Source organism: Sphingobium lactosutens (genome assembly GCF_013393185.1).
GTDB lineage: Bacteria > Pseudomonadota > Alphaproteobacteria > Sphingomonadales > Sphingomonadaceae > Sphingobium > Sphingobium lactosutens_A.
This window is the reverse complement of the sequence record NZ_QJQX01000082.1, coordinates 1-56,847: the sequence shown is the minus strand read 5'-3', so window position 1 is coordinate 56,847 and position 56,847 is coordinate 1. Positions and strand designations below refer to the sequence as shown.

Here is a 56,847-nt window from a genome sequence, read left to right as displayed (position 1 = left end):
ATGGCGATATCCACCGCGGCAATCCCATCCTGTTCACGGAAGCGAACAGCGACTTGCGATACCAGATGTCGGGGATCGATCAGGCGCGGTTCGACATCGTCTTCGCCACGCGACACGCGCGCGGCCAGATCCAGATCATCAAACGCCGTCAGGAGATGACGCGCATCCACGGCGATCTTGCCGGCCATGTCGCGATAACCCTCACCGGCGGGGCCGAACAATTCCTGCTCGATGATTTCCGCAAAACCCAATATCGCATTCAGCGGTGTACGCAGTTCATGCACCAGCTGACGCAGCGAATCGGCCGACAATCCTGTCATCGCCATCGGCGCAGGCTGTATCGCCACTTCGTGCAGATAAGGACGCCTGGCCTGGCCCCTATAACCCTGGAATCGCCCCGATCGCGCATCAAAAAACGGCGTTGCCGACATCCGCCATTCGCCTGCCATCGCTCCGCCGACGATCGTGAAACGGCCATTGCGGAATCCGCTACGCCGGGCGAAAGCGCCGGCGACATGGCCGTCCGGCCCGCTTCCCCCGTCCATGGCGGCTTCGCCGAGCGAAAGACCGATCAAGGCCGCGCGCGGTCCCTGATCAATCCAGAGGATAATACCTGTTGCATCCGTTTCAAATGCAAAAATATGCGCAGCGGGCAGAGTCGGCTCCGCCGGGGATGCCATATGGTCGACGGCTGGCCGGCGCGTACTTGTGAACTGGGCGATCCGGTCGACCAGATTGCGGATCTGATCTTCGTCGCGTACCGCGGGCCGAAGCTGCGTGATCGTCGCGCTTCGGGGTGCGGGTGCGGCTTCCTCGTCCGCAGCCATATCTCCCGTCAACAACATGGCCGTATCGCCGATCATATCAACGCGTACAGTGGTGAGGACGAGATCCGCTGATCCAAAGGCCTCCAGGCCTTGCCGCGTCTTCACTCCCATATCGCGCCGACCGCGCAGCACGCCGCGAGCAGTCGGCGTGAGTTGCGGCAACAGGTCCGCCCAGACAGCATCCGGCAGTTCAGCCCGCGCCATCGCCGCCGCAGCAATAGACGGCCGATCATTTGCGAAGAAGGATACCAAAGTCGCCGACCGCAGGCGCCGGCCCAGTTCGACGACCGTCGCGATTCGCTGCGTTTCGGTCAACTTGGGTCGCAATCCCGCAAGACGATCGAGCAATGCAGCCCGTTCCTGCCGATCCATCGGTTCCCGATCGGTTCGGTCATGCTGCGCCAGCAGGTCGACGCACTGGCGCCACAACGTCACCGCACTCGGTCCGCTACGGTCATCCGCCGCCAGCACCGTTTGCATGAGATCGTTGAACCGCACCTGAAATCCCCATATGTCGCGGGCGACGAACCCGCGATTTGCCTGCTCGCGCCCCTGCAATCCTATGGATAGGCATTCGTTACGAAAAGGGAAAGAGGCGCCGTGTCGCGACAGAAACGCAACGTCGCATAGTGGGACAATTGCATTGTTCTGAAACATTATTATGATGCGCCCTACAAACAGGACAGGAAATAATCGGAATAATGGCCGGGCCGAATATCGATGACATCGACCTGCAGATCCTCGGAGAATTGCAGCAAGACGGACGAATGACGAATGTGGAACTGGCGCGGAAGGTAGGCTTGACGGCCCCGCCCTGCCTGCGCCGGGTACGTGCGCTGGAGGAGGCTGGCGCCATCACATCCTATCATGCCGTGGTCGACCCGGCCATGCTGGGCTATACCATCACTGTCTTTGCCATGGTCAGCCTGAAGAGCCAGGCGGAGGCCGATCTGAAAGCTTTTCAGGACCATGTCGCCGGTCTGCCCGAAGTCCGAGAATGCCATATGCTGAATGGCGAGATCGACTTCATCCTGAAGGTCGTGGCGAAGGATCTTCAGAGCTTCCAGCAATTCCTGACATCGAAGCTGACGCCAGCGCCCAATGTGGTGAGCGTGAAGACATCGCTGACCATCCGCACATCGAAAAATCTTCCGGGCGTCCCGCTGCCGGCCTGACCCCGCAGCAGGCAGAGAGGGAATCGTGCGGAAAGGTCGGAACGGGTTTTCCGCTCAAAAGGATGCAATGAAGAAGTGGAGCGCGCGTTCTGGGCTGGATTGAACGCAGCGCACTCCAGCGGCCGATCCAATCAGATTAGATCGGATCGGCCTTTCAGCACGCTACGTTAAATCGGACGCAGCGCGCTAATTCTTGCGAAAAGCCGGCTCTCACGCCATCAAACAAAGCTCCGGCTCAAGCCGCCTTCTTGCCTTGCTGATCGATCCACACCGACCAGAATCCCGCGACGTTGCCCCAATCGCCGTTTCCGACCTGGCTGAGTGCCATCTGCGCACTGGCCAAGTCGCCCGAACGTGCCAGCGCCATGCCAAGCCGGGCATTGATACGACCGGCATCCACGCCGCCCTTGCTTAATGCCAGCCGATATTGCTCGACCGCCTGCGGATATTGGCCCAGCGATACATAGCTGTCGCCAAGCGCCAGCGCCTCCTTTCCGGTCGATGCAGCCGCCGCCTTCTTCGCCAGCGCCGGCAATCCGGCGATTTCCTTGGTTGCCTTGGGCGTCACGCTCTTGAGCAAATTGCTCGTCACAGCCTGGGTCGACGATAGCTTGCCTGCCTTGCGGCCGGATTCGATGATCGCCTTGGCTTCGGCATAATAGCCGGCCTTCTCCGCCAATTGAGCGTAATTTTGATAGTCCCGCTCGCTCGCCATCGCGCCATTGGCCGCCTGGAGTCGATAAAGGTCCAACTGTGCCTGCGATTCCAGCCCGCCGACCGTCAGATAATTGGTCAAGGCCGACCGCCAGTCTTCCTTGCTTGACGCGCGCGCCAACCGCTCGCGATAGAGCTGGCTGACCTCTGCCCAGTCGCTGTCCTGGTAGGCCATGGAAATACCGCGGTCGATCCAGGGCAAGGGAACGGGTTCACCCGAGGCGCGCTTCTGCACGATCGCCGCCTGCAGATAAGGACGGGCCTCTTTCGGCTTCTTTCGCCGCATGGCGATATCGGCCCGCAACATGGTCGCATCGACGCCATCATAGCCGAGCGTCTTGGCATAATCGAGTTGCGCCAGCGCATCGTCATAATTGCCAACGGTATAGGACAGGTAGCCGGCGATGTAACGCAGCCGCGGCGCATCGGTTTTCGGCACAGCCGTCGTCTTGAACAGATCGGTCAACGCGATCCGCTGCGCCTGCACATCGCGTCGCTGGACCGCGAGTTGGTAGCGAAGACCCGCCGCAACATAAGCCTCGAAATCGGTGCTGGGCATCAGACCGCTAATCTGGGTCGACGCCGTCACCACATCGCGCGCTTTCAGCGCGGCTTCGGCCGACTGGACATTGGCCCGGAAGGCATCCGACATGGTGATCGGCGGTCCGGCCACCACCAGCTTCTTCTTCGCCAAGGCAGGCGTTCCCGCGAGCATAGCCGTGGCTGCCACCATAGACAGGCCGCTCGAAATAACCGTCAACTTACGCATGGCCGCCCCGGCCTCCCCCAAATAATTCATGCCGGAATCACTCGGCATCACTCCATCAACCAGCGATCATGTGCGCTGCCGCCCGACAGCGACAGCGCACAACAGGATCAGGCGCCCTTGGTGCTGAGGTAAGCCAGCCAGAGGCTCGCGACCTGCTTGCGCGATCCGGCCTGAACGGCTTGGAACGCCGCCTTGGCGCCGGCGGTGTCGCCGCCCAGCGTCTTGGCGATGCCGAGGCGCGTATTCACTTCGTCCGCGTCTACGCCACCCTTCTGCTTGGCCAGCTCGAACAGCGTGGCGGCCTTGGCATAGTCGCCATAGCCCAGATAGGCGTCGGCGGTTGCCGCAGCGATCTTGCCATTCGCAGCCTTCTGCGCATCGGCCTCGGCCGAACCCAGCGAACCCTTGTCGCCTGCGATCTTCGGTACGGCAGTCTGATACACGTCATTACCGGCACTGGCGTTCAGCACGCCCTTGGCCCGACCCTTGTCGATCACCGACTTGACCTCGCCATAAATGCCGGTCTTCGACGCCATTTCGGCATATTCGGTGTAGTCGGCGGCGATCACGAGACCGTCCGACGCACCGAGCAGGCGCAGGACATCGAGGTTCTCACGGTTCGAAATGGTCGGGTTGGCACGCTGGAACAGGCGGACGAGTGTACGGAGATTCTGGCCGCTCGGTTCGGCCTGATAAGCCATGGTCGCCCATTCGGTCACTTCCGGCAGCTTAGCCGCTTCAGCACGACCGACGCCGATCTGATACCATTGCGCCGGCGGCTGCTGGCCCGAAGCCTTGCTGGCATCCGCCGCCGCCTTCAGTGCAGCCAGACCCTTCTGGGTCAGGCCCCGTGCCGGCTCGGCCGATGTGTTGGTGGTGCCGGCCTTGCCGAAATAGGCCTGGGCCAGGGTCGGCTGGACCTGTTCCGCCTTATAGCCGGCCGCCAGCGCCGCTTCCCCACGCTGAATGGCGAGGTCGTAATTCTTGGCCTGAAGCGCCTGATCGGCGGCGATCGCGTTGAACTGGCCAGCCTGTTCGGGCGGGGTCAGGCCGCTATCCAGCATCTGGGTCAGCGCTTCGCCCTGCATCGCCGCATCCTTCGAAGCGATCGACGTGTTCAGCTTGATCGCGCCGATCTGATATTTGTCGTCGTTCGACTGCGCCTTGCTGTCGGCCTCAACAAGGGCCGCCTTGGCGCCGGCGAAATCCTGCGCCTCGGCTGCCTTTTGCGCGGCCTGCAACGCCTTGATCACGTCGGGGGAGACGTTGAGCTTCGGACCAGCCTTCTTCTCTTCCTTCTTCGCGGCAAAGGCGGGTGCCGAAACAGCACCGCCCGTCAGCGCCAAAGCAAGCGCGAGCGACACCGGGGTAACAAAACGCATGATCCTCATCTCCTTCGCACGCCTGACAGGGGTCTCAGGCGACCTTTCGGGGTTAAGCGCCGATTAGGGGCCGGCGCGTGAACGGGCTTTGAACAAGCCTAAATCAACGAGATTTGCAACTGTTATGCGCCGCCTTCGTTCCGCCCGCAACTTCCGGCGCCCGGCACACCGCCTTGGTTGCACGCGCAGGCGCGCGCCTGCGTGCGAGGGGTGACAGATTTGTTTCGCTGGGCTAGTGATCCGGCAACACTGACACCCTTCCTGCAAAGAGAATCGCTTTGACCGACGAGACTGCCCTCGCCGACCCTTCGGATATCAGCCCCATCTCCATCGTTGAGGAGATGAAGACCAGCTATCTCGATTATGCCATGTCGGTCATCGTCGCCCGCGCCCTGCCGGACGTTCGCGACGGGTTGAAGCCGGTGCACCGCCGCATTCTCTTCTCCGCCCAGGAATCGGGCTTCGTCTACAATCGTCCCTATCGCAAGTCCGCCCGTCTGGTCGGTGAAGTGATGGGTAAATATCACCCGCACGGCGACAGCTCGATCTACGACGCATTGGCCCGCATGACGCAGGACTGGTCGATGCGCGTGCCGCTGATCGACGGTCAGGGCAATTTCGGATCGATGGACCCCGATCCGCCGGCGGCCATGCGCTACACCGAAGCGCGCCTCGCCAAGGTGGCGACCGCGCTGCTGGACGATCTCGACAAGGACACTGTCGATTTCACCCCCAATTATGACGCTTCGGAAAGCGAACCGCAGGTGCTGCCGGCGCGCTTTCCCAACCTGCTGGTCAATGGCGCGGGCGGAATCGCGGTCGGCATGGCGACCAACATACCACCGCATAATCTCGGTGAAGTGCTGCGCGCCTGCCTTGCCTATATCGACAATCCCGGCATCACCACGGACGAACTGATCCAGATCGTCCCCGGCCCCGATTTCCCGACCGCGCCGCTGATCCTGGGCCAGTCGGGCGCGCGCAGCGCCTATCACACCGGCCGTGGCTCCATCATGATGCGCTCGCGCCATGTGGTCGAGGAAGGCCGTGGCGATCGCCAGTCGATCGTGCTGACCGCCATCCCCTATCAGGTCGGCAAGAACGGCCTCGTCGAAAAGATCGCCGAAGCCGCCAAGGACAAGCGGATCGAGGGCATCAGCGACATCCGCGACGAATCGAGCCGCGAAGGCGTCCGCATCGTCATGGACCTGAAGCGCGACGCGACGCCCGAAGTCGTGCTAAACCAGTTGTGGCGCAACACTCCCGCGCAGTCGAGCTTCCCCGCCAACATGCTGGCCATCCGTGGCGGCCGCCCCGAATTGCTGGGCCTGCGCGAGATCATCGAGGCCTTCGTCAAGTTCCGTGAAGAGGTCATCACCCGCCGCACCAAGTTCGAACTGAACAAAGCGCGCGACCGGGCGCATGTCTTGCTGGGCCTCGTCGTCGCGGTCAGCAATCTCGACGAGATGGTCAAGATCATCCGGGGTTCGTCCAGCCCAGCCGAAGCCCGTGAAAAGCTGCTGGCCCGCGAATGGCCGATCGGGGAGATCGCGCCCTATCTGCGGCTGGTCGAGGCGATCGAGACGGAAGTCACCGGCGACGTCTACAAGCTGTCGGATATCCAGGTCCGCGCCATCCTCGACCTGCGCCTGCATCGCCTGACCGCGCTGGGCCGCGACGAAATCGGCAAGGAACTGGCAGAACTAGCCGAAGCCATCGCCGAATATCTCGCCATCCTGGGCGACCGGGTAAAGCTCTATGCCGTGATGCGTGAGGAACTGGAGGCGATCGAGCGCGAATTCGCCACGCCGCGCCTGTCGGAAATCACCGCAGCTGCCGATGGCATCGAGGACGAGGATCTGATCGAGCGCGAGGAGATGGTCGTCACCGTCACGGTGCAGGGCTATATCAAGCGCACCCCGCTCGAAAGCTTCCGCGCCCAGGCGCGCGGCGGCAAGGGCCGTTCGGGCATGGCGACCAAGGATGAGGACGCCGTCACCGAACTGTTCGTGACCTCGACCCATACGCCGGTGCTGTTCTTCTCCACCGCCGGCAAGGTCTACCGCATGAAGGTATGGCGCCTGCCCGAAGGCGGCCCGGCGACGCGTGGTCGCCCGATGATCAACCTGCTACCGCTGGGGCCAGGCGAGACGATCCAGACCGTGCTGCCGTTGCCGGAGGACGAAGAAAGCTGGAAGGATCTGCACGTGATGTTCGCCACCGCGAACGGCACCGTGCGCCGCAACAGCATGGACGCCTTCGCCAACATTCCGTCCAACGGCAAGCTTGCCATGCGCTTCGACGAAGGCAGCGACGATCGCCTGATCGGCGTCGCCCTGCTGACGGAAGAGGATGACGTGCTGCTCGCTACGCGTCAGGGCAAGGCGATCCGCTTCGCCGCCACCGACGTGCGCGAATTCCAGAGCCGCACCTCGACCGGCGTGCGCGGCATGACGCTGAAGGCCGATGACGAGGTGATCTCGCTGTCGATCCTCAAGGGTTTCGACGCCACCCCGGACGAACGCGATGCCTATTTGCGCGCCGCGCCATGGAAGGATAATGACGCCGAATCGACCCTGCCGGCCGAGCGTGCAGCTGAATTTGCGGCGGCGGAACAGTTCATCCTGACCGTCTGCACCAATGGCTATGGCAAGCTGTCGTCGGCCTATGACTATCGCCGCACCGGCCGTGGCGGTCAGGGCATCACCAATATCGACAATATTGCCCGCAACGGCCGTGTCGTCGCCAGCTTCTCCGCTACCCAGGCGAACCAGCTGATGCTCGTCACCGATCAGGCCAAGCTGATCCGCATGGGCCTCGACAGCCTGCGCGTCATCAGCCGCAACTCGGCCGGCGTCCGCCTGTTCAACGTCGCCGACAATGAGCATGTGGTGAGCGCCGCGAAGATCGAGGAAAGCGACGATGACGGTGACGCACCGGAAGCCACAGAAGCGTGAGCGACCTCTTCGCCTACAAGGTACTGACCGCCGATCAATATGATCAGTTCAAGGCCGACGGCCTGTTCAAGGGCGCGCCGATCGACCTGACGGACGGCTATATCCACATGTCCACGCGCGATCAGGCGGCAGAAACGGTCGCCAAGCATTTTGCGGGACAGGATCGGCTGGTCATGCTGATGATCGACCTCGCCCCCTTTGGCGCGGCGATCAAATGGGAAGTGTCACGCGGCGGCGCGCTCTTCCCCCACCTTTATGGCGACCTGCCGATGAGCGCGGTGGCGGGCAAGGTCGTGCTGCGCATCGGCGACGATGGCCAGCACCAGTTTCCGGCTGGGTTCGAATAGGAAGGTCAGGCGCCCACCCGCTCCATCCGCAAGACCCGCCCCCGTTTCACCCAATAGTCCCATCCGCCCCAACGGATGCGGTGCGACAGGGCAGCCTGCACCTGCACCATCAGATGCGCCCAGAGCGGCACAAAGGGGGCGGCCATGTCCCATAGCAAGGACCGCCGCGCGCAACACGCCTGCTGCGGTTCCAGCACCTTATCCAGAATGCGGCTCCGCAATGCCGCCCGGCCCCACGCCGCGCCATAGCCGATCGCAATCGCCGGCCAGCCACCCCAACCCAACGCCCAGACCCAAGCGGCCGACTGCAGCATCACGCCGACCGTCGCCGCCAGCCACATGCCGGGACTGTTAGTCAGAACATGGCGATATTGCCGCACGCCAAAAGCCCATAGCGACGGGACCGTGCCGTCGAGCGGGTTGGCTATCAGCAAATCGCGGACGGGCCTTAGCCGCAACTTCGCCCGCCATCCCGCCAGCCCTATCGCCATGTCGTCCGACAACCGCCCGGCAAGTACCGCATCGAGATCAAGCTGGTCGGCAACCGCGCGCGTCATCGCCATTGCCCCGCCCCATGGCATGGTCGAGCTTGCCGCCCGCGGCATTGTGGCTAATTGCAATTCGACCGCACCGACCAGTGTCGACATCCAACCGGGCGCGGGCAGCAGCAGCCGATAGCCGGTAACGATGTCCGCCTTGCCACGCGCCAGCGGAAACAGCAGGCGCCCGACAAGCCGCGCGGGCGGTTCGATATCGGCATCGATGAACAGCAGATAGCGATCGTCGGGGCGCAAGGCTCTCAATGCAGCGCGGATCTTGTGGACCTTCTGCCCTTCATCGGTGGCGATGCCGGCTCGCACGATTTCCACCCAATCCCTTTCCCTCGCCCCCAGCGATTCGGCCGCCGCACAGGCGCCCGACGTCGCGAGCAACAGGCGGAAGCCAGCGCTCTGCGCCTTCAGTCGCGCGATCAGTTCCGCCCCGCCATCCCAATCGTCCCGCACGGACAGGATCATCACCGCGCCCGCTGGCGCTTCTTCCTGCCGGTCGGCGGGCAGGTGGCGCAGATAATTGACCACGCCCAGCAGCGTCAGCGCCTGGAGCAGCAGCCACAGCGCCAGCATCATCGTCACGCAAAGCCCCCTTCGCGGCTCTTTACCGCCTCAACGGCTCCTGTATGACGGTCAAGACCATGCTCTCCAACCCCTTTCTCTTCGCCATGCTCCGCATCTTGCCCGCACGGCTCGCCTCCTGGACCGGAGGTTGGCTGTCGGCTCATGTCGCGCGCCCACGCATGAAGCTGCGCGACGCGCGTGCGCGCACTAACCTCGCCTTGCTGCGCCCTGACCTGAGCCAGGCCGAGCGAGAGACACTCCTGACACGACGCTGGGAAAATATGGGGCGGACGCTCGCGGAACTCGCCAATATCGATCGGCTCGTCAGCCCCGCTCATGTCAGCGTGCGCGACGAAGCCGGCTATCGAGCCGTGCTCGACATGCCGGGGCCAATGATCTTCCTGACCACCCATGTCGGCAATTGGGATCTGATGGCGGCGCACCTGAAAGCCGCGACCGATCGGCCACCGCTTGGCGTCTATGATCCGCCCGCCGATGAGAAGGTCGCCGCACAACTCAAGCGGGCGCGCAAAAGCTATATGGGTGAAGCGATCACCGGCAGCGGCGGCGCGGCGCGTGCGATCCTGCGCCACTTGGCCAAGGATCGGGCGATGCTCTATATCCTGATCGACGAGCGCCGCGACCAGCAGGTCTGGTTCCCCCGCCTCGGACGCGACCTGCCGCCATCTGGCAATCTTGATTTCACGCTACGGCTGGCGCGCAAGGCCGGCGCACGACTGACCCCCTTCTACCTCGCCCGCACCAGCGGCCCGCATTTCGATCTTCACTGGCATCCGCCGATCGATCCTGCCACGACCGACGACACCGACATCATGACGGCGCTCGACGCCTTCCTGGGTCGAGCCTGCATCGACCATGCCGACGACTGGCTGGCATTGCACGACATGGACCTGACCCAGCCGGGCCACCAGCCATCCAGCGGCCAGTCGTCCAGCGATATGTGACTTCGCGGCGCTTCGCCGCTAAGGCCGCCTGCATGTCCCGACTCGCCATAAAGATTTGCGGCCTGTCCACGCCCGAAACGCTGGGTGCAGCCGTGCGCGCGGAGGCGAGCCATGTCGGCTTCGTCCATTTTTCCAAAAGCCCGCGCCATGTCGAGCCGGATCAGATCAAGGCGCTCGCCGCCATCGTGCCGTCGCATGTCGAGCGCGTTGCGGTGGTGGTCGATCCCGACGACGAACAACTCGCCCGCCTCGTTGCAACCGGCGCCCTCACCGCCTTCCAACTTCATGGCAAGGAAAGCCCCGAACGTGCAGCCGCCATCCGCCAGCGCTTCGGCCTGCCCGTCTGGAAGGCAATCTCGGTCAAGACCCGTGCCGACATCGACAGCGCCAACGCCTATACCGACGCCGTCGATCGCCTTCTTTTCGACGCCAAGACACCCGATGGTGCAGCGCTGCCCGGCGGTATGGGGCTGCGCTTCGACTGGACGCTGCTTCGCGGCCTTTCCATGCCTGCCCCCTGGGGCCTGTCCGGCGGCCTTGGCATTGACAATGTCTGCGAAGCGATCCGCATCACCGCCGCCCCGCTCATCGATGTTTCTTCGGGCGTCGAAAGCGCGCCCGGCATCAAGAGTGTGGACAAGATCACGGCCTTCTGCAAAGCGGTATCCGCATGTTGACGCAGACGGCCATAGTCGTGCGCATCGGACAACGATGGCGCTGATCGCTTTTCCTTGAAGCGAACGCCCCTATTGTCCCGGAAAGACTGATATCATGACTGACACTATCACTTTGCCCAACAGCCTCCGCGCCCAGCCCGACGACAGCGGTCATTTCGGCACATTCGGCGGCCGATACGTCGCTGAAACGCTGATGCCGTTGATTCTGGAGCTGGAGCAGGTCTACCGGACCGCCAAGACCGACCCGGCGTTCGACGCAGAGTTCGCCGAACTGCTGCGCTCCTATGTCGGTCGCCCCAACCCGCTTTATTATGCCGAGCGGCTGACCGAGGCGCTGCGGGCCAAGGCAGAACCCGGCAAGGGCGCCAAGATCTACCTCAAGCGCGAGGAACTGAACCACACCGGCGCGCACAAGATCAACAATTGCATCGGTCAGGCGCTGCTCGCCCGCCGCATGGGCAAGAAGAAGGTCATCGCCGAAACCGGCGCGGGCCAGCATGGCGTCGCAACCGCGACCGTGGCCGCCCTGTTCGGCATGGAATGCAAGATTTTCATGGGTGCCAAGGATGTGGAACGCCAGAAGCCCAACGTCTTCCGCATGAAGCTGCTGGGCGCAGAAGTCATTCCCGTCACGTCCGGATCCGCGACGCTCAAGGACTCCATGAACGATGCCCTGCGATACTGGGTGTCGAACGTCCATGACACCTTCTACATCATCGGCACCGCCGCCGGCCCCCACCCCTATCCGGAGCTGGTCCGCGACTTCCAGTCGATCATCGGCAAGGAAATCCGCAGCCAGATCATGGAGGCCGAGGGCCGCCTGCCCGATATGCTGATCGCCCCGGTGGGTGGCGGCTCCAACGCCATCGGCATGTTCCATCCCTTCCTTGACGATCCCGAAGTAGCGATGATCGGCGTGGAAGCCGCCGGCGAGGGCCTCGACAAGAAGCATGCCGCATCGCTGGCCGGCGGCGCGTCGGGCATCCTGCACGGCAACCGCACCTACCTGCTCCAGGATGAGGACGGCCAGATCACCGAGGCGCACAGCATTTCCGCCGGTCTCGATTATCCCGGCATCGGCCCCGAACATAGCTGGCTGCACGAGATCGGCCGGGTGAAATATATGCCGATCAAGGATGACGAGGCGCTGGAAAGCTTCCAGATGCTTTCACGCCTCGAAGGCATCATCCCCGCGCTCGAATCCGCCCATGCCGTCGCCGCTGCCGAGCAGGTCGCGCCAACGCTGGACGCGGACAAGATCATCGTCGTCAATCTGTCGGGCCGGGGGGACAAGGATATCTTCACCGTCGCCGATGCGCTGGGAGTGGAGATGTGAGTATGGACCGTCTCGCCACCCGCTTCGCCGCCTGCAAGGCGCGGGGTCGCGCCGCCCTCATCACCTTCGTGACCGCCGGCGACCCCGATGTTGCGGCGACGCCCGCCATCCTCGATGCGCTCGTCGCGGGCGGCGCGGACATCATCGAACTGGGCATGCCCTTCACCGATCCGATGGCAGATGGCCCTGCGATCGAACTGGCGAACCTGCGCAGCCTGGGTTCGGGCACGAAGACGAAGGACATCTTCACCCTCGCCGCCGATTTCCGCGCGCGTCACCCCGATGTCCCACTCGTCCTGATGGGCTATGCCAATCCAATGCTGGTGCGCGGCTCCGACTGGTTCGCCGACCAGTGCAAGACGGCTGGCGTCGACGGCGTCATCTGCGTCGATATTCCGCCGGAAGAAGATGCCGAGATCGGTCCCGCCTTGCGTGCGGCCGGCGTGCATCTCGTGCGCCTCGCTACCCCGACCACGGATGCAGCGCGCCTGCCCGCCGTACTCGATGGCGCGAGCGGCTTCCTTTACCATGTCTCAGTCGCCGGCGTGACCGGCAAACAGCAGGCGGCACAGGCCAATATCGAGATCGCCGTCGAAAAGCTGAAGGCCGCCACAGACCTGCCGATCGCGGTCGGCTTCGGCGTCCGCTCACCCGATCAGGCGGCCGCCATAGGTCGCATTGCGGACGGCGTGGTCGTCGGTTCCGCTATTGTCGATATTATCGGCAGCCATGGCGATGCAGCCGGCCCCTTCGTTCAGGAATTCATCGCGTCATTGAGCGGTGCCCTCACCTCTTTCTCCCGGGAGACCGCAGCATGAGCTGGATCAACCGCGTTCGTAACGCCCTGCCCTTCACCAAGAAGGAAACCACCGCCGAAACGCTGTGGCACAAATGCCCGTCCTGCATGGAGATGGTCTTCATCAAGGAATGGGAAGAAAATCTGTCGGTCTGCCCGCGCTGCGACCATCATGGCCGTATCGGTCCCGATGCCCGTTTCGAACAAATCCTGGACGCCGGCTTCATCCTGCTGCCGACGCCGCACGTCCCCGAAGACCCGTTGAAGTTCCGCGACTCCAAGCGCTATCCCGATCGGATCAAGGCCGCCCGGGCCTCGACCGGGGATCAGGACGCGCTGATCAACGCACGCGGCGCGATCGACGATGTGCCGCTCGTCATGGGCGTGCAAAATTTCTCCTTCATGGGCGGCTCGATGGGGATGGGCGTGGGCGCGGCCTTCATCCAGGGCGTCAACGACGCGATCGCCCATAAATGCCCCTATGTCATCTTCACCGCCGCCGGCGGCGCGCGCATGCAGGAAGGCATCCTGTCCCTGATGCAGATGCCCCGCGCGACCGTCGCGATCCAGAAGCTGCACGTTGCTGGTCTGCCCTATATCGTCGTGCTGACCGATCCGACCACCGGCGGCGTCACCGCAAGCTATGCTATGCTGGGCGATATCCAGATCGCGGAGCCGAACGCGCTCATCGGCTTTGCCGGCCAGCGCGTGATCGAAAGCACGATCCGCGAAAAGCTGCCCGAAGGTTTCCAGCGCGCAGAATATCTGCTCGATCATGGCATGCTCGACATGGTGGTGCATCGCAGCGAACTGCGCGACACGCTGGCGCGCGTGATCGGCTATCTGACGCCGCGCGCCGCCGCCTGATATCAAGTCAACCGCGCGGCAGGGGGAGTAGCGCGCCATGGCCGACCACGCCGTTTCGGACGATCCGCAAGTGCAGGCACAGCTCGACCGGCTCTGGTCGCTTTCCCCCGGCGCGGATGTGCTGGGGCTGGAACGCATCACTCGGCTGTTGGAGCGGCTGGGCGATCCCCATCGGGCGCTGCCCCCCGTCTTCCACGTCGCCGGCACCAACGGCAAGGGGTCGACCTGCGCCTTTCTGCGTGCAGCGATGGAAGCGGACGGCAAGAGCGTCCATGTCTTCACTTCTCCCCATCTGGTCCGTTTCAATGAGCGCATCCGCGTTTCCGGCCAGCTCATCGCCGACGATCAGCTGGCGCGATATCTGGAACGGGTGCTCGATATTGCCGAAGGTGTGAACGCCAGCTTCTTCGAGGTGACGACCGCAGCCGCCTTCCTCGCCTTCGCGGAGCATGACGCAGACGCCTGCATCATCGAGGTCGGACTAGGCGGCCGGCTCGACGCCACCAATGTTCTGGTCGATCCGGTTGTATGCGGCATCGCTCAGCTCGGCATCGATCATCAGGCTTTTCTGGGCGACACGCTGGAAAAGATCGCCGCCGAAAAGGCCGGCATCGCAAAGGAAGGCGCGCCGCTGGTTACGCAGCGTTATCCCGACTCGCTGCACCCGATCATGCAGCAGGCGGCTGACCGCGTCGGCACCTTCTGGGTCGGCCAGGGCGAGAGCTGGGACGCCGCGGTCTATCGCGACCGGCTCCATTATCGCGACGATCTGGGCCGCCTGGACACGCCGTTGCCGCGCCTCGCCGGCGCGCATCAGGTGCAAAACGCCGCACTCGCTTTCGCCATGTTGCGCCATCAACAGGTCATGCCGCTGCCAGAAGCCGCGCTAAAGGCCGCGCCGCTATGGGCGCATTGGCCCGCGCGACTCCAGCGGCTGGATCATGGACCGCTGCTGGCGCCGCTGCCCGAAGGCAGCACAGTCTGGCTCGACGGCGGTCATAATGCCGGTGCCGGTGAAGCGATCGGCGCCTATTTCACCGCCGACCGACTCGAAGGGCAAAAGCTGCACCTCGTCATCGGCATGTTGGCGAACAAGGAAATGGACGATTTCCTCGCTCCCTTCGCTGGCAAGATCGCCCATATCCACGCACTGCCGATTCCAGGCCATGACCATCATTCGCCCGAACGCTTCGCGGCCATCGCTGCCAAATGGGGCATTGGCTCGTCCGCCCATGACGGCCCCGAAACCGCAATCCGGGCGGTCGCCGCAGATGCGGCAAATTCCGGTAACGCCACTCCCAAGCTTCTGATCGGCGGCTCGCTCTATCTGGCCGGCGAAATTTTGCGACTGAATGAGCAATTACCTGACTGAATAGGACTTGCGACTGACTCGCAATAGCGTATCTTGCGTTACCCGAACAACGCAGAAGGCGCGATTCTATGGCTTATGGAGAGACCTCCCCCCTCGACCTGCCCCGTCCCATTCCGGGCGGCTATGGCAATCGTCTCTTCCTGTTCGTGATGCGGCGCATGGCCACGGCCGGGGTCAATGACGCCCATGCCGCCAATGCGATGCTCGGCGCGTTCGGCCGCAGCTATCGCCGGCCGCTGGTCCTGATGCGCGCAATGATGCTGGAACTCGCCCGCGCATCGAGCCGCAAGATATTGGTCGCCCCCTGCTGCTGCGCCCGCATGACCGCGGACGAAGCGCTGATGATGCAGGCGACGGGCGAAGCGCTGCGCGATCCCAATGGGGCCTATGAGCGGGTCAGCGCGCTGCTCGGAAACGATCATGCGCTCGGCGCGCTGACCTGCCTTCAGGCGGTCGCGCAGGCGCACAGCGACCTGGGCCGCCCGCTGGATCTCTACGCAGCGGGCTGATCCCCCCTTTGGATCGCCGCGGTACCGACGCTGGCGTCAATCAACCCGGCACGCATCATCAGCCAGAAAAGCAATATGCCCGGCACCGCCAGCGCGGTCGTCAGAAGATAGAAGTCGACATAACCGATCTGCTCGATCAATCCGCCCGCCGTCGTCCCGGTCAGGAAGCGCCCGATGATGCTAGCGGCCGCCGAGATCAACGCATATTGCGCGGCGGTGAAGCGAAGGTCACAGAGCGCCGAGAAATAGGCCACCACGGTGACGCCGCCGATGCCGCTCGCGAAATTCTCGAACCCGATCGCGCCGGCCATCCCCCAGTTGCTTTTGCCCAGCGCCGCGAGCGCCGCGAAGCTGAAATTGGAAACGCACATCAGGATAAGGCTGAACAGAACCGATCGTTTCATGCCCAGTCGCGCATAGAGGATGCCACCGATGAAGATGCCGATCAGATAGGCCCAGAAACCCATGCCCACGTCGTAGATGGCGATTTCGTCATTGGTATAGCCCATGTCGTCGAACAGCAGACGGAAGGTCAGGTTTGCCAGCGTATCGCCGATCTTGTGGAGCAGGATGAACAGCAGGACCAGCAGCGCGCCGCGCCGCCTGAAGAACTCGACCAGCGGACCGGTGATCGAGGCCATCACTTCGCCGACACCGCGCCGTGCGACCGGATCGCGATGACGTTCCGGTTCGCCCATCAACAGGCCAGTCAACATCGCCGGCAGCGCGAATATGGCGCAGGCCAGATAAGCGCCGTGCCAGCCGATCCGCGCCGCCAGCACCAGCGCCAGCGATCCGGCGGCAACCGATCCGATGCGCCAGCCATATTGCGACATGCCGGAGCCGACGCCCAGTTGCTCGGGCTTCAGCAATTCGATTCGATAGGCGTCGATGACGATGTCGTAGGTCGCACCGGCCACGCCCACCAATATGGCGGCGTAGGCTGTCTGGATCAGGCTGGTCGTCGGATCGACCAGCGCCAGATTGGCCACCGCCGCCATCACCAGCATGCCTGCGACCAGCAGCCACGACACGCGTTGCCCCAGCCGTCCGATAACCGGCAGGCGAACGCCATCGACGACCCAGGCCCACAGCCATTTGAGATTATAGACAAGAAAAGCGAGCGTGAACGCCGTAACCGCTTTCTTGTCGATGCCGTCCTGCGCCAGGCGCGTCGTCAGCGTCGCGCCGATCATCGCGAAAGGAAAGCCCGACGATACGCCCAGGAAGAAGGACGCCAGTGGCGCCTTCTGCACATAAGGCTTTACGGCGTCGAGCCAGCTATGGCTGGCCTCAATGGCGTCGGTCATGAGTGCGCGCGTCCCCCGGTGGCGTCAGTTATCGGGCGCCACCATATGGCCTGATCCGGCGCTGGCAAGGGGCGTGTGCGACGATCAGCCCTCGGGTACGAACAGGCTGAGGCCGTGAGGTAATTTCGGCCGCCGCGCGCCGCGCAGCACTGCGTCGACTACACCGATCGCGGCGATGAGGTCTCGCGGGGCATAGGGTTTGGCGAGACATCCGACCGCCAGGGCGCGCGCATCGATCGGACAACGCCCGGTGACGAACAGCACCGGCAATCCCTGCCTGGCAGCATGGCGAGCGACGTCGATGCCGCTCTTTTTACCATGCAGGGCGACATCCGCGATCACCAGGTCGACCCCACCTTCATCCATCACGCGCACGGCATGGTCATGATCGTCGACGGTCGCAGCGATACGATAGCCAGCCTGCTCCAGCGCATGCTCATTGTCGAAGGCGACCAGCGGTTCATCCTCCACCACCAGCACGGTGCGGATGGCCTTGCGACGCGGCCTGCGGGATTCCCCTTCTTTCACCAATCCGAAAAACATTTGCCAAGTCCGCCCTGTTTCCGCCATGCACCCGATGAAACGCCGCGCTCCCGGACCGGGTTGCCCAGGGACCGCCCAAGTCCCCTCCTCCAAGCGCCGGAGCGGCACATTTCAGCCTGTTGCTGACTTTTTCCCCATATGGGAATGGCCAGTGCGCAAGAAAAGGAACTGCCCGTGCAACCGCCGAAAAAATCCGGACCGCCCCGTCGGGCAGGCCCCGGCGGCCCGAAACGCCCGACCGGCTCCGACAAGCCATCGGACAAGCGTCCGGGCGCACCTTCGTCCCGCAATGCGCCGATCAAGGATCGGGATGCCAAGCCACGCGCCAACCGGAGCGAAGGCGATCGCACGGAGCGCCCGCGCACGGACCGTCAACGCCCCGATCGCGCCCAGGCGGATGCGCCCCGCGCCCGTGCGGACCGCAGCAGCAACACAGATCGGTCGCGCGCAGAAACGCCGCGCGCCGGCGCGTCATCCCGTCGCAGCGATGCGGCGAAGGATAGCCGTGCCGATCGGAGCGAAGGCCGTCCCGAATACAACCGCGCCGAGCGATCGCGTCCCGACGTCAAATCCTATCCAGCGCGCAAGCCGAGGGCGAAGAAAAGCACCGCAGCCCTCCCCGCCAATCCCCATCCCGCTCACGCCGCCGCGACCGAGGAGGGCAAGGGCGAACCGCAGCGCATCGCCAAGTTGCTGGCGCGCGCCGGCATCGCTTCCCGTCGCGAGATCGAGCGAATGATCGAGGAAGGTCGTATCGCGAAGGACGGCGTGGCGCTCGACACGCCCGCTACGCTGCTGACATCGCTGCATGGCGTCACCGTCGACGGCGTCGCTGTCGCGGCACCTTCTCCTACCCGCCTGTTCGTCTTCCACAAGCCCACCGGCTATCTCACCACGGAGCGTGATCCGGCCGGACGCCCGACCATCTATGACCGGCTGCCCGCAGACCTGCCGCGCCTGATGCCGATCGGGCGGCTCGACATGAACACCGAAGGCTTGCTGCTGCTGACCACCGATGGCGGTTTCAAGCGCCAGATGGAATTACCCGCGACCGGCGTGCCCCGCACGTACCGCGCCCGCGCCTTCGGCGAGGTCAGCCAGCAGCAGCTCGAAGACCTGTTCGACGGGCTGGAGATCGACGGCATCCGCTACGGCCAGATCGAAGCCAATCTGGAACGCCGCACCGGTCGCAACCAGTGGATCGAAATGACCCTGACCGAAGGCAAGAACCGCGAAGTCCGCCGCGTGCTCGAGCATCTCGACCTCAAGGTCAATCGCCTGATCCGTACCAGCTATGGCCCCTTCATCCTGGGCGAATTGCCGGTCGGCGCAGTCGAGGAGGTGCGCCAGCACGACCTCATCCTCTTCCGCAAGAGCCTGAAGGATGCCGCTGCATGAGGATCATTTCAGGCCAATGGCGCGGTCGCCCATTGGTGGCGCCCAAGGGCGATGCCACCCGGCCCACGGCCGACCGCACGCGCGAAACGCTTTTTTCCATGCTGACGAGCCGCCTCGGCTCGTTCGAGGGACTCGCCGTGGGCGATTTCTTCGCCGGGTCCGGCGCATTGGGGTTCGAGGCTCTTTCGCGCGGTGCAGCCTCCTGCCTGTTCGTGGAGCAGGACAAGGCCGCGCTGGACGTCATTCGCGCCAACGGCGACAAGCTTGGCATCCGTCCCGACATCCGCTCGGGCAGCGTCATGTCTCTCGGCCCGGCGGGCAAACCGCTCGACCTCATCTTCATGGACCCGCCCTACGAAACGGGCGCGGGACAAGTGGCGCTCGACAAGCTGGCCCGTCTGGGATGGACGAGCAGCGCCACCTGGGTCAGCATAGAAACCGACCGGCGCGAGGATGTGACGGTGAAGGGCTTTGCCATCGATGCCGTGCGCGACGTTGGCAAGGCGCGGCTTACCCTGCTTCGGGCGGAGGACTGATCGCAAGGGCAGGTGCCACCAACTGGTTCGACCAGGACGGCTCCACCCATGCGCGCTATTGCCCAGATTATCGCGACGACACTTGCCGCGCTGGCCCGGACGGGCGCGAAAGTGACTGATTTGCCGCCGACCTGCTGAACCTGTGGGGCAACCCTGAACAGGAACGCCCCATCCTATGGCCTATCAGGGTGAGGCCAGATGCCGTTGACCCCCATTCGCAATTTCACACCGCTTCGGCGTAGACCTCTGCTTCCCTGGCGATCAGAATATCGGCGAGGAACTGATAGGCCTCCGCCCAGGCCGCCAGTACCGCGTCGGTCGCCACCGCCTCGCCAAGCACCTCCCGGATCGCGGGCAGCAGCGCAGCGGCGACCTTGGGATAATGCTCGGGCTTTACGCCGGTATCGACATGGCGCGCGACCATCCGCGCGACCGCGCCGCCCAGCGCCTCCAGCTTGTCGATATTCTCGGCATAGCCCAGGATCGCAGCCGCCAGCCGCCGAGGTTGCTCGCCGCTGTCCTGCGCAGCCTGGTCGAACATGGCTTTCACCTCCTCGTCCTGAAACAGGCGCGCATACATGGCCGTGGTGATCTCCACCCCATGTTTGCGGAGCGCGGGACCAGTGGATTTCACGATGGCGATAGTTTGCGCAGACAGCGAACTGGACATTCTCAGCACCTTTCTCGGAGTCGATAAGGTGCATCTAGCTTACATCTTTTAAAATGTAAATAGGATACCTGTTTCAAGTGGATCGCCGCGCCTATATCGGGAACAGCCATGCAGTTAACCCGCCACACCGACTATGCGCTGCGCGTGTTGCTCCACCTTGTCGTGGTGCCCACCAGCCGCGCGACGATCCCGGAGATCGCCGAAGCCTATGGCCTATCGCGCAATCATCTGATGAAGGTGGTGCACCATCTAGCGCAGGGCGGCTTCCTGGAAACCCAGCGCGGCCGGGGCGGTGGCTTCACTCTGGCACGTCCGCCAGAGGACATTTCCGTCGGCGCGGTCGTCCGGCATAGCGAACCGGACATGAAAATGGCGGATTGCGCCCATTGCGCCATCCGCCCTGCCTGCGGTCTGTCCGGGATACTGGCGGAAGCGACCAATGCCTTCCTTGCTATCCTCGATGGCTACAGCCTCGCCGATGCAGCCCGCGACCGGAGCGGGCTGGCACGATTGATCGCCGCCCTGCCCGCCTCGGTATCCGGCCTTAGCGAGACTTGCGCCCCTTCCTAGCCTCGCCCGGATTGATGCAACTGTCCTGCACCGTGCGCGAACAGACCGGATAGTCCTTCGCATCGGTCGGGGCGGGAGTCATGTTGCCGCCCATCGTTACCGGATTGGAGGAAGAACCCATCGGCGCCGCCGGATCCCTGGGCGCATCGGCCGGAGCCGGCGTCATGCCAGGATCGGGGGGAACCGCACCCGTGGGCTGACCCGCATTGGGATCTGTGCCCGGAGGCGGCGGGGCCGGCATGGCAGGATCGGCCGCCGGTGGCGGCATGGCAGGATCAGCCGCGGGTGGCGGTGTGGCAGGATCGGCCGCCGATGGCGGCATGGCAGGGTCAGCCGCCGGTGGCGGGGCGGGCATCGCTGGTTCGGCGGGCGGCTTCATGGCGTCACCGGGCGGCGGGCTATCCGGCGCGGGCATTTCCTGCGCGAAACCCGTGCCTGATATGGAGGTGAAGCTCAGCAGGGCCGCGCCCGCCAGCATGATCATCTTCATCGGGAACATCCTTTCCTATGTTCTTCGCCCCGTGTGCCCGCTCGGGCAGGGGAAGAACCGGCAGGGATAGCCCCCCGTTCCTCGGTCCGGCGATGAAAGGTGGCCAATCAGCGCCGGGTTGATTGGCCATTAACTATCATACTCTCCCGGATAGCGATCGAATTTCGGCAGCGCGTCCGTACCCGCCATCCAGGGCAGGGCATCGGCCATCTGCACATGGGCCTGCGGGGGCAAAGCCGCAGGATCATCCAGCGTCGCGGTCTGGATATCGATCGATCCGGGGAAGACCAGCGGATTGGTGTAGAACAGGCCTGTGCCGCAGACGCCGCAAAAATGGCGCGTGGCATTTTCCGACGACCGATACTGCACCGGCGCCCCGCTGATCGACACCTTGTCCTCCGGGAACAAGGCCCATCCGACCATCGGCGCACCCGCGCTCGCCCGGCAGTCGGCGCAATGGCAAAGCGCGCTGTAGGCCGGTTCGCCTTCGGCTTCATATCGGATCGCACCGCACTGGCATTTGCCTGTCACCATGGCTCGTCTCCCTTGCATGATTCGTGTTTTGTTCTCATAGAAAGAGCTTCGCCGCAAGCGCCCATACCGATGCCCGCCCTTGCCCCCTTCACCCGCCATCCCTAGTTGACCCAGATGACGCTGCCAGCCCCCTCCCCAAATGATCCGCCCTATCTGAAGGGTCTGAACGAACCCCAGCGGGAGGCCGTGCTGACGACCGATGGGCCGGTGCTGGTGCTGGCTGGCGCCGGTACGGGCAAGACGGCGGCGCTGACCGCGCGGCTCGCCCATCTGATCGCGACACGACGCGCCTGGCCGTCGGAAATCCTGGCCGTCACCTTCACCAACAAGGCCGCACGGGAAATGCGCGTCCGCGTCGGCGCCATGATCGGCGACGCGGTCGAGGGGATGCCCTGGCTCGGCACCTTCCACGCCATCGCGGCCAGAATGCTGCGCCGCCATGCCGAACTGGTCGGCCTGCAATCCAATTTCACCATTCTCGACACCGACGACCAGTTGCGCCTGATGAAGCAACTGATCCAGGCGGAGGGGATCGACGAGAAGCGCTGGCCCGCGCGCCAGCTCGGCGGCCTGATCGACCAGTGGAAGAACAAGGGCTGGACGCCCGAGGATGTCGGCGCGGGCGAGAGCGAGGGCTACGCGCATGGCAAGGGGCAGAAGCTCTACGCCGCCTATCAGGCGCGACTGCGCGACGTGAATGCCTGTGATTTCGGTGACTTGCTGCTGCATATTCTCACGATTTTGAAGAAGCATCGTGATGTTCTGGAACAATATCAGCAGAAATTCCGCTACATCATGGTGGACGAATATCAGGACACCAATTCGAGCCAGTATCTCTGGCTGCGGCTGCTCGCCCAGACGCGCAAGAATATCTGCTGCGTGGGTGACGACGACCAGTCCATCTATTCATGGCGCGGCGCAGAGGTCGCCAATATCCTGCGGTTCGAAAAGGATTTTCCTGGCGCCACCATCATCCGGCTGGAACAGAATTACCGCTCCACTCCCCATATTCTGGGCGCGGCATCGGGCGTCATCGCCGAAAATGGCAATCGGCTCGGCAAGACGCTCTGGACCGACATCGACGTGGGCGAAAAAGTGCAGGTGGTCGGCGTCTGGGACGGCCCGGAAGAAGCCCGCCGCATCGGTGACGAGATCGAGGCGGTTCAGCGCCGGGGGGGATCGCTGGACTCGGTGGCGATTCTCGTTCGCGCTCAGCACCAGACGCGCGAGTTCGAAGACCGCTTCATCCAGATCGGCCTTCCCTATCGCATCGTCGGCGGCTTCCGCTTCTATGAACGCGCCGAAATCCGTGACGCGCTTGCTTATCTGCGGCTCGTCAACCAACCGGCCGACGACCTTGCCTTCGAGCGAATCGTCAACGTCCCCAAGCGCGGCCTTGGCGACAAGGCGGTGGAGAAGCTGCACCGACTCGCACGGGCGCAGGGCATTCCCCTTGCCCTTGCTGCTGCGCGCATCCTCGACACCGACGAACTGACGCCGCGGGCCCGCCGCTCGCTCGGCGCCTTCATCGGCGATCTGGCCCGCTGGCGCGATCGCGCCGCTCAATTGCCTCATGCCGAACTGGCGCGGCAGATATTGGACGAGAGCGGCTATACCGCCATGCTCCAGGCCGAACGCACCACCGAAAGCGCGGGCCGACTCGAAAATCTGAGCGAACTTGCCCGTGCCATGGAAGAATATGAGACGCTGGGCGCGTTCCTGGAGCATGTCAGCCTCGTCATGGACAATGAGGCGCAACAGGACGAACGCAAGGTCACGATCATGACCATTCACGCCGCCAAGGGGCTGGAGTTCGACAATGTGTTCCTTGCCGGCTGGGAGGAGGGCGTTTTCCCGTCGCAACGCGCGCTGGACGAAGGCGGCCTCAACAGCCTGGAGGAGGAGCGGCGGCTTGCCTATGTCGCGATCACGCGCGCGCGCAAGCGCTGCACCATCCTGCATGCAGCGAACCGTCGCATCTACGGCCAGTGGACCAGCAGCATCCCTTCGCGATTCGTCGGCGAACTGCCGCCGGAGCATGTCGAGGAAGAAAGCAGCATGAGCGGCGGCGCATCGCTCTGGCGCGCCAACTGGTCGGAACGGGACGATCCCTTCGCCAATGTCGCGCGCGGCAGCAGCCGCGGGCCGGGCTGGCAGCGCGCCCAATCCTCCGGCCAGTTCAACCGCGAACCCGTCCGAATCGTCGAGGCGCGGACCTCGGCCGTATCACTGGGCAATAAGGGCCGCAGCGACATGAGCATCGGGCTGCGCGTCTTTCACCAGAAGTTCGGCTATGGCACCGTCGCGGAGATCGAGGGCAACAAGCTGGAGATCGACTTCGAGACGGCCGGGCGCAAGCGGGTGATGGACAGCTTCGTGTCGCTGGTGTGAGCACGACCGGCAGCCGCTGGCCTCACTTTCCGTCGCAAGGCTTCGGACTGATCACCGTATAGCGCTCTGCCTGCGCCATGCAGCTATTGCTGAAGGTCTTGCGCCGCCATCCCTTGGCCGCGCACACGGGCGCATATTCGCGCGTGCAGATGGGCTTTCCCGGTCGGGGAGGACGCGGGCGATCCGGCCCCGGCATGGTTTCCATGCATCCGCCAAGGATCAGAATGGCCGCAAGGTTGCCAACCGACAGGATTGAACGCTTCATGGCAACTCCCCTTTTCGGTCCGCGATACGGCCCTTGGGAGATGCTGATCCCCAATCGGATGGATTGCAAGCCCGGCAAAGTTGATCGCCTAAGACCAACGGGCTTCGAAACTATCGATGGCCAAGAATTTTCGGGAATTTTCCCTCGGGCATTATCTCTGCCCGAAAATGGTGGAGCCTAGCGGGATCGAACCGCTGACCTCCTGCATGCCATGCAGGCGCTCTCCCAGCTGAGCTAAGGCCCCATCGTTTGCAGCAATGCCGCATCCCAATGGATCAAACCATGTCCGGCAAAAACCGTCGGCCGAATTACCGGTGTCCGTCGCTTGCGGAAGAACTGTCAAACAAGGTCACTTCTGACCTTCTGACACCCCTTCGCTTGCAACCAGGAGTTTTTCGGGAAAATGCCGCCAGGACATTTTCTTTCTCCGAAAAACTGGTGGAGCCTAGCGGGATCGAACCGCTGACCTCCTGCATGCCATGCAGGCGCTCTCCCAGCTGAGCTAAGGCCCCGTCACCAATTTTCCGAAAGCGCCGTTTGGGTCCGGCGCCTCGGAGGTCGCTGCCTCTAGGAGGAGGCGACCCCGTTGGCAAGCACAAATTTCAATTAATTGTCGTCGTCGTTATCATCGCCGCCCGCGTCGACGCCCAGGTCGTCATCGCCGCCCAGATCAACGTCATTATCCGGCGAATCGCCGTCGTCATCCACGTCCAGATCGATGTCCAGATCGTCGTCAGCCGTCTCCAGCTCGCCGTCGGCGGTCTCGATGACCTTCTTGGGTGCAACCTCTTCATAAGGCAGCGGCTGCTTCGACTTCAGCACCGGCTCCGGTTCCCAGGCGGTGTTGCAGTTGATGCAAGTCACCGGGTCGTCCTTGCCCAGGTCGTAGAAGCGAGTCGCGCATTTCGGGCAGGTCCGCTTCGTGCCCCATTCAGCCTTCACCATGTCCGGCCTGTTCCTTCTTCGATGCTCAAACAGAAATCACGCGGCGCGACGGATGTCGCCCGCGAAACGTCGGGCGCCTTGCCATAGCGAAACCGCGCTGTCAAAAGCCGCTCGCATTTTTTCGGTTCCAAGACATCGGATACCCCCGTGACCCAGCATAGCGATATTCCCGCCCCCAAGACCTTCACCGCCGCACCGGCCCTGTCCGGCAGCGTCACCGTGCCGGGCGACAAGAGCATTTCCCACCGGTCGCTGATGCTGTCGGCGCTCGCCGTGGGCGAAAGCCGCGTCGAAGGGCTGCTGGAGGGCGAGGATGTGCTCGCCACAGCCGCCGCGATGCGGGCAATGGGTGCGACCATCGAGCGGGACGAGGACGGCATCTGGCATATTCATGGCGTCGGCGTCGGCGGCCTGCTCCAGCCTCAGACCGCGCTCGACATGGGCAACAGCGGCACCTCCACCCGGCTACTGATGGGCTTGCTCGCCAGCCATGACCTGACCGCCACTTTCATTGGCGACGCCAGCCTGAGCAAACGCCCCATGGCGCGCGTGACCGAACCGCTGTCGCGCATGGGCGCCGGTTTCACGACCAGCCCCGGCGAGCGCCTGCCGCTCACGATGAAGGGCGCCTGCCCCGCAGTGCCGCTCGATTATCGCCTGCCGGTCGCTTCGGCGCAGGTGAAGTCGGCGATCCTGCTTGCCGGCCTCAACACTCCCGGCATTACTCGCGTCGTCGAACCGATCCCGACCCGAGACCATAGCGAGCGGATGCTCAAGGGCTTTGGCGCGGACCTGAATGTCGAGGTCGAAGCGGACGGCACGCGCATCATCACGCTCGTCGGCGAGGCGGAATTGAAACCTCAGCAGATCGTCGTGCCGGGCGACCCCTCCTCCGCCGCCTTCCCCATGGTCGCGGCGCTGCTGGTGCCGGGATCGAAGGTCAAGATCGCCAATGTCGGCCTGAACGCGACGCGCGCCGGCCTGATCGACTTGCTACGTGAAATGGGCGGATCGATCGAAATCACCGACGCCCGCGAAGTCGGCGGCGAGCCGGTCGGCGACCTGATCGTCACCGCGTCGGCGCTAAAGGGCGTCGAGCCGGACCCGGCCCGCGCGCCCAGCATGATCGACGAATATCCGGTCGCCTTCATCGCTGCCGCCCTCGCCGAAGGACGCAGCATCTTCCGCGGCCTGGAGGAACTGCGCGTCAAGGAATCGGACCGCATCGCCACGATGGCCGAAGGGCTGCGCGCTATCGGCGTGCAGGTTGAGGAACTGGAAGACGGCATCATCATCGATGGCAGCGGCGGCGCGCCGCTTGCTGGCGGTGGGCCGATCGCGACCAAGCTCGACCACCGTATCGCCATGAGCTTCGCGATCGCCGGCCTGGTGTCGAAGGATGGCGTCACCATAGACGACATGCGTCCGGTCGCGACCAGCTTTCCGACCTTCCTGCCGCTGCTCCAGTCGCTGGGCGCAGTAGCATGATCATCGCCGTTGACGGACCCGCCGCATCGGGCAAGGGCACCATCGCCAAGGCGCTGGGTCGCCATTATAGTTTGCCGGTGCTCGACACCGGCCTGCTCTACCGCGCGGTCGGCCTGTCCGTGCTCAAGCAGGGTGGCGACCCGGACCATGAGTCGGACGCGCTCGCCGCCTGCGATTTCGACGACTCGATCCTGGCCGACCCCGCGCTGCGCAGCGAAGCGGTCGGCAGCCTCGCCTCCCGCGTGTCCGTGCATCAAAGCGTGCGCGACGCCCTCGTCCAGCGTCAGCGCGACTTCGCCACCCAGCCGGGCGGCGCGATTCTCGACGGGCGCGACATCGGCACAGTGATCGCGCCCGATGCCGACGCCAAGATCTTCGTGACCGCCAGCGTCCATGTCCGCGCCGAACGCCGCTTCAAGGACGCTCTCTCCCACGGCGGCCATCCCGACATGGACAGCCTGATCGCGGATATTCAGGCGCGCGATACGCGCGACATGAGCCGCGACCATGCCCCGCTCAAGGTCGCCCATGGCGCGGACTTGCTAGACACGTCGGATTTGACTATAGACGCCGCCGTCCAGCGGGCTATCGCGCTTGTGGACGCCCAGCTTGAAGGTCGCCCCTGAGGAGTGACCCGATAAGGCGCGCGGATATTCCGGGTGCCCTTTTCGCTTATCCAGCCTGTGCGTTCTAGAGAGCCTAAGCCCCTGGATACGCGTTGGATATTCGGTCCCGCGCGTGGTTTGGCCAAAGACCATCGGACACAACCGATTGGCCAGCAATGATGAGTGAAGGACACTATATATGGCCTCTGTGGCATTCCCATCGCGCGACGATTTCGCCGCGCTTCTCAATGATTCCCTCGGTGGCGAGGACGGCGGCTTCGAAGGCCGCGTCGTCAAGGGCACCGTTACCGCCATCGAAAACGACCTGGCCGTCATCGACGTAGGTCTGAAGTCGGAAGGCCGCGTGCCGCTCCGCGAATTCGCCATGCCCGGGCAGAAGGCTGACCTGAAGGTCGGCGACGAAGTCGAAGTCTATGTCGACCGCGTCGAAAACGCCCATGGCGAAGCCATGCTGTCGCGCGACCGCGCTCGCCGCGAAGCCGCCTGGGACAAGCTGGAAGCCGAGTTCACCGAAAGCGCCCGCGTCGAAGGCGTCATCTTTGGCCGCGTCAAGGGTGGCTTCACCGTCGACCTCGACGGCGCCGTGGCCTTCCTGCCCGGTTCGCAGGTCGACATTCGCCCGGTTCGCGACGTCACCCCGCTGATGGACATCCCGCAGCCCTTCCAGATCCTCAAAATGGATCGTCGCCGCGGCAACATCGTCGTGTCGCGCCGCGCCATTTTGGAAGAAACCCGCGCCGAACAGCGCAGCGGCCTCATCCAGACGCTGGCCGAAGGCCAGATCATCGAAGGTGTCGTCAAGAACATCACCGATTATGGTGCGTTCGTTGACCTGGGCGGCATCGATGGCCTGCTGCACGTCACCGACCTGTCGTACAAGCGCATCAACCACCCGAACGAGATGATCAACATCGGCGACACCGTCCGTGTCCAGATCATCCGCATCAACCGCGACACCCAGCGCATCAGCCTCGGCATGAAGCAGCTGGAAAGCGATCCGTGGGAAGGCGCGTCGGCCAAGTATCCCGTCGGCGCCAAGCTGTCGGGCCGCGTCACGAACATCACCGAATATGGTGCGTTCGTCGAGCTGGAAGCCGGCATCGAAGGCCTGGTCCACGTTTCGGAAATGTCTTGGACCAAGAAGAACGTCCACCCCGGCAAGATCGTTTCGACCAGCCAGGAAGTCGAAGTTCTGGTTCTGGAAGTCGATCCGGAGAAGCGCCGCATCTCGCTCGGCCTCAAGCAGGCCCAGAACAACCCCTGGGACAGCTTCGCCGAACGTCACCCGATCGGCTCGACCGTCGAGGGCGAAGTCAAGAATGCGACCGAATTCGGCCTGTTCATCGGCCTGGACGGCGATGTGGACGGCATGGTCCACATGTCGGACATCGCCTGGGGCATTTCGGGCGAGGACGCGCTGGCTCTGCACCGCAAGGGCGAGACGGTTCAGGCCGTTGTTCTTGACATCGACGTCGAGAAGGAGCGCATCAGCCTTGGCATGAAGCAGCTTGAGCGTGGTGGTCCGGCTGCTGGCGGCACCTCCGCTGCTGCTGCCGGCCTGAACAAGAACGCGATCGTCACCGTGACCGTTCTGGAAGTCCGCGACGGTGGCCTGGAAGTCCAGGCTGGCGACGACGGCGCCACCGGCTTCATCAAGCGCAGCGACCTGGGTCGCGACCGCGACGAACAGCGTTCGGAACGCTTCCAGATCGGCCAGAAGTTCGATGCGATGGTGACTGGTTTCGACCGCGCCAAGAAGCCGACCTTCTCGATCAAGGCGATGCAGATCGCCGAAGAGAAGCAGGCGGTTGCGCAATATGGCTCGTCGGACAGCGGCGCGTCGCTGGGCGACATTCTGGGCGAAGCGCTCAAGGCCAAGAGCGAAGGCTGATCCTCTTAGGGATTACCTCTAAAAAGTCCGCCGGAACCAAGGTTCCGGCGGACTTTTGCTATTCTTGACGTAGCGAAACGATATTGCGCTGCCCGATTGCCAACTTCTTGCAAAAGCTTTATGAAATGCAGAAGGGGAACAGCTGCAGAGGGGCGCTGACGAACCAATGATCCGTTCAGAATTGATCCAGAAGCTGACTGACGAGAATCCGGAACTGACCGTGCCGGAGGTTGAGAGGATCGTTGATCTTTTCTTCAAGGAAATCGTCGACCGATTGGCAACGGGTGGCCGCGTGGAATTACGTGGCTTCGGCGCCTTCACGACCCGCTCGCGAGATGCCCGCACGGGGCGTAATCCTCGTACCGGCGAGCAGGTTCCGGTATCGGCGAAACGCGTGCCCTATTTCAAGCCGGGCAAGGAAATGCGCGAACGGCTGAATGGGGCGGGCGAATCCGTAACCGACGCTTGACCTCGTCGTCGCCAGCCTTCAGGGGATGCAGGCCCTGAAGGTTTCGGGCGGACGTGGCGAAATCGGTAGACGCAGCGGACTTAAAATCCGCCTCCCCCTGGGAATGCGGGTTCAAGTCCCGCCGTCCGTACCAGACTGAATTGCGGGGCTCTTCCTGCAGCACATGCTTGCCTCAAAGCGGACCACCTGCCGCCTGATCTCCCAAATTCGGATCATCGGATAGGAACGGCGACCTGCCGCAATCGGCAGGGCTTTGGATAATTCCGGCCTTTTTCTTGCACAGGGGTAGAATTTCCGCGCCCCAGCCGCGATGATGGGCCATGGCCGGCGCAATCAACCCCAACAGTTTCAGTGACTCCCTTGTCATCTTGGGAGCGGCGGGGCTCGTCATTCCCGGCTTTGCCCGCTTCCGGATCAGTCCGGTGATCGGGTTCATCCTGGTCGGCCTGGCGGTGGGGCCTGCGGGCCTCGGCGCGCTGGTGGGCGAATATCCCTGGCTTTACCATGTCACCATTTCCAACCAGGAAGCGATAGAACCCTTCGCCGAACTGGGCGTCATCCTGTTGCTGTTCTCGATCGGGCTGGAACTGAGCTTCCGGCGCCTATGGTCGATGCGAACGCAGGTGTTCGGCGTAGGCGCGACCGAATTGATCGGCAGCGGCCTGCTCATCGCCGCGGGCCTCTATCTACTCGGGCAGCCGACCGCGGGCGCGATCGGCCTGGGCCTTGCTCTCGCACTGTCCTCGACCGCCGTCGTGCTACCGATGGTCGGCACCCAGAGCGCGGTCGGACGCGCCGCCTTCTCGATGCTGTTGTTCGAGGATCTTGCCCTCGTCCCGATCATCTTCATGCTGGGCGCGCTCGCCCCGTCGGTTGCCGCCGGGCCTGATGGCGCCTGGAGCGAAATGGCCAACACCCTGCTGAAGGGCGGGATCACCATCGCCATCATGCTGGTGCTGGGCCGGCTGTTCCTGCCGCATATGTTCAGCCAGGCGGCGCGCACCAAAAGCCCGGAGGTTTTCCTCGCAGCCAGCCTGCTGGTGGTGATCGTTTCCAGCATGGCGACGTCGATCGCCGGCCTGTCGCCCATCGTGGGGGCGCTGCTCGCCGGGCTGCTCATCGCCGAAACCGACTATCATGGCGAAGTCGAGGTGATGACCGCGCCCTTCAAGGGGCTGGCTCTCGGCGTCTTCCTGATCACCGTGGGCATGAGCCTCGACATCCGCGTCATCCTTGCCAACTGGGAAAGCCTGCTGCTGGCCGTCGTCGGCGTCGTCCTTGCCAAGACGCTGGTTACGGGCGCGCTGCTCTACATATCCGGCGCGCGCAAGGGCGTGGCGCTGGAGGTCGGCGTGCTGATGTCCAGCCCCTCCGAAACGACGCTGATCGTGTTGTCGACTGCAGCCGCTGCCAACCTGATCCTGCCGTCGACCGCAGCCTTCTGGCAAATCGTCACGGCCATCGGCCTCACGATCACGCCGCTGCTGGCGCGCGTCGGGCATGACATCGCCCGGCGGCTGGAAATGGCGCTGGGCGAAGAACAGGCCGAGCCGGAGCAGGCGCATACGGAAGCGGCCGCGGTGGTCATCGGTTTCGGTCGCGTCGGACGGATGGTGTGCGATCTGCTGCGCACCCATAATCAACGCTTCATCGTCGTCGAATCGGACCCGGATGTCGTCGCGGAAGCGCGGCGTGGCGGTTATCCGATCCTGTTCGGCGACGTCGCGCGCGCGGAAATGCTCGACAAGCTGCGGCTCGGCCATGCCCGCGCGCTGATCCTGACGATGGACGATCCGGTGTTGTCGGTGCGCGTGACCAAGCGGGTGCGCGGCTGGGTGCCCGACCTGCCGATCATCGCCCGTGCCCGCGATACCGATCATGCCGCGCAACTCTACAAGGCTGGCGCGAGCGACGCGGTGCCTGAAACGCTGGAAAGCTCTCTGCAACTGGCAGAGACGGCTTTGGTCGATCTGGGCGTCGCCATGGGGCCGGTCATCGCCTCCATCCACCAGATGCGCGAGGATCTGCGCGTGGGCATCAAGGATGCGGCGCAGCTCCAGATTGCGCCGAAGCTGCGACGCCTGCGCGCGGACGAGATTGGTTAATCGCCCTCCGGCGGCGGGCTGAATACCGACCAACCGGTCCGCTGCGCCAGTTCCTCCAGCGCCAATGTGCCAAGTTGACTGTTGCCGCTGGCATTCAGGCCAGGCGACCAGACCGCGATCGACGCCCGGCCCGGCACGATCGCCAATATGCCGCCGCCGACCCCCGACTTGCCGGGTATGCCGACGCGAAAGGCAAAGTCGCCCGACGCGTCATAATGACCGCAGGTCAGCATCAGCGCGTTGATACGCCGCGCGCGCCGGGGCGAGACCACTCTGCCCCCTTCCGGATGGCGACCGTCGAGCATCAGATAGCGTCCCGCCAGTGCCAGCTGCCGGCAACTCATCTCGATCGCGCATTGATGGAAATAGGTGCCCAGCACCAGATCGACAGGATGGCGCACATTATCGAAGGCCCGCATATAGTTGGCGAGCGCCATGTTGCGAAATCCGGTGGCCGTTTCCGATGCCGCCACCGCCTCGTTGATCGCGACTTCATCATCGCCGGCAAGATAGCGAACGAAGCGCAGCATCTCGCCGATCGCCACCCTTGGCTGATGCCCGCCCAGATTGACGTCCGCCACGACGATCGCGCCGGCATTGATGAAGGGGTTGCGCGGCATGCCATGCTCCTGTTCGAGCTGGACGATCGAGTTGAAGGCATTGCCGGAAGGCTCCCGCCCTACCCTGTCCCACAGTTGGTCGCCGACCTTGCCCAGCGCCAGGGTCAGGGCGAAGACCTTGGAGATGGACTGGATCGAGAAGCCGGTTTCGGCATCGCCGCCCGTCAGGATGCGGCCGTCCGCGGTCGCAATCGCAATGCCGAATTGTCCCGGATCGATCTTGGCCAGTTCGGGAATATAGCTGGCGACCGTGCCGCGCTCGTCCGCCGCGCCCATGGCGGTAACGATATCGGCGACGATCACATCCAGGTCAGGTGTCATGATCGCGTCCGCATAGCCTCGCCTGTTCGACAAGCATAGGCTGTAACGGCTTTTTGGACAGCGAGAAAATCAGAGCAGGCGCGGCTCTTGCCCCTGGCCCTGTTCATGCGCCAACAGCCAGCGCTTGGTTTCCAGGCCGCCGGCAAAGCCCGTCAGCGCGCCATTGCTGCCCACCACCCTATGACAGGGAGCCACGATGGAGAGCGGATTGCGGCCATTGGCGGCCCCGACCGCACGCACGGCTGAGGGGCGACCGATCGCGCGGGCAATATCGCCATAGCTGCGCGTCTCACCAAAGGGAATATCGAGCAACGCGGTCCAGACGCTCCGCTGGAAATCAGTGCCGCGCGGATCGAGGGGCAGGTCGAACATGGTCCGCTCCCCCGCGAAATAGGCAGCAAACTGGACGATCGCCTGCGCCAGCACCGGATGATCCGGCTGCTCGCGCGTTGCGTCCAGGCGAACCCGATCGGGCGCGTCGTCGGGCCAGAGGACCGCCACCAGCCCCGTGTCGCTCGCCACCAGGGGCAGCGCACCGACGGGGGACTGGAAGATCGTGCGGAACAGGCTCATGTCACTCTCCATCATTACCGCGCCCTGATAGCGCTGAATGAAGAGAGCCGCCTCCCTCCGCTTGCTTTCAAAGCCAGAGCGCGCTGCGTAAAAATCTGACGCTGATCGCGCGCTCCAGTTCTTTGTTGTCGCATCTTTTTTCTGCGCAAAATCGGTACACGATTTTGCGCACGATGCTCCGACCTTATTTCAGGCCGCCACCCATGGCGCGGTAGAGTTCCACAAGATTGCTCGCTCGCGTCAGCCGCGTGGCGAGCAGGCTCTGCTCCGCCGCATAGAGCGAACGCTGCGAATCCAGCGTCGTCAGGAAGGTGTCGACACCCGACCGGAAGCGTGCTTCCGAAAGGGTGTAGGCGACCCGTGCGGAATCGCGCTGCGACGTCTGCGCCTCCAGTTGCTGGCCCATCGTGCCGCGCCGCGCCAACGCGTCCGCGACTTCACGGAAGCCGGTCTGGACGCTCTTCTCATAGGTGGCGAGCATCGCGTCATAGGTCGCCTTAGCATAGCGAAGATTGCCCTTGTTCCGGCCGAAGTCGAAGATCGGCAGGGTCGCGCTGGGGGCGACCGACCAGGAATCGCTGCCCGAAGCGAACAGGCTGGACAGTCCAAGGCTCACCGTCCCCAATGCCGCGGTCAGCGAGATTTGCGGGAAGAAGGCCGCCCGCGCCGCGCCGATATTGGCATTGGCGCCACGCAGCTGGTGCTCTGCCGACGCGATATCAGGCCGGCGTAGCAGGATGTCCGACGAAATGCCGGCAGGCAGGTTGTCGATCGTCGCATTCTGCTCCGGAAACGCCTCCGGCAGATCGGTTGTCGGGACGGTCGTACCCGCCAGCAGGTTCAACGCATTCTGGTCCTGCGCTACCAGGGTCGTCGCCTGGGCGATGTCCGACCGGGCTGAATCATAGCTGGTCTGCGCCTGCCGCACTTCCAGTTCGGACGCGATGCCCTTGTCGAAGCGCGCCCTGGTCAGTTCCAGCGTCTTGCCGAACGCCTTCTCCAGATCGCGGGCGATGCGCAGCCTTTCCTGATCCGCCGCCATCGTCAGCCAGGCATTGGCCGTCTCTGCGATCAGGCTGGTCTGGGCCGCATTGCGGGTTTCGACGCTCGCAAAATATTGCTCCTGCGCCGCCTTGGTCAGGTTGCGCACCCGGCCGAACAAGTCGATCTCCCAGGCCGAAATACCGACCTGCGCCTGATAGACGTCCGTGTTCAACCGCTGGGCCTGACCGAACTGGACGAGCGGTTGCTCGGAATAGGTCGCCGTCCCGGTCGCCCCCACCGTGGGGAGAAGATCGGCCCGCTGCACCCGATATTGCGCCCGTGCCTGCGCCACATTCGCGACCGCCAGACGAAGGTCGCGATTATTGGCGAGCGCGGTTTCGATTACCCGCGCCAGCCGGGCATCGGTGAAGAAATCGCGCCAGCCAGTCTCCGCCGGCACGATCGCAACCTGCGCCCCATCGGCAGCATAAGCCGGCCCCTCGGGGGTGGCGACAGGCACGGGCAATTCCGGCCGGACATATTTGGGCGCCATGTCGCAGGCGGCCAGCGCCAGCGTGAGGGTTATGGCACCCAGCGCTTTCATATTGCGCTTCATCTTCAAGCCTCCTGCGGCGCGTGCGGGGTTGCCGTATCGCCAGCCGCTTCATGGTTCTTATGTTCGCGGAACAACCGCTTCACGACAGTGAAGAAGACGGGGACGAAGAACACCGCCAGCACCGTCGCCGACAACATCCCGCCGACCACCGCCCAGCCAATCGCATTCTGACCGCCCGCTCCCGCGCCCTTCGACACTGCCAGCGGCAGCACGCCGAAGATGAAGGCGAAACTGGTCATCAGGATCGGCCGCAGACGCAGCTTGCCCGCTTCCAGCGCCGCCTGCGCCGGCGCCATTCCTTCTCGCATTTTCTCTTCGGCGAACTCGACGATCAGGATCGCGTTCTTCGCCGACACACCGATGGTCGTGATCAGGCCGACCTGAAGGTAGATGTCGTTGTTCAGCCCGGCCAGTCTGGCCGCGATCACGGCGCCCAGCACGCCCAGCGGCACCACCAGCATCACCGCAATCGGCACCGACCAGCTCTCATAAAGAGCCGCAAGACACAGGAACACGATCAGCATCGACAGCGCATAGACATAGGGCGCCTGACCACCGGACGTCCGCTCCTCATAGGAGATGCCGTTCCAGCTGAAGCCGATGCCGGCCGGCAGCTTGGCGGCGAATTCCTCCATCGCCTGCATCGCCGTACCGCTCGATACGCCGGGTGCAGGCGCACCCTGGATGTTCATCGACGGAACGCCGTTGAACCGTTCCAGACGCGCCGGACCCTGCACCCACTCGGTGGTGGCGAAGGCCGACAGCGGCGCCATCGCGCCAGTGCTACCGCGCACGTGGAAGGCGTTGATGGCGTCGGGCGACGTGCGGAACGGCGCTTCCGCCTGGACGAAGACCCGCTTCACGCGATCGCGATCGATGAAGTCGTTGACATAGGCGCCACCCAGATTGGTGCTGATCGTGTCGTTGACGTCGGACTGGGCGATACCCAGCGCGCCCGCCGCCGCTTGATCGACGTTCAGCTTCAGTTGCGCCGTGTCTTCCAGACCGTTGGGACGAACCTGCGCCAGGCGCTTGTCGCCCATCGCCATGCCGAGCAGCTGGTTGCGTGCCGCCAGCAGCTTTTCATGACCCAGATTGGCCTGGTCGAGCAGCTGGAAGTCGAAACCGGACGCATTGCCCAGTTCCTGCACCGCCGGCGGCACAAAGGCGAAGGCCATGCCCGACGAGATCTTCTGGAACGCCATGTTGGCGCGCAGGGCGATTGCGGGAACCCGGTCGTCCGCAGACTTGCGGTCCTCCCAATCCTTCATTCGAGCGAACACGATGCCGACATTCTGGCCCTGCCCCACGAAGCCGAAGCCCGCGATGGTGAAGACGGCCGAGACATTCTTCTTTTCGTCCACCAGATAATGGTTGCGCATCCGGGTCAGCGCGCGTTCGGTCTCTTCCAGCGTCGTGCCCGCTGGCAGCGACACCTGGTTGATGATGATGCCCTGATCCTCGTCAGGCAGAAAGCCGCTCGGCAGGCGCAGGAAGATGAAGGCCATGCCGACCACGATCAGGCCATAGACCAGCATCGTCCGGCCCCAGCGATGCTCTACCTTCTCGACGCCCTTTCCGTAGCGGACCACGCCCTTGTCGAAGGTGCGGTTGAACCAGTCGAAGAAGCGACCCAGTTTCGATCCGATCGGCCCATGCCAGCTATGCCCTTGCGAGGCGGGCTTCAGGATCGTGGCGCACAGCGCCGGGGTGAGGATCAACGCCACCAGCACCGACAGGATCATCGACGACACGATGGTGATCGAAAACTGGCGGAAGATGACGCCGGTCGAGCCGCCGAAGAAGGCCATCGGCAGGAACACCGCCGACAGGACCAGGCCGATGCCGATCAGCGCGCCGCTGATTTCGTCCATCGACTTGCGGGCCGCTTCCTTCGGGCTAAGCCCTTCATCCTGGATCAGGCGTTCGACATTCTCGACTACGACGATCGCGTCGTCGACCAGCAGGCCGATCGCCAGCACCATGCCGAACAGGGTCAGCGTGTTGATGGTGAAGCCGGCCACGCTCAGGATCGCCAGTGCGCCCAGCAGCACCACCGGCACCGCGATGGTCGGGATCAGCGTCGCGCGCCAGTTCTGAAGGAACAGGAACATCACGACGAAGACAAGCAGCACCGCCTCGAACAGGGTATGGATGACCTGTTCAACCGACAGCTTGACGAAGGTCGAGTTGTCGACGGGGAAGTCATATTTGACCCAGCTGGGGAAGTTCTTCGACAGCTGGTCGACGCGGCTCTTCACCGCCTCCACCGTGTCGAGCGCGTTCGCGCCCGGCGCCAGCTTGACGCCGAAGCCCGATGCCGGATGGCCGTTGAACTTCACGCCGAAGCCATAGGTTTCCGCGCCCAGTTCGACCTTGGCGACATCCGACATCAGCACGACCGAACCGTCGCTGTTGCTGCGCAGGCGGATGTTACGGAATTCCTCCGGCGTGCGCAGGCGCGACTGGGCGGTGACGGTAGCGTTGAGCGCCTGCCCCTTGGGCGAGGGCGAACCACCGATCTGGCCGGCCGACACCTGCGCGTTCTGCGCCGTGATCGCCGATTTGACGTCACCCGTGGTGATGCCCAGATTGGCCATCTTGTACGGGTCGAGCCAGATGCGCATCGCATAGGGCGAACCGAACAGCTGCGTGTCGCCGACACCGGTGACGCGGCTGATCGGATCCTGAAGCGTCGACGCGATGAAGTCGCTCGCATCTTCCTGATCGTGAATGCCGTCATCGGCATAGACGGCCATAATCAGCAGGAAGCTGGAGGTTGACTTGCTGACGCGCAGGCCCTGCTGCTGCACTTCCTGCGGCAGCAAAGGCGTCGCCTGCGACAGCTTGTTCTGCACCTGCACCTGCGCGATGTCAGGGTCGGTGCCCTGCTCGAAGGTCAGGGTGATGTTGAGGTTGCCCGAACCGTCGCTGGTCGACGAGAAATAGCGCAGATTGTCGATGCCCTTGAGCTGCTGCTCGATGATCTGCGTGGTGGTGCTTTCCAGCGTCTGGGCGTTCGCGCCCGGATAGGTGGTCTGGATCGTCACCGCCGGCGGCGCGATTTCCGGGAACTGCGCGACTGGCAGCGACCGGATCGCAAGCAGACCCGCGAGCATGATGACGATGGCGATGACCCATGCGAAGATGGGCCTGTCGATGAAATAACGGGCCATGGCTTAGTTCGCTCCGCCCTGCGCACCCTGCGCACCATTGGCGGCAGCCGTCACCTGCTGCGGCGCGCCGGGCTTCACCACGGTGCCCGGCCGCAAATTCACCAGCCCCTCGACGATCAGCTTGTCGCCAGGCTTCAGGCCGCTGGTGACAATCCACTTGTCGCCGATCGCGCGATCCACCTCGACCTGGCGCAATTCGGCCTTGTTGTCCTTGCCCACGACCATCGCGGTCGCACGGCCGCGCGCATCGCGGCTGATCCCCTGCTGCGGCGCCAGAATGGCCTGTGCCACCTGCCCTTCGACCAGCTTCGCACGGACATACATGCCCGGCAACAGCAGGCCGTCAGGATTGGCGAAGGTCGCGCGCAGCGTCACCGCACCGGACGCCTGATCGACCGTCACTTCGGAAAATTGCAGGCGCCCCTCGATCGGATAGGCGCTGCCATTGGGCAGCACCAGTTGAATACGCGCGCCATCGCCCTCGCTGACACCACCCTTTTTCATCGCCTGCTTGAGGTCGATGATCTGGGCAGCCGACTGCGTCACGTCGACATAGACGGTGTCGGTACGCTGGATGGTCGTGAGCGCATCCGCCTGCCCCGCCTGCACCAGCGCGCCAGGGGTAAAGAGCGAACGGCTGATGCGGCCGGAAATGGGCGCACGGATGCGGGTGAAATTCTGGTTCACCTGCGCCGCCTGCAACGCGCCACGCTGTGCCGCGACATTGGCGCGCGCCTGCTGCGCGGTGGCCACCGCGTCATCATATTGCTGCTTGCTGACCGCGTTGATCGCGACCAGATCCTTGTAGCGCTGCGCCTGGAGGTTGGTCGAATTGATCGTCGCATTAGCGCTGGCCAGCGAACCCTGCGCCTGCGCGAGTGCGGCGCGATAGGGCGCGTCGTCGATCTCGTACAGCAGCTGCCCGGCACGCACGAAGCCGCCCTCTTCAAAAAGGCGGCGGCGAATGATGCCGCTGATCTGCGGGCGGACTTCGGCCGTTTCGAAGGCTGTGATGCGGCCCGGCAACTCGTTGAGCAGCGGCGCCGACTCGGTTGCCAACGTTACGACACCGACTGCGGGCGGCGGCGGCGCGGGCGGCGGGCTCTCGCCGCACGCGCTCAGCGCCAAGGCCGACGCGCACGCCAGCAAACCGGTGAAAATCCCCTTTTGCATCGCCTATATTCCGTTTCGGTTTGGATCATTACATGCGGAATGAACGTTCATTCCGCTTGCCGGGCACCTAAGATCATGGCACAGAATATTCAAGAGGCGAAAAACGCCAAGGGGTAGAAAATGGTTGCAGTGCAACATGAAAAAGACGGTCGAAGCCGCATATTGACCACCGCGCGCGACCTTTTTGCGACAAAGGGGTTCCACCAGACCTCGATGGCACAGCTTGCCTCCGCCGCGCAGGTTTCGGTCGGCCAAATTTACCGACTTTTCAAGGGCAAGGAAGATATTATCGAGGCGCTGGTCCAGTCGGATTCCAACGCGTGGAATGCGGACATGGTTGTTTTGCGCACGAAACTGGAAGCCGGCGCGCTCAGCCTTGAGCAAACTTTCGAGCAACTTTTGCTGCACGGCACCGAAAGCGAGAAGGACGAGGCCTTCTCTTTCGACATATTGGCCGAGTCGTTTCGCAATGAAGCGGTCGGCGAAACGATCGCCACTTTATGCGCCGGATTTCGCGCCATTCTCCGCGACTTCGCCTGCATCGCCAATCCCGATCTGTCGGGCGAAGCGCTGGATGCAGCGGAAGAATTGATCCTCGCCTGCATGTTCGGTTTCGGTCATCGCAGCGTCTCCCGCCCGAAACTGAGCGCCCAACGCGCCGCCCGACGGGGCGCCCAGATGATCGTCGCCGGACTGAAGGCCGTGCACTGACGTGTTAGACCAACCGTCGATACACGTCCACCGTCTCATGCGCGCAGCGATCCCAGCTAAAGCGCCCTGCCACGCCCAGCCCCTTTTCCACCGCCGCTTGTCGCCAGGGCGCATCGACCAGCGCCTGCTCCAGCCGACGCGAGAAATCGCCGACATCTTCGGGCTGCACCAGCATTGCAGCGCCGCCGGTGACTTCCGGCAGGCAGGAGGCGTCGGCGACCACCACCGGCACCCCGCTCGCCATCGCCTCGACCGGCGGCAGGCCGAAGCCTTCATAGACGGACGGATAAACGAACAACGCCGCTCCGGCATAGAGTAGCGGCAAATCCTCTTCCGGTACGAAGCCGAGATAGCGGACCCAGCCCTGCCGCGCGCCCTTGTCCATAAGGTCGCGGATCCCATCACTGAGCCAGCCGGCCCCGCCCGTCACCATCAACGGCCAGCGATCACGTATCTCTCGCGGCAGATTTTCCCAGGCATGGAGCAATTCGGTGATCCGCTTGCGCGGCTCGACGGTCGAGACGCAAAGCGCATAGCCTTGCGGTACGAGATCATAGCGCGTCAGGGCTGGCGCAATGGCCGCCGCCGGACGCGGATGGAAGGCCGGACTTGCCGCCAGCGGAACCGCCGTGATCCTGTCCCTGTCGAACCCCAGGAATTCGGCCACTTCGCCGCGCGTCGTCTCACTGTCGGTGATGATATGGCCTGCCCGGTCGACCGATCCGCGGAAATGGCGCTCGAACTGGCGCAACCGTTCGGCTGGGTGCGTTTCGGGATAGCGGAAGATCGAAAGGTCATGGACGGTGATGACCCCACCGGCGGCTGATGACGGCAGGAAATAGTTGGGGCCATGGAACAGGCGGCCGCGCATGACAGCGGCATCGCGCAGCCGCAAGGCCCAGCGATTTCGCTTTCGCAGCCAGCGTAGCGGCTTGTTCCCCCAGAGCGGAACGCCGGCAGTATCCAACAGCCTTGCCGGCTCAGCAATCCATTCGCCATTGCGATAGAAACGCAGGCTGCGCATGCCGCTGACCAACGGCAGGCGCTGCGCCAGTTCCCAACTGTAGCGGCCGATACCCGACAGGTGAGGCTCCAGCGCCTCCACCGACAATATGACCCGCAGGCTCATCGCAACCCGTCCGTCATGCGTCTGTGTCTCCACCCGTGTTACCGGCGCGTAGCGTTACCCGCACTGCCGGAGCAAGCGAAAAGGGGCCGCGTCCGACCAGCCTATTTCGCCGCTACGCCCTCCGGCAGGACGGTTGCCGACCAGCTTTTGCCCGGCACCAGATATTTGGCGGCCAGCGCCTGCAAGTCCGTCGGCGTCACGTTCAACATATCCTTGGACATATTCTGCATCGCCTGGACATAGCGGGCATCATGGGTCGCGCCTTCCATCTGGTTCATCCAGAAGGCGTTGCCCGTGCTTGCGCGCATCAGTAATTGCTGCATCGGCGCGACCGCCCGCTGCAATTCGTCGGCGCTAACCGGATTCTTGACGAGGTCCGCCGCCGTGGCCTTCACCACATCATAGAAATAGGCGATCCGATCCGGCCGCACCTGGCTGGTGACAAGGATATAGCCGCCGCTTTCATAGGAAAAGGGCCAGTTATTCTGGACGCTTGGCGAATAGGCCGCCCCCTCGGTAGAGCGAAGCTTGTCGAACAGCCGGTCGTTGAAGATCTGGGTCAGGATTTCCAGTTGCCGACCTTCCTTCTGCAACGCAAAGCCGCCCGCCGTCGGCCAAGCGATGACCGCCGCAGCCTGATCCTTGTCGCCCTTGTGCCGCAGGACGACGGGCACTGTCGTGTGAGCGGGGAAGCGCATCGCCTTGTTGGCTGCGGGAACCGGCGTATCGGGGCGCTGGGGCATGGCGCCAAAGGTCGCCGCAACTGCCTGGATCGCCTCCTCCGCCTTCACATGGCCGAAAATCTGGATTTCGATCGGACCGGACGCCAGCACCGGCTCCCAGGTCGAGCGGAAGGCCTGCGGCGTCAGCGCCTCAATCTCGGTGCGCGACGGGGTGCGGAACCGCACATCCTTGTCATGCAGCAGCCAGTTGAGGTCGCGCCCCAGCACCGCGTCGGGCGACCGCGACATGGCGTCGTAGGCAACGATCGCCCCGGTCTTCACCCTTGCGATCGGCGCCGGATCCCAGCCCGGCGCGGCCAGCTTTGCCGCGAACAGGCGCAACTGGTCCTTATAGTCCGCCGGGCGCGTGATCGCCTGCAGTTCGAAAGCGTCGTCATCGACATCGAAATCCATGCCCATGCGCCGGCCGATGGTCAGTTCGTCCAGTTCGCGCTGGCCAAGCTTGCCAATGCCGCTCGCCACCAGCGCATAATCGCCCGCCCAGCTTGCGACTGGCTTGGTCGGTGAGAAGGCCTGCTGCCCATGGCCGAAGCGCACATTGATGCGCACCTTCTCCGGCTCGGCGTCATTGGCGAACAGGGTCAACTTGACGCCGTTGGAGAAGGTGATCGTCTCCATGCTTGGCAGGCCGACCTGCTCGCGCGATAACACCGTGGCGGGCGCGCCGAATTTGGGCAGATCGTCCATCGTCACTGGCTTGTCGGCCAGTCGGGCGTTGGTCGCTGCCTTCACTGGCGCAGCCACCGCCGCCGCCAGCTTCGCATCGACGCCCGGCTCGATCTTGCCCGTCACCAGAAGCGCACGGAACACCCCGGCGGAAAAGAGCCGCTGCGTCGATTCCAGTATCTTGGCCGGCGTCATCGCCGGCTTTCCCGCGCGAAAGATATCGACCGCCGCCTGCGGGCTGACCGTGGTTTCGCGGATATCGACCGCACTTACCAGATCGCTTGCCTGCTTGGCCCCGGCTTCCGTCGGCGAATTTTCGACCTGGATGGCAAGCGCCATGTCCATCTGCGCATATTCGCGATCGATCTCGGCCTGGCTCGGCGGCGTCGCCTTCGCGTCCTCCACGATGGCGCGCACGTCGCTTAGCGCCTTTTCCCAATTGTCCCCGCTGGGGATGATCGACAGAAAGGTGCCGTCGGCCGATCGGCTGACATCCTGCTGCTCGACATTGGCCTGAAGAAAACTGCCGCCGGCCCGCGCCGCCTGCTCGAAGCGGCGGCTGATGATCTGGAGCGCCAGCATGTCGGTCAGCTTGTCCTGATTATAGACGATCGTGTCCGCATGCGGCTTCCACGGCCGCAGCCAGGCCATGGTCAGTCCGGTGGGCGCGCCCGGCTCGACCAGCACCGCCGTCGCCGGCAGCTTGGCGTCCGGCGCACCGAAGTCGGGGATCGCCGCCCCCTTGCCCGCAGCCGTCCAGCTGGTGAAATTATCCTTGATCAACTGTTCGGCGAGCGCTGGGTCGATGTCGCCCGAAATCGCGATCACCGCATTTTCGGGGCGATACCAACGCTGATGAAACGCCTCCAGCTTCGCCGCCGTCGCGGCATTCAGCGTCGCTACAGTGCCGATCGGCGCATGTTCAGCCAGCGGCTGACCCGCGAAGAAATGCTTGCGGCTCGCGTCGGACACGCGGCTCTGCGGCCCGTCGCTCTCCCGCTTTTCCGCCAGCACGACCGCGCGCTCGGCATCGACGGCGCTGTCAACGATATTGGGGTCGAGCATCATCCCGGCCAGGATCTTCATACTCTCGCCCAGCGTCGCCTGCGTCGCCTGCGGCAGGTCGAGCGCATAGGTCGTACCGGTCGGCGTGGTCTGCGCATTGCTGTCGCTGCCGAAGGTCACGCCCAGCCGCTGCCAGATCCGCTTCGACTCGCCATCGGGCACATGGCGCGAGCCGCGCATGGAGAGATGCTCCATATAATGGGCATAGCCCTGCTCATCCTCGCGCTCCATCAGCGACCCGGCATCTATCCGAAGCCGGACGGAAACCTGCCCCGGCGGTACGCCATTGCGCCGGATGGCGTAGCGCAGCCCGTTCGGCAACGTGCCGAACCGCCACGCCGTATCGATTGGCACATCGCTGTTTTCGTAGAGCCAGGGGCGCGTTTGCGCCTGCGTCGCGCCTGCGGCAGGGGCCGGAATAGCGGCCGGGTCGGTCTTCGCCGCCAATGGCAGCGCGGAACCCGACAGAAGCAGGGCGAGGATGGTGAGCGAAGCGGCCGAACGGCGGGAGGAAAAACGCATAGGCGCAGCAGCCTAGCGGCATTTTCCTGAATGGCCACTGACAATGACAGTTATGGGGACGGTCATGGGACGGCGATCGGACAAGCCGCCCCATTTCCCGTCCACCCCGTGCCGACCGGGAAATCACTCCCCGATCGACCCGGAATATTGAGGGTCAGCGCGGCGCGCCGGTGCGCTGGACCGCACCCTTATGTGCGCCCACACTGCCGCGACGACGGCGACGCGCCGGCTTGGCCGCCCCATCCCCTTCACCACGATGCGCCTTATCGGGCGCGCCGCGCTGCGCCTTCTGCTGGTCCTGATAGCGGCGCTGCCCTTCGGCGCGCTTGGTCTGCTGCGCCGGAGTCTGTTTCGGCCCCTTGCGCGGCGCGGCAGGCTTGGGAAGGCTACGCACTGCCTCCAGGAAATTCTCGGGCAGCGGCTCGATTTCCAGCTTTACGCGCGTCGCCTTCTCAATGGCCTTGAGATAGGGCCGCTCGTCGTCCGCCACGAAGCTGATCGCCACGCCTTCAGCGCCCGCGCGCGCCGTGCGGCCGATGCGGTGGACATATTGTTCGGGCACGTTCGGAATTTCGAAATTGATGACATGGCTGACACCCGACACGTCGATGCCGCGCGCAGCGATATCGGTCGCGACCAGCAGCTTCACCTTGCCCTGGCGGAACGCCTGCAGCGCCGTGGTGCGCTGGCCCTGGCTCTTGTTGCCGTGGATGGCGAAAGCGTCGATGCCAGCCCCTTCCAAGAAACGCACGACACGGTCGGCGCCATGCTTGGTGCGGGTGAAGATCAGCGCGCGGTCGATATCCTCATTCTTGAGGACGATGTGGAGCAGCGCCTGCTTTTCCGCCTGATTGACGAAGGTCGCCTGCTGGCGGACGCGCTCGGCCGTGGTCGATTGCGGCGCGACGCTGACCTTGACCGGATCGTTCAGGAACTGGCCGGCCAGCGCCTCGATCTCCTTGGGCATGGTGGCCGAGAAGAAGAGGTTCTGGCGATCGCGCGGCAGCAGCTTGGCGACGCGCCGCAGCGGATGGATGAAGCCCATGTCCATCATCTGGTCGGCTTCGTCGAGAACGAAGATTTCCGTGTCCTTGATGGTGAAGGCGCGCTGGTCGATCAGGTCGAGCAGGCGGCCCGGCGTGGCGACGACGATGTCAACACCATGCGACAGGGCGCGAATCTGCTTGTTGATCGGCACGCCACCGAACACGGTTTCAACCGACAGCTTCAGGAAGCGGCCATAGTCGCGGAAGCTCTGCGCGATCTGCGCGGCGAGCTCGCGCGTCGGCGACAGCACCAGCATGCGGCAGCCCTTGATCGGCGTCTGCTTGGGGTTGCGGGCGAAATAGTCGAGGCTGGGCAGCGCGAAGGCCGCGGTCTTGCCCGTACCCGTCTGGGCGATGCCGCACAGATCCTTGCCTTCGAGCAGGACCGGAATCGCCTTCTGTTGGATCGGGGTGGGATTGGCATATTTCTTGGCGGCAAGCGCCTTTAGGATCGGCTCTGACAAGCCAAGGTCGGTAAATTCCATGGGTAAACTCACAAGTCGGCCATGCGCCGACTTCGCTGCGGACACAGCAAGGGCGCGAGGCGGGTTACGAAACGACCCGCGTGAAAAGGGAAGCCTCAAGCTTGGCGCAGACTGTCATTGGCCGGTCCGCCAATCCTTCGGGGATAAGGGACGATCACGCTGCCAATCGCTGGGGACCACAGGGGTCATCTGCTGCGCTGCGGCGCATATGGAGGAAGCGCAGTCAAATAGCAAGCGGCCCAGACCAACGCCGGAGGCCGCCTGCCGGACATGAACGGATCAGAGGGCGACTTGGGCATGCTTGCCCTTCATCTCCCCTTGCACGTCGCCGCCGAACATCATCTTGAACACGCCCGTGATCGACAGGTCCGCGCGCCAGATCTCGGCGGTCCCCAGATCGAAGCGCAGCATCAACAGACTCGGGTCGTTCCGACCGCCCGGATACCAGGCTTCGACTTCCTTCGACCAGTAGCGATCGATCACCGCCGCGTCGCTTTCGGGCACCAGCGTGCCTTCGATGCAGGCGAAGAGATAATGGTCCTTCGCCGCGAATTGCGCCATGGCGGGGCCGCCCGACGCCAGACGGTTATCCTTCGACGTATAGAACCAGAAGCAATGATTGGCCTTGGGATCGAGCTGCGCCGTCATCGGCAGGCTATGCTCCGTGCTATTGCGCAACCCCACCATCAGAAAGGGGCTGCTGGACAGATCGGTCCAGAAACGGTCGCGAATATCGGCTTCGTTGGTCATATCCTGTCTCCTTGGCTTTTCCTTCAATTGCCGGGGTGGAGCGAAGTTCCCGAAACGCTTGATCTTGGCCGCGCCAATCGCCACATGAGCGCCATGCTGATCGAGACCGAACTGACGCCCAATCCGGCGACCATCAAATTTCTCCCCGGCCGCGAGGTCATGGGGACGGGAACGCGCGATTTCGCCACGCCCGAGGAAGCCGAAGCCTCGCCGCTCGCCGACGCCCTGTTCGGCCTCGGCGATGTCACCGGCGTTTTCTTCGGCAGCGACTTCATATCCGTGACGATCGCGCCTGGTTCGGAATGGTCGGACGTGAAGCCCGACGTGCTGGCGACCCTGCTGGAACATTTCTCGGCCAACATGCCCCTCTTTGCGCCGGGGACCGCCGCCGGCATCACCGTCCCGGCCGACGAGGAAGACTTTGCCGACGATCCGGAGGATGCCGAGATTATCGAGCAGATCCGTGACCTGATCGACACCCGCGTCCGTCCAGCCGTGGCCAATGACGGCGGCGACATCATCTATCGCGGTTTCGACAAAGGCACCGTCTATCTCAAGATGCAGGGCGCCTGCTCCGGCTGCCCCTCCTCGACCGCGACGCTCAAGAACGGCATCGAGCAGTTGCTTAAACATTATGTCCCTGAAGTGACCGAAGTGCGCGCCGTCTGATCATAAGGCGATTTGGTCATAAGGCGATTTGGCAAATCCTGCCGGATCGATTAACCGCTAGGCGAATCCCCGCTTCGGGTCCGCTTTAGGGAGTCATTTTTGCGCCTGCTGGTGATCGACACTGCGACACAGGCCCTGTCCGTGGCGCTGTTGGAAGACGGCGCGCCGATCGGCCGGTTTCATGAGATTGTCGGGCGCGGCCATGCCGAAGCGCTGCTGCCCGCCATCGCCGCCCTGCCGGAAGGCGGGCGCGCCGATGCGATCGCGGTCGATGTCGGCCCCGGAAGCTTTACCGGCGTCCGCATCGGCGTGGCCGCCGCGCGCGCGCTGGCGCTCGCCTGGAATATCCCGCTTCACGGCTATAGCGCCCCTTCGATGATCGCGGCCCGCGCCGGACAGGCGCATGACGAAGTCCCGCTGATCGTGACCATCACGGGCGGGCATGGCGAACTGTTCTGGCAAAGCTTCGAAAAGGGCGGCCTGATCTCCACCAGCGATATCGCATCGACGCCGATCACCCTGTTGGCCGAACGGATCGACGCAGCCACCATATTTGGGACCGGCGCCGAAGCGCTCGTCACCGCACGCGGCGCCGGTGCGGCGATCAGCCTGTATCCCGATGCGAGCGACTACCCCCTGATCGCCGACCTCCCCCCCCTGCCGCCGATCCCGATCTACGGCCGTGGCGCGGATGCCAAGACCATGGCGGAGCGCGCCGCGCCATGATCCCCGGCCTTGCCCTCGACATTTACGAAGAAGCGGATCGCAACGCGATGTCCGACGCCATGGATGTCATGGTCGCGGCGTTCGACCCGGCCTTTGGCGAAGCCTGGACGCTGCCGCAACTGGCCGGCGTGATGATGATGCCGGGCACCTGGCTGACGATCGCCCATGTCGATGCCACGCCGTTTGGCTTTGCGCTGGTCCGGTCCGTGCTGGACGAATGTGAATTGCTGCTGCTTGCGGTGGCTCCGCTGTGGCGCGGGCGCGGTGTCGGCGAGACATTGTTGCGCGATAGTCTTGTTACCGCACGCCGTAAGGGCATCATATCGATGAACCTTGAAGTACGCGCGACCAACAACGCTGTTCGTCTATATGAGAAAACCGGGTTCGAATATGTTCATCGGCGTCCCGGTTATTATCGCGGTAATGACGGTCAACTATATGACGCGCTAAGTTTTCGCCTGGATATGCGAATGTGACAGATTCAGGCCTTGCGAAATGAAACAGCAAGGTTTAGCGAGGCCAGACCGCTCCTGAAATAATGTCCTTGGGCGGGTCGCAAAACAATATAGCCTTGTAGGAAACAGGAAAATGGAAACCGAATCGGCTCAGAGCGAACTGCTCATTACTTTGACGTCGGACATTGTCGCCGCGCATGTGTCCAACAACAGCGTGGCTGTTTCGGACGTTTCTTCGCTGATCCAGAATGTTCATGCCGCCCTGTCGGCGCTGAATCAGCCGGTCGTCGCTCCGGAAGTGAAGCCGGAGCCCGCCGTTTCGGTCCGCTCCTCGATCAAGCCCGACTACATCATCTGCCTGGAAGACGGCAAGAAGCTGAAGATGCTGAAGCGTCACCTGATGACCCATTATCAGATGACGCCGGAAGATTATCGCGCCAAGTGGGGCCTGCCGGCCGACTATCCGATGGTCGCCCCCAACTATGCCGAACAGCGCCGCAGCCTGGCGAAGAAAATCGGCCTTGGCACGAAGCGTCGCCGCACCCGCGGCAAATAATCGCCGCGCTTGTTTCAAGCCTTCCACGGAAGGGGCGCGTCGCCGACGCGCCCCTTTCCTGTTTGGATAAAAGTCGCTAGGCTTTGTCCGACTTTTCGCAAAAGCAATCAAGCGAGCCTGCATGAACCGCAAAATTGACGTAGAAGCCCTCTGTCATGAAAAGGGGCTGCGCATCACCGAACAGCGCCGCGTCATCGCCCAGGTGCTGAGCGACGCCACCGACCATCCCGATGTCGAGGAACTGCACAAGCGGTCTGCCGCCATCGACCCCGGCATCTCGATCGCGACGGTATATCGCACCGTGCGTTTGTTCGAGGAAGCCGGCATCCTGGAACGCCATGACTTCGGCGACGGCCGCGCCCGTTACGAAGCCGCGCCGGAATCGCATCACGACCATCTGATCGACGTCGAAACCGGCAACGTCATTGAATTCGTGGACCCCGAACTGGAACAGCTCCAGAAACAGATCGCCGAGAAACTGGGTTTCCGCCTGGTCGACCATCGCATGGAATTGTACGGCGTCGCGCTCGACCGCAAGAACTGATCCATCTTGGCTGGAGCATTGCGCGCAAAAGTGGGTACCGGTTTTGCGCAGTAAGCGATGCGAAAACAAAAAATTGGAGCGCGCGACCTGCGTTGGATTCGACGCAGCGCGTTCTAGCGTCCGTCGCCTGCTGCGGCTTGCGGCACTGGCCGGCAGCCTGCTGCTCTGCCTCATTCCGCATCTGATCTGGCGCCTGTTTCGCCGCACCTCCCCCTGGCCACCCCGCTTCCTGGCGCTGGCGGCCCGGTCGGTGGGCGCGAAGGTGCGGATCGAGGGACAGCCGCATCACGGCGACCTGTTCATCCTCGCCAATCATGTGAGCTGGATCGACATATTGGCGCTGGGCGGCGCGACAGGCGCTGCCTTCGTATCGCATGACGGCGTCGCCCGTTGGCCGGTGATTGGCTGGCTCGCTGCCCAGAATAATACACTGTTCGTATCCCGCGAACGGCGCGGCGCGCTTTCCGGGCAGTTGGACGCCCTGCGTGGCGCCCTGCTCGGCCATCAGCCGGTCGCCCTCTTCCCGGAAGGCACGACCAGCGACGGTACCAGCCTCCTGCCCTTCAAGCCCTCACTTCTGGCCGTGCTGCTGCCGCCGCCCCGCACGGTGATGATCCAGCCCGTGCATATCGACTATGGCGCTGAAACGGCTGTCATTGCCTGGCATGGCGACGAACCGGCCGGCGCCAATGCAAAGCGCATCCTTGGCCGGAAGGGCCCCTTGCCGGTCACGATCCGTTTTCTGGAGCCGTTCGATCCGGCAACCTGCGCCGACCGCAAGGCGATCGCCGCCCTGGCGCAGGATCGGATAGGCCGAAGCATCGTCGCCCATCAGCACCCTTCCTCTCCGACGATCCGCCCTGTATAGCTGGACCACATGAATCGTAACGACGCCCCCCAGACTCCCACGAAGACATCTCCAGCGACTTTCCACGTCAAATCCTTCGGCTGCCAGATGAACGTCTATGATGGCGAACGCATGGCCGAGATGCTGGGTACGCAGGGCATGACTGCCGCCGCGGATGGGACGGACGCCGATCTCGTCATCCTCAACACCTGTCACATCCGCGAAAAGGCGGTGGACAAGGTCTATTCCGACATTGGCCGCCTGACCCGCGAGGACGGCACGCGCCCGATGATCGCCGTCGCCGGCTGCGTCGCGCAGGCCGAGGGCAGCGAAATCCAGCGCCGCGCCCGCAATGTCGACATCGTCGTCGGCCCGCAGGCCTATCACCGCCTGCCCGACCTGATCGACAAGGTCGGGCGCGGCGAAGAGGCCGTCGATACCGACATGCCGCTGGCATCGAAGTTCGGCGCCCTGCCCGCCCGTACCAAGCAGGCGCGACCGACCGCTTTCCTGACCATTATGGAAGGCTGCGACAAATTCTGCACCTATTGTGTGGTGCCCTACACGCGCGGCGCGGAAATCAGCCGTAGTTGGAGCGCGATCCTCGATGAGGCCAGAGCGTTGGTCGACGGCGGCGTGCGCGAGATCACCCTGCTCGGCCAGAACGTCAACGCCTGGACCGGCGAGGATGACAAGGGCCGCGCGCAAGGCATGGACGGCCTCGCCCGCGAACTGGCGAAGATCTCGGACCTGAAGCGCATCCGCTACACAACCAGCCATCCCAACGACATGAGCGACGGCCTGATCGCCGCCCATGGCGATGAGCCGAAGCTGATGCCCTTCCTCCATTTGCCGGTGCAGTCTGGCAACAACCGCATCCTCAAGGCCATGAACCGCAGCCATAGCGCCGAAAGCTATCTGCGGATCATCAAGCGCGTGCGCGAAGCGCGGCCGGATATCGCCCTGTCAGGCGACTTCATCGTCGGCTTCCCCGGCGAGACGGACGCCGAGTTCGAGGATACGCTGAAGATCGTCGAGCAGGTGCGCTACGCCCAATGCTACAGCTTCAAATATAGCCCACGCCCCGGCACCCCGGCCGCCGACATGGATCACCAGATCCCGGCCGAAGTGATGGACGACCGGCTCGCCCGGCTCCAGGCTTTGATCAATCGCCATCAGGTGGAATTCAACAGCGCCACTGTGGGCCGCACCACCGACATTCTCCTTGAGCGCAAGGGCCGCTATCCCGGCCAGCTCATCGGCAAGTCGCCCTGGCTCCAGTCCGTCGTAGTCACCGCACCGGAACTCAGCATCGGCGATATGGTCGAAGTCGATATCATCAGCGCCGGCCCGAACAGCCTGGCCGGCGAACTCAGCAGGAGGAAGGCCGCTTGAACCAAAGCCTCGTCAATCCCGCAATCTCGGGAACCCAAATCCCCCTAACCCGGCAACGAACCGGTCGATCGAGGGGAATGACGAGCAAGGGAGGCTGCTGAATGTCCAAGAAACCCAACCAGAGCCACCGCGCCGAAACCGCCGAGCGCGCCCGGCTCGAAGTCACGTTCGACCGGCCGCACCTGCTGGGCGCTTTGTTCGGCCAATATGACCGCAATCTGGTCGCGATCGAGAACCGTCTTGGCGTCTATATCGCCGCGCGCGGTAACAAGCTTCAGATCGAGGGCGAGGCCGAAGCCGCCGCCCGTGCGCGCGATGTCATGACCGGCCTCTATAATCGTATCGTCGCCGGGCAGGAAATAGACGCCGGCGCTGTCGAGGCGGTGATCGCCATGTCGTCCGAACCGACGCTGGACGGCATCATCCGCACCGACGTCGCCGAACCGCCCAAGGTGATGATCCGCACGCGCAAGAAGACCATCGTGCCGCGCTCCGCGACGCAAGTCACCTATATGGAAGCGCTCAATCGCAACGACATCATCTTCGCGCTTGGCCCGGCAGGCACGGGCAAGACCTATCTCGCCGTCGCCCAGGCGGTGAGCCAGCTCATCACCGGCAGCGTCGATCGCCTGATCCTCTCGCGTCCCGCCGTGGAAGCGGGTGAAAAGCTCGGCTTCCTGCCCGGCGACATGAAGGAGAAGGTTGATCCCTATCTCCGCCCGATCTACGACGCGCTGCACGACACGCTCCCGGCAGAGCAGGTCGAACGGCGCATTGCATCGGGTGAGATCGAAATCGCCCCGCTCGCCTTCATGCGCGGCCGAACACTCGCCAATGCCTTCATCGTGCTGGACGAGGCGCAGAACACCACAATCGCCCAAATGAAGATGTTCCTGACCCGCTTCGGCGAAGGCAGCCGCATGGTCATTTGTGGCGATCCCAAGCAGGTCGACCTGCCGCAACCCGGCATATCGGGCCTTGCCGATGCGGTCGCCCGGCTCGATGGTGTGGAAGGCATCGCCATGGTGCCCTTCGGAATCAGCGACGTCGTCCGTCATCCGGTCGTCGGCCGCATCGTTCAGGCCTATGAGGGGCCGGATGCCTGATATCACGGAAAGAATGTCGAATGATTGAAGTCGCCGTCCTCCATGAAGAAGGCTGGCCCGGCATCGACTGGGAATTGCTTGCCCAGCGTGCCGTCAGCACCGCCATCGCGCACAGCCCCTATGCCGCCTTCGCGACGGATCAGGCGCTGTACGAAGTGGCGGTCAAGCTGACATCAGACGATGAAGTCCATAGTCTCAACCGCGCCTATCGGGACAAGGACAAGCCGACCAACGTGCTGTCCTTCCCGATGGTGCAGGACGACCTGCTCCAGGCCACGGCCAATACCGACGATGGCGAAATCCTGCTCGGCGATATCGTGCTGGCGGAGGGCGTCTGTGCCGCGGAGGCCGCGGAAAAGGGCATATCGGTCGCCGACCATGCCACGCATCTGATCGTCCACGGTACTTTTCATTTGCTTGGATATGATCATATGGAAGACAATGAGGCCGAAGCGATGGAAGCGCTGGAGATTGCAGCGCTCCTCAGCATGGGCCTTTCCGATCCCTATGGGGATCGAATAACAGGGGATTGATTGACATTATGGCTGAAGGCAGCCCGAAGGACAGCACCTCTTCGAAAGAAGCGGACAGTAGCAACGAGGGCGGCTTATGGAGCGGCATCAAGTCGCTCCTGTTCGGCGAGGGTGAGGAAACCAGCCTCCGCAAGGAACTGGAAGAAGCCCTCGACGAATATGACGAGGATGAGAAGGACGAGAATCCGCCTGCCAAGGGCGACCTGTCGGCGATCGAACGCCAGATGGTTCGCAATCTCCTCCATTTCTCCGAACATACGGTCGATGACGTAGCGGTTCCCCGCTCCGACATCATCGCGATCGAGGAAAAGGCAAGCTTCGCCGATCTGGCGGCGCTTTTCGCCGAGGCCGGTCATAGCCGTATCCCGGTCTATCGCGAAAATCTCGACACCATCGTCGGCATGATCCACATCCGCGACGCGTTCGCGATCCTTGCTGGCAAGGCGCCGGTCCCCGAAACGCTGGAACCGCTGATCCGTCAGCCGCTCTACGTGCCTGAAAGCATGGGCGCGCTCGACCTACTCGCCGAAATGCGCGCCAAGCGCACCCATCTCGCCATCGTGCTGGACGAATATTCGGGCACCGAAGGCCTGCTGACCTTCGAGGATCTGGTCGAGGAAATCGTCGGCGAGGTCGAGGATGAGCATGACGACACGCCCGAGGCGATGCTCGTCCCGCTCGACGGCGGCCTCTGGGAAGCGGACGCCCGCGCCGAACTGGAAGACGTGGCCGAGGAAATCGACCCGAAGCTGGGCGAGGTCGAGGAAGATGTCGACACACTCGGCGGCCTCGCCTTCATCCTGGCGGGCCGCGTGCCGGAACCGGGCGAAATATTGGAGCATGAGGAAAGCGGCTGGAAGCTGGAGATCGTCGCCAGCGACGGTCGCCGCGTCACCCGTCTGCGCCTCCATCCACCGGCCGAACGGGAAGTGGTCGAGGAATGAGTGCCTACGCGGCAATTATTCGATACCGACGCGAAATATTAAGCCTCGCCTGCCAGGATCGCCTTTTGAATGACGCGATGCTCCGTGGGGAGCTACAGGCAGGCGATGCGAAACGAACGACGATCGATGCAGCGACATGGCGGCGCGGACATGCTGTTCGCCGCCCCATGGACCAGCATCGAGAAACTGCTTCTCGCCGCCATCTGCGCCGCGACGCTCTTCTTTACCATCGTCACGCCCCCCTTTCAGGCGCCTGACGAGAACCAGCATTATATGAAGGCCCTGTCACTGGCGCAGGGCCATCTGCTGACCGAGCAGCGCGGCGAGGCAATCGGTGCGCTATTGCCGCGCGCTGCGCTCGACATCCACGCCGTCGATTTCCCGACCGACCTGCCGCCCGAACTTCGCCGCTTCGACCGAAGGCAATTGGCCGACAGCGCCGCCGCCGACGCCGGTCGTGACGGAACCGCCTTCGCCGATTTCCCCAATGTCGCCAGCTATGCGCCAAGCCTCTACGCCCCCGGAGCCGCCGGATTGGCGCTGGGCCGCGCGCTGGATCGGCCCTGGATCGACGCCTTCTATGTCGGCCGGCTGGTCAACATGCTGACCGGCCTCGCCCTGCTGATTGCCGCGCTGCGCCTTTTACCCTTCGGTCGCAACGCCATGTTGGCGACGGCGCTGCTGCCGACCTTCGCCTATCAGACCGGCTCGCTCTCGCCCGATGCCGTTATCAACGGCCTCGGCTTCCTCGGCCTCGCATTGGCGTTGCGCATCGGTTTCATGGGGGCTGCTCCAGCAAGATCGGCCGGCCTCCTCATCACCGCCCCTCTGCTGGCGCTCTGCAAGGGCGTCTATCTGCCGCTGATGGCCGCCGGCCTGCGCTGGCAGCAGCATCGCCGCGACATCCGGCCGGGCCTGATCCTTGGCGCAATGGCGCTCGGCGCGATCGCCTTTGTCGGATGGATGCACTATTCCGGTGGCAGTCAGGCGCTCTATCATATCCAGTCGCGCAAGACCGGCGAGACGATGATGACCGCGCCGCTCGGCGAGCAACTCGGCATCATCCTGCACGATCCCGTCGCCTATATCCGCATCCTCGTCACCAGCGTCACGGAGCGCGCGCCCGTCTATGCGCTGCAGATCGTCGGCCGCTTCGGCTGGAACGCCATCCTGCTCCCGCTGCTGGCTTATCCGCTGGCGGCGTTGATGCTGGTGGCGGGCGTGGCAAGCGGATCGGGCGCGCGCTTCGGTCTTGCCCAGCGCCTCTGGTGGCTCACCGTCGCGGCCGGCGTCGCGCTGCTCATAGAAACCGCCATGTATCTGACCGGCACGCCGCTTGGCGCCGACTATATTCAGGGAACGCAGGGCCGCTATTTCCTGCCTGTACTACCGCTGGTCCTGCTCGCTCTGTCACCCGATCGCGCGATAAGAGGCGCACCACGCCTGCTCGCGATCACCGCCCTCCCGCTGCTGCTGCTCGCCGCGGCGACGGCGTTCGACAGTTTCTGGGTCCATGGTTTCATCACCAGCGACGGCATGCCGCCGCACAGCAGCATCGGCCGCGCGTTATTTCTGCCCTCGCCGCGCTGGTAGCCACACGCCACACAGGGCAAGCCAGCCCAGCCCCTCGATCCAGCCAGCCGTCACATCGCTCGGCCAATGCACGCCCAGCCACACCCGGCTGACGCCGATCAGCGCGATCATGGCCGACGCCGCCCAGTAGCCCGAACGCCGCCCCGCCAGCATCGCCAGCGCGCCGAAGAAGATCATGTTCCCCGCCGAATGACCGCTGGGGAAACTGTAAGTGTGAACCACATCCAGATGCGGGAGCAAGTCGGGCCGGGGCGCAGCGAATATCTGCTTGAGCGCAAGGTTGAGCAACGTCCCGCCGATCACGACCAGCAGCAGCCAGAGCGCCGACCGTCGAAGCCCTGCCCAGAGCAAAGGCCCCGCCACCAGCAGAACGAGAACAATCCTGCCCGCCGTTCCGCCGATCGCCGACGCCAGGCGCATCACGATCGTAATGCTATGCCCAACCGCCGCATCCCGCGCCGCGCCTGCCCGCTCCATCAGCCCGACATTCAAGCCATCGAGCCACCCCGCCCGCTGCATCAGCGCGATAGCCAATACGCAAAAAAGCGCGAGAGCCAAAGCCCCCGCGCCCTTTGTCAGCGATAGTCGCCGATCAGATATGGAGCGCACGCCCATAGGCGGCGAGCACGCTTTCATGCATCGATTCCGAAATGGTCGGATGCGGGAAGACGGTGTGCATCAGTTCCGCCTCGGTCGTCTCCAGCGTCTTGCCGATGGTGTAGCCCTGGATCATTTCCGTGACTTCCGCGCCGATCATGTGCGCGCCCAGCAGTTCGCCGGTCTTGGCGTCGAACACCGTCTTGGTGAAGCCTTCCGCCTCGCCCAGCGCGATCGCCTTGCCATTGCCGATGAAGGGGAAC

52 protein-coding genes, 3 tRNA genes and 1 pseudogene (1 of these 56 only partly in view) are annotated in these 56,847 nt (G+C 63.8%); 32 read left to right on the top strand and 24 right to left on the bottom strand.

Going from position 1 to position 56,847, the window contains the following annotated elements; all coding sequences use genetic code 11:
- On the bottom strand, window positions 1-1,325 hold the 5' portion of the coding sequence (locus tag DM806_RS24070; protein ID WP_372859745.1) for a sensor histidine kinase. Its footprint begins 391 nt before the window's first position; 1,325 of the gene's 1,716 nt are visible here — the first part of the coding sequence; its start codon is at window positions 1,323-1,325; its stop codon lies beyond the left edge, outside the window.
- A 203-nt stretch (window positions 1,326-1,528) separates the two neighbouring features.
- On the opposite strand from DM806_RS24070, the gene DM806_RS24065 reads away from it, so the two are divergent.
- Window positions 1,529-2,002, top strand: a complete 474-nt coding sequence (locus DM806_RS24065; protein WP_179045683.1) for an Lrp/AsnC family transcriptional regulator — start codon at window positions 1,529-1,531, stop codon at window positions 2,000-2,002.
- Between the two features lie 235 nt (window positions 2,003-2,237).
- Here the strand turns inward: DM806_RS24065 and DM806_RS24060 are convergent, their stop codons facing one another.
- Entirely contained in the window at window positions 2,238-3,485 is a 1,248-nt protein-coding gene (locus DM806_RS24060) for a tetratricopeptide repeat protein (protein WP_179045682.1), read from the bottom strand.
- 107 nt (window positions 3,486-3,592) lie between these two features.
- Complete coding sequence (locus tag DM806_RS24055) at window positions 3,593-4,867, bottom strand: hypothetical protein (protein ID WP_179045681.1); 1,275 nt, start codon at window positions 4,865-4,867, stop codon at window positions 3,593-3,595.
- Between the two features lie 278 nt (window positions 4,868-5,145).
- On the opposite strand from DM806_RS24055, the gene gyrA reads away from it, so the two are divergent.
- Both gyrA and DM806_RS24045 read left to right on the top strand, forming a co-directional pair.
- Complete coding sequence (gene gyrA, locus DM806_RS24050) at window positions 5,146-7,824, top strand: DNA gyrase subunit A (RefSeq protein WP_179045680.1); 2,679 nt, start codon at window positions 5,146-5,148, stop codon at window positions 7,822-7,824.
- Window positions 7,821-8,171, top strand: coding sequence for a DUF952 domain-containing protein (locus tag DM806_RS24045; RefSeq protein WP_179045679.1), 351 nt, complete (start codon window positions 7,821-7,823; stop codon window positions 8,169-8,171). The genes gyrA and DM806_RS24045 overlap by 4 nt, the downstream gene beginning before the upstream one ends.
- Window positions 8,172-8,176: 5 nt before the next feature.
- Here the strand turns inward: DM806_RS24045 and DM806_RS24040 are convergent, their stop codons facing one another.
- Complete coding sequence (locus DM806_RS24040) at window positions 8,177-9,295, bottom strand: glycosyltransferase (RefSeq protein WP_179045735.1); 1,119 nt, start codon at window positions 9,293-9,295, stop codon at window positions 8,177-8,179.
- Window positions 9,296-9,363: 68 nt separating this feature from the next.
- On the opposite strand from DM806_RS24040, the gene DM806_RS24035 reads away from it, so the two are divergent.
- The 7 genes from DM806_RS24035 to DM806_RS24005 all read left to right on the top strand — a co-directional run bounded on the left by DM806_RS24035 (window position 9,364) and on the right by DM806_RS24005 (window position 15,808).
- Window positions 9,364-10,251: a lysophospholipid acyltransferase family protein gene (locus DM806_RS24035; RefSeq protein ID WP_179045734.1), complete on the top strand. Its 888-nt coding sequence runs from the start codon at window positions 9,364-9,366 to the stop codon at window positions 10,249-10,251.
- A gap of 32 nt (window positions 10,252-10,283) precedes the next feature.
- Window positions 10,284-10,928, top strand: a complete 645-nt coding sequence (locus DM806_RS24030; RefSeq protein ID WP_179045678.1) for a phosphoribosylanthranilate isomerase — start codon at window positions 10,284-10,286, stop codon at window positions 10,926-10,928.
- A gap of 94 nt (window positions 10,929-11,022) precedes the next feature.
- Window positions 11,023-12,264: a tryptophan synthase subunit beta gene (gene trpB, locus DM806_RS24025; RefSeq protein ID WP_179045677.1), complete on the top strand. Its 1,242-nt coding sequence runs from the start codon at window positions 11,023-11,025 to the stop codon at window positions 12,262-12,264.
- Between the two features lie 2 nt (window positions 12,265-12,266).
- On the top strand, window positions 12,267-13,082 hold the full coding sequence (gene trpA / locus DM806_RS24020) for a tryptophan synthase subunit alpha (RefSeq protein WP_179045733.1): 816 nt from the start codon (window positions 12,267-12,269) through the stop codon (window positions 13,080-13,082).
- Complete coding sequence (gene accD, locus DM806_RS24015) at window positions 13,079-13,927, top strand: acetyl-CoA carboxylase, carboxyltransferase subunit beta (protein WP_179045676.1); 849 nt, start codon at window positions 13,079-13,081, stop codon at window positions 13,925-13,927. Before trpA ends, accD begins: the two co-directional genes overlap by 4 nt.
- A gap of 37 nt (window positions 13,928-13,964) precedes the next feature.
- Entirely contained in the window at window positions 13,965-15,299 is a 1,335-nt protein-coding gene (locus DM806_RS24010) for a bifunctional folylpolyglutamate synthase/dihydrofolate synthase (RefSeq protein WP_179045675.1), read from the top strand.
- A 68-nt stretch (window positions 15,300-15,367) separates the two neighbouring features.
- Window positions 15,368-15,808, top strand: coding sequence for a DUF6628 family protein (locus tag DM806_RS24005; protein WP_179045674.1), 441 nt, complete (start codon window positions 15,368-15,370; stop codon window positions 15,806-15,808).
- Here DM806_RS24005 and DM806_RS24000 read toward each other — a convergent pair.
- Both DM806_RS24000 and DM806_RS23995 read right to left on the bottom strand, forming a co-directional pair.
- Complete coding sequence (locus tag DM806_RS24000; RefSeq protein WP_179045673.1) at window positions 15,793-17,118, bottom strand: AmpG family muropeptide MFS transporter; 1,326 nt, start codon at window positions 17,116-17,118, stop codon at window positions 15,793-15,795. The two genes, DM806_RS24005 and DM806_RS24000, sit on opposite strands and share 16 nt — an antisense overlap.
- Window positions 17,119-17,202: 84 nt before the next feature.
- Window positions 17,203-17,661 carry a response regulator gene (locus DM806_RS23995; protein WP_179045672.1) on the bottom strand — a complete coding sequence of 153 codons (459 nt, stop codon included), beginning with the start codon at window positions 17,659-17,661 and terminating at the stop codon, window positions 17,203-17,205.
- Between the two features lie 297 nt (window positions 17,662-17,958).
- Here DM806_RS23995 and DM806_RS27880 point away from each other — a divergent pair, with 297 nt between their 5' ends.
- Together DM806_RS27880 and rsmD are read left to right on the top strand one after the other, a co-directional pair.
- On the top strand, window positions 17,959-19,059 hold the full coding sequence (locus DM806_RS27880) for a pseudouridine synthase (protein WP_444860960.1): 1,101 nt from the start codon (window positions 17,959-17,961) through the stop codon (window positions 19,057-19,059).
- Window positions 19,056-19,595 carry a 16S rRNA (guanine(966)-N(2))-methyltransferase RsmD gene (gene rsmD, locus DM806_RS23985; protein ID WP_179045670.1) on the top strand — a complete coding sequence of 180 codons (540 nt, stop codon included), beginning with the start codon at window positions 19,056-19,058 and terminating at the stop codon, window positions 19,593-19,595. Before DM806_RS27880 ends, rsmD begins: the two co-directional genes overlap by 4 nt.
- Before the next feature lie 223 nt (window positions 19,596-19,818).
- Here rsmD and DM806_RS23980 read toward each other — a convergent pair whose 3' ends face one another.
- Window positions 19,819-20,265 carry a globin domain-containing protein gene (locus DM806_RS23980; RefSeq protein ID WP_179045669.1) on the bottom strand — a complete coding sequence of 149 codons (447 nt, stop codon included), beginning with the start codon at window positions 20,263-20,265 and terminating at the stop codon, window positions 19,819-19,821.
- Between the two features lie 108 nt (window positions 20,266-20,373).
- Here DM806_RS23980 and DM806_RS23975 point away from each other — a divergent pair, with 108 nt between their 5' ends.
- The gene (locus DM806_RS23975; RefSeq protein WP_179045668.1) at window positions 20,374-20,835 is read left to right on the top strand and encodes an Rrf2 family transcriptional regulator; all 462 of its coding nucleotides are present in this window, start codon (window positions 20,374-20,376) and stop codon (window positions 20,833-20,835) included.
- Here DM806_RS23975 and DM806_RS23970 read toward each other — a convergent pair.
- On the bottom strand, window positions 20,810-21,325 hold the full coding sequence (locus DM806_RS23970) for a Fe-S oxidoreductase (protein WP_179045667.1): 516 nt from the start codon (window positions 21,323-21,325) through the stop codon (window positions 20,810-20,812). The two genes, DM806_RS23975 and DM806_RS23970, sit on opposite strands and share 26 nt — an antisense overlap.
- Window positions 21,326-21,454: 129 nt before the next feature.
- The gene (locus tag DM806_RS23965; RefSeq protein WP_179045666.1) at window positions 21,455-21,859 is read right to left on the bottom strand and encodes a GFA family protein; all 405 of its coding nucleotides are present in this window, start codon (window positions 21,857-21,859) and stop codon (window positions 21,455-21,457) included.
- A gap of 114 nt (window positions 21,860-21,973) precedes the next feature.
- On the opposite strand from DM806_RS23965, the gene DM806_RS23960 reads away from it, so the two are divergent.
- Window positions 21,974-24,250 (top strand): ATP-dependent helicase, encoded by a 2,277-nt coding sequence (locus DM806_RS23960; RefSeq protein ID WP_179045665.1) that lies wholly within the window; start codon window positions 21,974-21,976, stop codon window positions 24,248-24,250.
- A 22-nt stretch (window positions 24,251-24,272) separates the two neighbouring features.
- Here the strand turns inward: DM806_RS23960 and DM806_RS23955 are convergent, their stop codons facing one another.
- The 4 genes from DM806_RS23955 to DM806_RS23940 all read right to left on the bottom strand — a co-directional run bounded on the left by DM806_RS23955 (window position 24,273) and on the right by DM806_RS23940 (window position 25,460).
- Window positions 24,273-24,515 (bottom strand): hypothetical protein, encoded by a 243-nt coding sequence (locus DM806_RS23955; protein WP_179045664.1) that lies wholly within the window; start codon window positions 24,513-24,515, stop codon window positions 24,273-24,275.
- Window positions 24,516-24,683: 168 nt separating this feature from the next.
- Window positions 24,684-24,759 (bottom strand) — tRNA-Ala (locus DM806_RS23950).
- A 192-nt stretch (window positions 24,760-24,951) separates the two neighbouring features.
- Window positions 24,952-25,027 (bottom strand) — tRNA-Ala (locus tag DM806_RS23945).
- Between the two features lie 94 nt (window positions 25,028-25,121).
- Window positions 25,122-25,460 carry a TIGR02300 family protein gene (locus DM806_RS23940; RefSeq protein ID WP_179045663.1) on the bottom strand — a complete coding sequence of 113 codons (339 nt, stop codon included), beginning with the start codon at window positions 25,458-25,460 and terminating at the stop codon, window positions 25,122-25,124.
- Between the two features lie 147 nt (window positions 25,461-25,607).
- Between DM806_RS23940 and aroA the strand changes: the two genes are divergently transcribed.
- The 6 genes from aroA to DM806_RS23910 all read left to right on the top strand — a co-directional run bounded on the left by aroA (window position 25,608) and on the right by DM806_RS23910 (window position 32,039).
- Window positions 25,608-26,948, top strand: a complete 1,341-nt coding sequence (aroA, locus tag DM806_RS23935; protein ID WP_179045662.1) for a 3-phosphoshikimate 1-carboxyvinyltransferase — start codon at window positions 25,608-25,610, stop codon at window positions 26,946-26,948.
- Window positions 26,945-27,574, top strand: a complete 630-nt coding sequence (cmk, locus tag DM806_RS23930; protein ID WP_179045661.1) for a (d)CMP kinase — start codon at window positions 26,945-26,947, stop codon at window positions 27,572-27,574. Before aroA ends, cmk begins: the two co-directional genes overlap by 4 nt.
- Before the next feature lie 178 nt (window positions 27,575-27,752).
- Window positions 27,753-29,465: a 30S ribosomal protein S1 gene (rpsA, locus tag DM806_RS23925; protein ID WP_179045660.1), complete on the top strand. Its 1,713-nt coding sequence runs from the start codon at window positions 27,753-27,755 to the stop codon at window positions 29,463-29,465.
- A 166-nt stretch (window positions 29,466-29,631) separates the two neighbouring features.
- On the top strand, window positions 29,632-29,934 hold the full coding sequence (locus DM806_RS23920) for an integration host factor subunit beta (protein ID WP_179045659.1): 303 nt from the start codon (window positions 29,632-29,634) through the stop codon (window positions 29,932-29,934).
- Between the two features lie 47 nt (window positions 29,935-29,981).
- Window positions 29,982-30,067 (top strand) — tRNA-Leu (locus tag DM806_RS23915).
- Between the two features lie 187 nt (window positions 30,068-30,254).
- Window positions 30,255-32,039: a cation:proton antiporter domain-containing protein gene (locus DM806_RS23910; protein ID WP_179045658.1), complete on the top strand. Its 1,785-nt coding sequence runs from the start codon at window positions 30,255-30,257 to the stop codon at window positions 32,037-32,039.
- Here the strand turns inward: DM806_RS23910 and DM806_RS23905 are convergent.
- The 5 genes from DM806_RS23905 to DM806_RS23885 form a co-directional block, all read right to left on the bottom strand.
- Window positions 32,036-32,980 (bottom strand): glutaminase, encoded by a 945-nt coding sequence (locus DM806_RS23905; RefSeq protein ID WP_179045657.1) that lies wholly within the window; start codon window positions 32,978-32,980, stop codon window positions 32,036-32,038. The genes DM806_RS23910 and DM806_RS23905 overlap by 4 nt on opposite strands.
- A 69-nt stretch (window positions 32,981-33,049) precedes the next feature.
- Window positions 33,050-33,553, bottom strand: a complete 504-nt coding sequence (locus DM806_RS23900) for a methylated-DNA--[protein]-cysteine S-methyltransferase (RefSeq protein WP_179045656.1) — start codon at window positions 33,551-33,553, stop codon at window positions 33,050-33,052.
- Window positions 33,554-33,737: 184 nt separating this feature from the next.
- On the bottom strand, window positions 33,738-35,153 hold the full coding sequence (locus DM806_RS23895; RefSeq protein WP_179045655.1) for an efflux transporter outer membrane subunit: 1,416 nt from the start codon (window positions 35,151-35,153) through the stop codon (window positions 33,738-33,740).
- Window positions 35,154-35,155: 2 nt separating this feature from the next.
- Complete coding sequence (locus DM806_RS23890) at window positions 35,156-38,329, bottom strand: efflux RND transporter permease subunit (RefSeq protein WP_179045654.1); 3,174 nt, start codon at window positions 38,327-38,329, stop codon at window positions 35,156-35,158.
- Between the two features lie 3 nt (window positions 38,330-38,332).
- Window positions 38,333-39,502, bottom strand: coding sequence for an efflux RND transporter periplasmic adaptor subunit (locus tag DM806_RS23885; RefSeq protein ID WP_179045653.1), 1,170 nt, complete (start codon window positions 39,500-39,502; stop codon window positions 38,333-38,335).
- A 120-nt stretch (window positions 39,503-39,622) separates the two neighbouring features.
- On the opposite strand from DM806_RS23885, the gene DM806_RS23880 reads away from it, so the two are divergent.
- The gene (locus tag DM806_RS23880; protein ID WP_179045652.1) at window positions 39,623-40,213 is read left to right on the top strand and encodes a TetR/AcrR family transcriptional regulator; all 591 of its coding nucleotides are present in this window, start codon (window positions 39,623-39,625) and stop codon (window positions 40,211-40,213) included.
- Window positions 40,214-40,217: 4 nt separating this feature from the next.
- Here the strand turns inward: DM806_RS23880 and DM806_RS23875 are convergent, their stop codons facing one another.
- The 4 genes from DM806_RS23875 to DM806_RS23860 all read right to left on the bottom strand — a co-directional run bounded on the left by DM806_RS23875 (window position 40,218) and on the right by DM806_RS23860 (window position 46,619).
- Window positions 40,218-41,342 (bottom strand): glycosyltransferase family 4 protein, encoded by a 1,125-nt coding sequence (locus tag DM806_RS23875; protein ID WP_179045651.1) that lies wholly within the window; start codon window positions 41,340-41,342, stop codon window positions 40,218-40,220.
- Between the two features lie 101 nt (window positions 41,343-41,443).
- Window positions 41,444-44,338 carry a M16 family metallopeptidase gene (locus DM806_RS23870; protein ID WP_179045650.1) on the bottom strand — a complete coding sequence of 965 codons (2,895 nt, stop codon included), beginning with the start codon at window positions 44,336-44,338 and terminating at the stop codon, window positions 41,444-41,446.
- Window positions 44,339-44,492: 154 nt separating this feature from the next.
- Window positions 44,493-45,869: a DEAD/DEAH box helicase gene (locus DM806_RS23865; protein WP_179045649.1), complete on the bottom strand. Its 1,377-nt coding sequence runs from the start codon at window positions 45,867-45,869 to the stop codon at window positions 44,493-44,495.
- A gap of 279 nt (window positions 45,870-46,148) precedes the next feature.
- Window positions 46,149-46,619, bottom strand: a complete 471-nt coding sequence (locus DM806_RS23860; RefSeq protein ID WP_179045648.1) for a pyridoxamine 5'-phosphate oxidase family protein — start codon at window positions 46,617-46,619, stop codon at window positions 46,149-46,151.
- A 93-nt stretch (window positions 46,620-46,712) separates the two neighbouring features.
- On the opposite strand from DM806_RS23860, the gene DM806_RS23855 reads away from it, so the two are divergent.
- From DM806_RS23855 to DM806_RS23805, 11 genes are all read left to right on the top strand, one after another.
- Window positions 46,713-47,288, top strand: a complete 576-nt coding sequence (locus tag DM806_RS23855; RefSeq protein WP_179045732.1) for a NifU family protein — start codon at window positions 46,713-46,715, stop codon at window positions 47,286-47,288.
- Window positions 47,289-47,387: 99 nt separating this feature from the next.
- Window positions 47,388-48,014: a tRNA (adenosine(37)-N6)-threonylcarbamoyltransferase complex dimerization subunit type 1 TsaB gene (gene tsaB / locus DM806_RS23850; protein WP_179045647.1), complete on the top strand. Its 627-nt coding sequence runs from the start codon at window positions 47,388-47,390 to the stop codon at window positions 48,012-48,014.
- Window positions 48,011-48,490 (top strand): GNAT family N-acetyltransferase, encoded by a 480-nt coding sequence (locus tag DM806_RS23845; protein WP_179045646.1) that lies wholly within the window; start codon window positions 48,011-48,013, stop codon window positions 48,488-48,490. Before tsaB ends, DM806_RS23845 begins: the two co-directional genes overlap by 4 nt.
- Before the next feature lie 112 nt (window positions 48,491-48,602).
- Window positions 48,603-49,025, top strand: a complete 423-nt coding sequence (locus tag DM806_RS23840) for a MucR family transcriptional regulator (RefSeq protein ID WP_179045645.1) — start codon at window positions 48,603-48,605, stop codon at window positions 49,023-49,025.
- A 121-nt stretch (window positions 49,026-49,146) separates the two neighbouring features.
- On the top strand, window positions 49,147-49,569 hold the full coding sequence (locus DM806_RS23835) for a Fur family transcriptional regulator (protein WP_017184208.1): 423 nt from the start codon (window positions 49,147-49,149) through the stop codon (window positions 49,567-49,569).
- Window positions 49,570-49,642: 73 nt separating this feature from the next.
- Window positions 49,643-50,437, top strand: coding sequence for a lysophospholipid acyltransferase family protein (locus tag DM806_RS23830; protein WP_256869465.1), 795 nt, complete (start codon window positions 49,643-49,645; stop codon window positions 50,435-50,437).
- Between the two features lie 9 nt (window positions 50,438-50,446).
- Window positions 50,447-51,811, top strand: coding sequence for a tRNA (N6-isopentenyl adenosine(37)-C2)-methylthiotransferase MiaB (gene miaB, locus DM806_RS23825; protein ID WP_179045644.1), 1,365 nt, complete (start codon window positions 50,447-50,449; stop codon window positions 51,809-51,811).
- 101 nt (window positions 51,812-51,912) lie between these two features.
- On the top strand, window positions 51,913-52,917 hold the full coding sequence (locus tag DM806_RS23820; protein WP_179045643.1) for a PhoH family protein: 1,005 nt from the start codon (window positions 51,913-51,915) through the stop codon (window positions 52,915-52,917).
- Between the two features lie 20 nt (window positions 52,918-52,937).
- Window positions 52,938-53,450 (top strand): rRNA maturation RNase YbeY, encoded by a 513-nt coding sequence (ybeY, locus tag DM806_RS23815; RefSeq protein WP_179045642.1) that lies wholly within the window; start codon window positions 52,938-52,940, stop codon window positions 53,448-53,450.
- Window positions 53,451-53,458: 8 nt separating this feature from the next.
- Window positions 53,459-54,394 carry a hemolysin family protein gene (locus DM806_RS23810; protein WP_179045641.1) on the top strand — a complete coding sequence of 312 codons (936 nt, stop codon included), beginning with the start codon at window positions 53,459-53,461 and terminating at the stop codon, window positions 54,392-54,394.
- A 105-nt stretch (window positions 54,395-54,499) separates the two neighbouring features.
- Window positions 54,500-55,987 (top strand): DUF2142 domain-containing protein, encoded by a 1,488-nt coding sequence (locus tag DM806_RS23805; RefSeq protein ID WP_179045730.1) that lies wholly within the window; start codon window positions 54,500-54,502, stop codon window positions 55,985-55,987.
- Here the strand turns inward: DM806_RS23805 and DM806_RS23800 are convergent.
- Both DM806_RS23800 and DM806_RS23795 read right to left on the bottom strand, forming a co-directional pair.
- Complete coding sequence (locus DM806_RS23800; protein WP_179045729.1) at window positions 55,961-56,602, bottom strand: phosphatase PAP2 family protein; 642 nt, start codon at window positions 56,600-56,602, stop codon at window positions 55,961-55,963. The genes DM806_RS23805 and DM806_RS23800 overlap by 27 nt on opposite strands.
- Window positions 56,580-56,847, bottom strand: a pseudogene (locus DM806_RS23795) (dihydrolipoyl dehydrogenase); the annotation flags it as partial. The pseudogene DM806_RS23795 and the gene DM806_RS23800, both read right to left, overlap by 23 nt.

Bases quoted from the DNA above. Each gene is read 5' to 3' on its own strand.
- rsmD (WP_179045670.1), top strand. From the start codon at position 19,056: ATGAGGATCATTTCAGGCCAATGGCGCGGTCGCCCATTGGTGGCGCCC.
- DM806_RS23870 (WP_179045650.1), bottom strand. From the start codon at position 44,338: ATGCGTTTTTCCTCCCGCCGTTCGGCCGCTTCGCTCACCATCCTCGCC.
- DM806_RS23820 (WP_179045643.1), top strand. From the start codon at position 51,913: ATGTCCAAGAAACCCAACCAGAGCCACCGCGCCGAAACCGCCGAGCGC.
- miaB (WP_179045644.1), top strand. From the start codon at position 50,447: ATGAATCGTAACGACGCCCCCCAGACTCCCACGAAGACATCTCCAGCG.
- DM806_RS23880 (WP_179045652.1), top strand. From the start codon at position 39,623: ATGGTTGCAGTGCAACATGAAAAAGACGGTCGAAGCCGCATATTGACC.
- DM806_RS24060 (WP_179045682.1), bottom strand. From the start codon at position 3,485: ATGCGTAAGTTGACGGTTATTTCGAGCGGCCTGTCTATGGTGGCAGCC.
- DM806_RS23865 (WP_179045649.1), bottom strand. From the start codon at position 45,869: ATGGAATTTACCGACCTTGGCTTGTCAGAGCCGATCCTAAAGGCGCTT.
- cmk (WP_179045661.1), top strand. From the start codon at position 26,945: ATGATCATCGCCGTTGACGGACCCGCCGCATCGGGCAAGGGCACCATC.
- DM806_RS23845 (WP_179045646.1), top strand. From the start codon at position 48,011: ATGATCCCCGGCCTTGCCCTCGACATTTACGAAGAAGCGGATCGCAAC.
- DM806_RS23835 (WP_017184208.1), top strand. From the start codon at position 49,147: ATGAACCGCAAAATTGACGTAGAAGCCCTCTGTCATGAAAAGGGGCTG.
- DM806_RS24000 (WP_179045673.1), bottom strand. From the start codon at position 17,118: ATGACCGACGCCATTGAGGCCAGCCATAGCTGGCTCGACGCCGTAAAG.
- rpsA (WP_179045660.1), top strand. From the start codon at position 27,753: ATGGCCTCTGTGGCATTCCCATCGCGCGACGATTTCGCCGCGCTTCTC.
- DM806_RS23855 (WP_179045732.1), top strand. From the start codon at position 46,713: ATGCTGATCGAGACCGAACTGACGCCCAATCCGGCGACCATCAAATTT.
- DM806_RS23895 (WP_179045655.1), bottom strand. From the start codon at position 35,153: ATGAAGCGCAATATGAAAGCGCTGGGTGCCATAACCCTCACGCTGGCG.
- DM806_RS23980 (WP_179045669.1), bottom strand. From the start codon at position 20,265: ATGTCCAGTTCGCTGTCTGCGCAAACTATCGCCATCGTGAAATCCACT.
- DM806_RS23840 (WP_179045645.1), top strand. From the start codon at position 48,603: ATGGAAACCGAATCGGCTCAGAGCGAACTGCTCATTACTTTGACGTCG.
- DM806_RS23970 (WP_179045667.1), bottom strand. From the start codon at position 21,325: ATGAAGATGATCATGCTGGCGGGCGCGGCCCTGCTGAGCTTCACCTCC.
- DM806_RS23905 (WP_179045657.1), bottom strand. From the start codon at position 32,980: ATGACACCTGACCTGGATGTGATCGTCGCCGATATCGTTACCGCCATG.
- DM806_RS23965 (WP_179045666.1), bottom strand. From the start codon at position 21,859: ATGGTGACAGGCAAATGCCAGTGCGGTGCGATCCGATATGAAGCCGAA.
- DM806_RS24010 (WP_179045675.1), top strand. From the start codon at position 13,965: ATGGCCGACCACGCCGTTTCGGACGATCCGCAAGTGCAGGCACAGCTC.
- ybeY (WP_179045642.1), top strand. From the start codon at position 52,938: ATGATTGAAGTCGCCGTCCTCCATGAAGAAGGCTGGCCCGGCATCGAC.
- trpB (WP_179045677.1), top strand. From the start codon at position 11,023: ATGACTGACACTATCACTTTGCCCAACAGCCTCCGCGCCCAGCCCGAC.
- DM806_RS23910 (WP_179045658.1), top strand. From the start codon at position 30,255: ATGGCCGGCGCAATCAACCCCAACAGTTTCAGTGACTCCCTTGTCATC.
- DM806_RS23875 (WP_179045651.1), bottom strand. From the start codon at position 41,342: ATGAGCCTGCGGGTCATATTGTCGGTGGAGGCGCTGGAGCCTCACCTG.
- DM806_RS24030 (WP_179045678.1), top strand. From the start codon at position 10,284: ATGTCCCGACTCGCCATAAAGATTTGCGGCCTGTCCACGCCCGAAACG.
- DM806_RS23810 (WP_179045641.1), top strand. From the start codon at position 53,459: ATGGCTGAAGGCAGCCCGAAGGACAGCACCTCTTCGAAAGAAGCGGAC.
- DM806_RS23900 (WP_179045656.1), bottom strand. From the start codon at position 33,553: ATGAGCCTGTTCCGCACGATCTTCCAGTCCCCCGTCGGTGCGCTGCCC.
- DM806_RS24005 (WP_179045674.1), top strand. From the start codon at position 15,368: ATGGCTTATGGAGAGACCTCCCCCCTCGACCTGCCCCGTCCCATTCCG.
- DM806_RS24065 (WP_179045683.1), top strand. From the start codon at position 1,529: ATGGCCGGGCCGAATATCGATGACATCGACCTGCAGATCCTCGGAGAA.
- DM806_RS24055 (WP_179045681.1), bottom strand. From the start codon at position 4,867: ATGCGTTTTGTTACCCCGGTGTCGCTCGCGCTTGCTTTGGCGCTGACG.
- DM806_RS23940 (WP_179045663.1), bottom strand. From the start codon at position 25,460: ATGGTGAAGGCTGAATGGGGCACGAAGCGGACCTGCCCGAAATGCGCG.
- DM806_RS24035 (WP_179045734.1), top strand. From the start codon at position 9,364: ATGCTCTCCAACCCCTTTCTCTTCGCCATGCTCCGCATCTTGCCCGCA.
- DM806_RS23805 (WP_179045730.1), top strand. From the start codon at position 54,500: ATGCGAAACGAACGACGATCGATGCAGCGACATGGCGGCGCGGACATG.
- DM806_RS23860 (WP_179045648.1), bottom strand. From the start codon at position 46,619: ATGACCAACGAAGCCGATATTCGCGACCGTTTCTGGACCGATCTGTCC.
- accD (WP_179045676.1), top strand. From the start codon at position 13,079: ATGAGCTGGATCAACCGCGTTCGTAACGCCCTGCCCTTCACCAAGAAG.
- DM806_RS23920 (WP_179045659.1), top strand. From the start codon at position 29,632: ATGATCCGTTCAGAATTGATCCAGAAGCTGACTGACGAGAATCCGGAA.
- DM806_RS23975 (WP_179045668.1), top strand. From the start codon at position 20,374: ATGCAGTTAACCCGCCACACCGACTATGCGCTGCGCGTGTTGCTCCAC.
- DM806_RS23800 (WP_179045729.1), bottom strand. From the start codon at position 56,602: ATGGGCGTGCGCTCCATATCTGATCGGCGACTATCGCTGACAAAGGGC.
- trpA (WP_179045733.1), top strand. From the start codon at position 12,267: ATGGACCGTCTCGCCACCCGCTTCGCCGCCTGCAAGGCGCGGGGTCGC.
- DM806_RS23885 (WP_179045653.1), bottom strand. From the start codon at position 39,502: ATGCAAAAGGGGATTTTCACCGGTTTGCTGGCGTGCGCGTCGGCCTTG.
- DM806_RS24040 (WP_179045735.1), bottom strand. From the start codon at position 9,295: ATGCTGGCGCTGTGGCTGCTGCTCCAGGCGCTGACGCTGCTGGGCGTG.
- DM806_RS23995 (WP_179045672.1), bottom strand. From the start codon at position 17,661: ATGTTTTTCGGATTGGTGAAAGAAGGGGAATCCCGCAGGCCGCGTCGC.
- DM806_RS23955 (WP_179045664.1), bottom strand. From the start codon at position 24,515: ATGAAGCGTTCAATCCTGTCGGTTGGCAACCTTGCGGCCATTCTGATC.
- DM806_RS23960 (WP_179045665.1), top strand. From the start codon at position 21,974: ATGACGCTGCCAGCCCCCTCCCCAAATGATCCGCCCTATCTGAAGGGT.
- DM806_RS23890 (WP_179045654.1), bottom strand. From the start codon at position 38,329: ATGGCCCGTTATTTCATCGACAGGCCCATCTTCGCATGGGTCATCGCC.